Annotated in this window: 31 protein-coding genes and 1 tRNA gene (1 of these 32 cut by a window edge); 7 read left to right on the top strand and 25 right to left on the bottom strand. The window is 75.2% G+C overall.

Translation table 11 applies throughout. The features are described from left to right. Positions 1–231: 231 nt before the first annotated feature. From topA to ACFC1T_RS13425, 5 genes are all read left to right on the top strand, one after another. On the top strand, positions 232–3,099 hold the full coding sequence (gene topA / locus ACFC1T_RS13445; RefSeq protein ID WP_375887564.1) for a type I DNA topoisomerase: 2,868 nt from the start codon (positions 232–234) through the stop codon (positions 3,097–3,099). Between the two features lie 260 nt (positions 3,100–3,359). Next, positions 3,360–6,728 (top strand): dTMP kinase, encoded by a 3,369-nt coding sequence (tmk, locus tag ACFC1T_RS13440; protein ID WP_375887562.1) that lies wholly within the window; start codon positions 3,360–3,362, stop codon positions 6,726–6,728. A gap of 284 nt (positions 6,729–7,012) precedes the next feature. Then, entirely contained in the window at positions 7,013–8,224 is a 1,212-nt protein-coding gene (locus ACFC1T_RS13435; protein ID WP_375887698.1) for a DNA polymerase III subunit delta', read from the top strand. Positions 8,225–8,574: 350 nt separating this feature from the next. Beyond that, the gene (locus tag ACFC1T_RS13430; protein ID WP_375887560.1) at positions 8,575–9,771 is read left to right on the top strand and encodes a hypothetical protein; all 1,197 of its coding nucleotides are present in this window, start codon (positions 8,575–8,577) and stop codon (positions 9,769–9,771) included. 132 nt (positions 9,772–9,903) lie between these two features. Then, positions 9,904–11,628 (top strand): alpha/beta hydrolase, encoded by a 1,725-nt coding sequence (locus ACFC1T_RS13425; protein ID WP_375887558.1) that lies wholly within the window; start codon positions 9,904–9,906, stop codon positions 11,626–11,628. Between the two features lie 39 nt (positions 11,629–11,667). Here ACFC1T_RS13425 and leuE read toward each other — a convergent pair whose 3' ends face one another. After that, positions 11,668–12,324: a leucine efflux protein LeuE gene (leuE, locus tag ACFC1T_RS13420; RefSeq protein WP_375887555.1), complete on the bottom strand. Its 657-nt coding sequence runs from the start codon at positions 12,322–12,324 to the stop codon at positions 11,668–11,670. A gap of 185 nt (positions 12,325–12,509) precedes the next feature. Between leuE and ACFC1T_RS13415 the strand changes: the two genes are divergently transcribed. Further along, positions 12,510–12,583 (top strand) — tRNA-Thr (locus ACFC1T_RS13415). Positions 12,584–12,672: 89 nt separating this feature from the next. Here ACFC1T_RS13415 and ACFC1T_RS13410 read toward each other — a convergent pair. The 13 genes from ACFC1T_RS13410 to sbnA form a co-directional block, all read right to left on the bottom strand. After that, positions 12,673–13,317 carry a LuxR C-terminal-related transcriptional regulator gene (locus ACFC1T_RS13410; protein ID WP_375887553.1) on the bottom strand — a complete coding sequence of 215 codons (645 nt, stop codon included), beginning with the start codon at positions 13,315–13,317 and terminating at the stop codon, positions 12,673–12,675. Then, positions 13,281–14,600: a histidine kinase gene (locus tag ACFC1T_RS13405; RefSeq protein WP_375887551.1), complete on the bottom strand. Its 1,320-nt coding sequence runs from the start codon at positions 14,598–14,600 to the stop codon at positions 13,281–13,283. The genes ACFC1T_RS13410 and ACFC1T_RS13405 overlap by 37 nt, the downstream gene beginning before the upstream one ends. Before the next feature lie 93 nt (positions 14,601–14,693). Continuing rightward, positions 14,694–15,176: a MaoC family dehydratase gene (locus ACFC1T_RS13400; RefSeq protein ID WP_375887550.1), complete on the bottom strand. Its 483-nt coding sequence runs from the start codon at positions 15,174–15,176 to the stop codon at positions 14,694–14,696. A gap of 110 nt (positions 15,177–15,286) precedes the next feature. Beyond that, complete coding sequence (gene sbnB / locus ACFC1T_RS13395) at positions 15,287–16,405, bottom strand: 2,3-diaminopropionate biosynthesis protein SbnB (protein ID WP_375887547.1); 1,119 nt, start codon at positions 16,403–16,405, stop codon at positions 15,287–15,289. A 40-nt stretch (positions 16,406–16,445) separates the two neighbouring features. Beyond that, positions 16,446–18,167 carry a phytoene desaturase family protein gene (locus tag ACFC1T_RS13390; RefSeq protein WP_375887544.1) on the bottom strand — a complete coding sequence of 574 codons (1,722 nt, stop codon included), beginning with the start codon at positions 18,165–18,167 and terminating at the stop codon, positions 16,446–16,448. Between the two features lie 23 nt (positions 18,168–18,190). Then, positions 18,191–18,919: a 3-oxoacyl-ACP reductase FabG gene (gene fabG / locus ACFC1T_RS13385; protein WP_375887543.1), complete on the bottom strand. Its 729-nt coding sequence runs from the start codon at positions 18,917–18,919 to the stop codon at positions 18,191–18,193. Continuing rightward, positions 18,916–20,106 (bottom strand): beta-ketoacyl synthase N-terminal-like domain-containing protein, encoded by a 1,191-nt coding sequence (locus tag ACFC1T_RS13380; protein WP_375887541.1) that lies wholly within the window; start codon positions 20,104–20,106, stop codon positions 18,916–18,918. The genes fabG and ACFC1T_RS13380 overlap by 4 nt, the downstream gene beginning before the upstream one ends. Then, the gene (locus tag ACFC1T_RS13375) at positions 20,106–21,380 is read right to left on the bottom strand and encodes a beta-ketoacyl-[acyl-carrier-protein] synthase family protein (protein ID WP_375887539.1); all 1,275 of its coding nucleotides are present in this window, start codon (positions 21,378–21,380) and stop codon (positions 20,106–20,108) included. The genes ACFC1T_RS13380 and ACFC1T_RS13375 overlap by 1 nt, the downstream gene beginning before the upstream one ends. 85 nt (positions 21,381–21,465) lie before the next feature. Then, positions 21,466–21,714 carry an acyl carrier protein gene (locus ACFC1T_RS13370; protein ID WP_375887537.1) on the bottom strand — a complete coding sequence of 83 codons (249 nt, stop codon included), beginning with the start codon at positions 21,712–21,714 and terminating at the stop codon, positions 21,466–21,468. A gap of 100 nt (positions 21,715–21,814) precedes the next feature. Continuing rightward, positions 21,815–22,018, bottom strand: coding sequence for an MbtH family protein (locus ACFC1T_RS13365; protein WP_375887534.1), 204 nt, complete (start codon positions 22,016–22,018; stop codon positions 21,815–21,817). A 53-nt stretch (positions 22,019–22,071) separates the two neighbouring features. After that, positions 22,072–29,589 carry an amino acid adenylation domain-containing protein gene (locus tag ACFC1T_RS13360; RefSeq protein ID WP_375887533.1) on the bottom strand — a complete coding sequence of 2,506 codons (7,518 nt, stop codon included), beginning with the start codon at positions 29,587–29,589 and terminating at the stop codon, positions 22,072–22,074. Continuing rightward, positions 29,586–37,691: an amino acid adenylation domain-containing protein gene (locus tag ACFC1T_RS13355; protein ID WP_375887532.1), complete on the bottom strand. Its 8,106-nt coding sequence runs from the start codon at positions 37,689–37,691 to the stop codon at positions 29,586–29,588. The genes ACFC1T_RS13360 and ACFC1T_RS13355 overlap by 4 nt, the downstream gene beginning before the upstream one ends. Positions 37,692–37,751: 60 nt before the next feature. After that, positions 37,752–38,807, bottom strand: a complete 1,056-nt coding sequence (sbnA, locus tag ACFC1T_RS13350) for a 2,3-diaminopropionate biosynthesis protein SbnA (protein WP_375887530.1) — start codon at positions 38,805–38,807, stop codon at positions 37,752–37,754. 255 nt (positions 38,808–39,062) lie between these two features. On the opposite strand from sbnA, the gene ACFC1T_RS13345 reads away from it, so the two are divergent. Further along, positions 39,063–46,502 carry an amino acid adenylation domain-containing protein gene (locus tag ACFC1T_RS13345; RefSeq protein ID WP_375887528.1) on the top strand — a complete coding sequence of 2,480 codons (7,440 nt, stop codon included), beginning with the start codon at positions 39,063–39,065 and terminating at the stop codon, positions 46,500–46,502. Positions 46,503–46,540: 38 nt separating this feature from the next. On the opposite strand, the gene ACFC1T_RS13340 is transcribed toward ACFC1T_RS13345, so the two are convergent. From ACFC1T_RS13340 to ACFC1T_RS13290, 11 genes are all read right to left on the bottom strand, one after another. Further along, positions 46,541–47,299: a BTAD domain-containing putative transcriptional regulator gene (locus ACFC1T_RS13340; RefSeq protein WP_375887525.1), complete on the bottom strand. Its 759-nt coding sequence runs from the start codon at positions 47,297–47,299 to the stop codon at positions 46,541–46,543. A 134-nt stretch (positions 47,300–47,433) separates the two neighbouring features. After that, a complete protein-coding gene (locus ACFC1T_RS13335; RefSeq protein ID WP_375887523.1) occupies positions 47,434–47,724 on the bottom strand; it encodes a helix-turn-helix transcriptional regulator in 291 nt (96 codons plus the stop codon). Positions 47,725–47,968: 244 nt separating this feature from the next. Beyond that, positions 47,969–50,275, bottom strand: a complete 2,307-nt coding sequence (locus ACFC1T_RS13330) for an MMPL family transporter (RefSeq protein ID WP_375887521.1) — start codon at positions 50,273–50,275, stop codon at positions 47,969–47,971. 70 nt (positions 50,276–50,345) lie between these two features. Next, positions 50,346–50,933: a 4'-phosphopantetheinyl transferase family protein gene (locus ACFC1T_RS13325; protein WP_375887518.1), complete on the bottom strand. Its 588-nt coding sequence runs from the start codon at positions 50,931–50,933 to the stop codon at positions 50,346–50,348. A gap of 266 nt (positions 50,934–51,199) precedes the next feature. After that, positions 51,200–52,360, bottom strand: coding sequence for an acyl-CoA dehydrogenase family protein (locus ACFC1T_RS13320; protein ID WP_375887516.1), 1,161 nt, complete (start codon positions 52,358–52,360; stop codon positions 51,200–51,202). Then, positions 52,357–53,160: a hypothetical protein gene (locus tag ACFC1T_RS13315; protein ID WP_375887513.1), complete on the bottom strand. Its 804-nt coding sequence runs from the start codon at positions 53,158–53,160 to the stop codon at positions 52,357–52,359. Before ACFC1T_RS13315 ends, ACFC1T_RS13320 begins: the two co-directional genes overlap by 4 nt. Continuing rightward, a complete protein-coding gene (locus ACFC1T_RS13310) occupies positions 53,157–54,062 on the bottom strand; it encodes a hypothetical protein (protein ID WP_375887512.1) in 906 nt (301 codons plus the stop codon). The genes ACFC1T_RS13315 and ACFC1T_RS13310 overlap by 4 nt, the downstream gene beginning before the upstream one ends. A gap of 2 nt (positions 54,063–54,064) precedes the next feature. After that, on the bottom strand, positions 54,065–54,328 hold the full coding sequence (locus ACFC1T_RS13305; RefSeq protein ID WP_375887509.1) for an acyl carrier protein: 264 nt from the start codon (positions 54,326–54,328) through the stop codon (positions 54,065–54,067). 136 nt (positions 54,329–54,464) lie between these two features. Continuing rightward, positions 54,465–55,748, bottom strand: coding sequence for a type III PLP-dependent enzyme (locus ACFC1T_RS13300; protein WP_375887506.1), 1,284 nt, complete (start codon positions 55,746–55,748; stop codon positions 54,465–54,467). 2 nt (positions 55,749–55,750) lie between these two features. After that, entirely contained in the window at positions 55,751–57,205 is a 1,455-nt protein-coding gene (locus ACFC1T_RS13295; protein WP_375887504.1) for a hypothetical protein, read from the bottom strand. Positions 57,206–57,308: 103 nt separating this feature from the next. After that, positions 57,309–57,671, bottom strand: partial view of a 3-oxoacyl-[acyl-carrier-protein] synthase III C-terminal domain-containing protein gene (locus tag ACFC1T_RS13290; protein WP_375887501.1) — the final stretch only. 570 nt of this gene lie beyond the right edge of the window; 363 of the gene's 933 nt are visible here — the last part of the coding sequence; the start codon falls outside the window, past its right edge; its stop codon occupies positions 57,309–57,311.

The following is a 57,671-nucleotide window of genomic DNA, read 5'->3' as shown; positions in this document are numbered from 1 at the left end:
TCCACGGGGCGCGAACCTCCGTCATCGGGTTACCGTTCGAGTGGCGTCGGTGAGCGCGGCAAGCGAAACAGCGGGATCCGTCCGTTTGACAAGGGTGGCCGGGGTACGGTCACACTCCGCTGGTGGGGTGTCGTGCAGTGGCGACCCCGGGACGGTGGAGGGGTCGGGCGGAGCGCAGCCCGTGCTGCCAGCGCCGACCAGCCACATAAGGACCGGGAGAGAAGAGCGAAGGTGTCCCCGAGCAGCGAGACCGCGCACGGACAGCGACTCGTCATTGTCGAGTCGCCGGCCAAGGCGAAGACGATCAAGGGCTACCTGGGCCCCGGCTACATCGTCGAGGCGAGCGTCGGGCACATCCGCGACCTGCCCAGCACCGCGGCCGAGGTGCCGGACAAGTACACCGGCGAGGTGCGCCGCCTCGGAGTGGACGTCGATCACGACTTCGCTCCGATCTACGTGGTCAACGCGGACAAGAAGTCCCAGGTCAGCAAGTTGAAGTCGCTCCTGGCGGAGTCCGACGAACTCTTCCTGGCCACCGATGAGGACCGCGAGGGCGAGGCCATCGCGTGGCATCTCCAGCAGGTCCTCAAGCCCAAGGTGCCGGTGCACCGGATGGTGTTCCACGAGATCACCAAGACGGCGATCCAGGAGGCCGTGGCCAACCCGCGCGAGCTGAACCAGCGCCTGGTCGACGCCCAGGAGACCCGCCGCATCCTCGACCGCCTCTACGGCTTCGAGGTCTCGCCGGTGCTGTGGAAGAAGGTCATGCCGAAGCTGTCGGCGGGCCGGGTGCAGTCCGTGGCGACCCGTCTGGTGGTCGAGCGCGAGCGTGAGCGGATGGCCTTCCACACCGCCTCGTACTGGGACCTGGTCGGCACCTTCGGCACCGGCCGCACCCCGGCCGACGCCGCCAACCCGGAGACCTTCGGCGCCCGGCTGGCCTCGGTCGACGGCAAGCGGATCGCCAGCGGCCGCGACTTCGGTTCGGACGGCCGGCTCAAGGCCGGCAGCACCAACACCCTGCACCTGGACGAGCAGGCCGCGCGTCAGCTGGCCGCCGCCCTGGAGCAGACCGCGTTCAGCGTCCGCAGCGTCGAGTCCAAGCCGTACCGCCGCTCGCCGTACGCGCCGTTCCGCACCACCACGCTCCAGCAGGAGGCCAGCCGCAAGCTGGGCTTCGGTGCCAAGCGGACCATGCAGGTGGCCCAGAAGCTGTACGAGAACGGCTTCATCACCTACATGCGCACCGACTCGACCACGCTGTCGGAGACGGCCGTCACCGCCGCCCGCGCGCAGGTCACCCAGCTGTACGGCGCCGACTACCTGCCGGACGCCCCGCGCACCTACGCCAGCAAGGTCAAGAACGCCCAGGAGGCGCACGAGGCCGTCCGCCCCTCCGGCGACCGCTTCCGCACCCCCGCCGAGACCGGTCTGAGCGGCGACGACTTCCGGCTGTACGAGCTGATCTGGATGCGCACCGTCGCCTCCCAGATGAAGGACGCGGTCGGCCAGTCCGTCACCGTCCGGGTCGGTGGCGCCTCCGCCGACGGGCGGGACGTCGAGTTCTCCGCCTCCGGCAAGATCATCACCTTCCACGGCTTCCTCAAGGCCTACGTCGAGGGCGCCGACGACCCGAACGCCGAGCTCGACGACCGCGAGCGCCGGCTGCCGCAGGTCGCCCAGGGCGACCCGCTGGCCGCCGAGCGGATCACCCCGGAGGGCCACGCCACCAAGCCGCCGGCCCGCTACACCGAGGCCTCGCTGGTCAAGGAGCTGGAGGACCGCGAGATCGGCCGCCCCTCCACCTACGCGTCGATCATCGACACGATCATCCAGCGCCGGTACGTGTTCAAGAAGGGCACGGCGCTCGTCCCGTCCTTCCTCTCCTTCGCCGTGGTCAACCTGCTGGAGAAGCACTTCGGCCGGCTGGTCGACTACGACTTCACCGCGAGGATGGAGGACGACCTCGACCGGATCGCCGCCGGTGAGGCGAAGTCCGTGCCGTGGCTCAAGCGCTTCTACTTCGGTGAGGGCGAGGGCGCGGCCGGCGGTGCCGCCGAGGCCGGCAACGGCGACGGCGACCACCTGGGCGGCCTGAAGGAACTGGTCACCGACCTCGGCGCGATCGACGCCCGGGAGATCAGCTCGTTCCGGATTAGTGACGACATCACCCTGCGGGTCGGCCGCTACGGCCCGTACGTCGAGCGCGCCTCGGCCGTCGAGGGCGAGCCCGGCCAGCGCGCCGACATCCCGGACGAGCTGCCGCCGGACGAGCTGACCGTCGAGCTGGCCGAGGAGCTGCTGGCCAAGCCCAGCGGCGACTTCGAGCTCGGCCCGGACCCGGTCAGCGGCAACATGCTGGTCGCCAAGGACGGCCGCTACGGCCCGTACGTGACCGAGATCCTGCCCGAGGGCACGCCCAAGACCGGCAAGAACGCCGTCAAGCCGCGCACTGCCTCGCTGTTCAAGACGATGGCGCTGGACACCGTCACCCTGGAGGACGCGCTGCGGCTGCTCTCGCTGCCGCGCGTGGTCGGCACCGACGCCGAGGGCGCCGAGATCACCGCGCAGAACGGCCGCTACGGCCCGTACCTCAAGCGCGGCACCGACTCGCGCTCGCTCACCAGCGAGGACCAGCTCTTCACCATCACCCTCGACGAGGCGCTGGCGATCTACGCCCAGCCCAAGCAGCGCGGTCGCGCCGCGGCCGCCCCGCCGCTCAAGGAGCTGGGCACCGACCCGGTCTCCGAGCGCCCGGTGGTGGTCAAGGACGGCCGCTTCGGCCCGTACGTGACCGACGGCGAGACCAACGCCACGCTGCGCAAGGACGACGAGGTCGAGACCATCACGCCGGAGCGCGGCTACGAGCTGCTCGCCGAGAAGCGGGCGCGCGGGCCGGTGAAGAAGGTGGCGAAGAAGGCCCCGGCGAAGAAGGCCGCGGCCAAGAAGACGACCACCGCCAAGGCGACGGCGACCAAGACCGCCGCCAAGAAGACGGCGGCGAAGAAGACGACCACCACCAAGACGGCGGCGGCGAAGAAGACGGCCGCGAAGAAGACCGCGGCCGCCAAGACCACCGCCACCACCGACGAGGGCTGATCCGACGGGGCTGATCCGACGGGGCTGATCCGTCGGGGCTGATCCGACGAGGCTGATCCGTCGGGCGGCAGCTCGACGGCAGCTCGACGGCAGCTCGACGGCGGCACCGGGCCCGCGTCCCCCACCAGGGGGCGCGGGCCCGAGCTCTGTGCGGGGCCGGGCCCGAGCTCTGTGCAGGGATCGTCACAGGCCGGTGATGAGGGCGAACCGGAACCCCCTTCGTCTCAATCCGGCAAAGCCCAGCCCGCTACGCTGACCGTATGACGAGCGAGGAGCAGCCCACCCCCAGCGCCGCCCCGGCCGCCGGAGCCACCGGGCCCGACCTGCCCGAGGTCGCGCCCGCCGGCACCCCGGTGGACCGGGCCCGGGCGCTGCTGCGGACCAGGCCCTACCGGCGCCTGTGGACCACGCAGCTGATCGGCGGCACCGCCGACCGGCTCGGGCTGCTGGTGCTGCTCGCGCTCACCGTGATCGCCGTCGCCCAGGGCGGGCAGTTCGGCGACCTGCCGCGCAGCCTCGCCTTCGCCGTGGCGGCCGTCCTCGCCGCCCGGGTGGCGGCCACCGGGCTGGTCGGCGTGGCGCTGCTGGAGCCGGTGCACCAGCTGGTCGCCGGCAAGCTCGACCGGCGCTGGACGCTGGTCGGAGCCGACGCGCTGAGCGCCCTGCTGATCGGGCTCGCGCCCTGGTGGACGGTCTGGCTGGGCTCCGGCCCCCGGCCCTCCGGCGGGGCCGGCTACGTGCTGCTCGCCACGGTGTTCCTCACCGGTGCGGCCGAGCGGGTCCGGGGGATCGCCAGGGCCGTCGCCGTCCCCGGCCTGCTGCCGCCGGCCAACCCGTACGCCCCGGCCGCCGAGCGGCGGCCGGCCGCCGCCAACCTGGACACCGTCCGGAGCATCGACCGGTTCACCGGCTGGGTCACCGTGCCGCTCGGCGCCCTCGGCCTGGTCGCGTTCACCCTGGTCAACAACGTCGGTGCGGCGCTCGGCTCGGACTGGCTGCGCGCCCACCAGCTGACCTTCGCGGCGCTCGGCGCGGCCGGCCTGTTCACCGCCGCGGCCGTCCGCGGCCACCTCCAGCAGCTGCCCGGCGGCCCCGTGGCCGTCGCCCCGCACTCGCCGCTGACCGGCCTGCGCGCCCCCACCGACGCGACCCCCGGCCCCGCCCTGGGCAAGGGCCGCACCGGCAGCGCCCCGTACTTCACCTTCGCCGTCGCGGCCGGCTACGCCTCGATGGCGGGCGTCGCCGCCCTGGCGCTGCTCACCGCCGCCGAGCACCGGGCCGGACCGATCGGCTACGGCCTGGTCGTGCTCGCCGCGGCCAGTGCCCCGGCGCTGGGCGCCCGGCTCACCCGGGCCACCCTGCCCTCGCTCTCCCGCCGCCGGCTGCTCGCGCTGGCGCTGCTCGCCGAGGGCGTCGCGCTGATCCTGGCCGGGCTGGTGCTGGACTTCGTGCTGGTCCTGCTGCTCACCGTGCTGGCCGGACTGGCCGCCGGGATCGTCGTCTCCGCCGGGCGGGGCCTGCTCGCCCAGGAGGTCGAGGAGGCCCGGCTGTCCAAGGTCACCGAGCACCTGTACGCGGTGCTGCGGGCCGTGGTCGCCGCCGCGCTGGTCGTCGTCCCGCTGATCGCCGCCGGGTACGGGGACGTCGAGTACGGCACCGTCGAGCCCGGCTCGTTCACCTTCATCCACGGCGGCGGCGCCCTCGCCGTCGCCACCGCGGGGCTGCTCACCCTCGTCCTCGCCGCCGTCGTGCTGCTGCGCACCGACGACCGGCGCGGCACCGTGCCGTTCGGCCGGGACCTGGTCGACGCCGTCCGCGGCGGCAGCGGCCCGGTGCCGCACCGGGGTGCCGGCACCGGCTTCTTCATCGCCCTGGAGGGCGGCGACGGCGCCGGCAAGTCCACCCAGGCCCAGGCACTCGCCGAGTGGATCCGCGGCAAGGGGCACGAGGTCGTGCTCACCCGCGAGCCCGGCGGCAGCCCGGTCGGCCAGCGGCTGCGCGGCCTCGTCCTGGACGTCGGCAACACCGGCCTGTCGCACCGCGCCGAGGCGCTGATCTACGCGGCCGACCGCGCGGAGCACGTCGAGAACGTCATCCGGCCGGCCCTCGCCCGCGGCGCCGTGGTGATCACCGACCGGTACATGGACTCCTCCATCGCCTACCAGGGCGCCGGGCGCGACCTGGCCGCCACCGAGGTCGCCCGGATCTCCCGCTGGGCGACCGGCGGACTGCTGCCCGACCTCACCGTGGTGCTGGACGTCGACCCGACCCGGGCCCGGCAGCGCTTCACCGAGGCGCTCGACCGGCTGGAGTCCGAGCCCACCGAGTTCCACCAGCGGGTCCGGGCCGGCTTCCTCGCCCTCGCGGCCGCCGACCCGGCGCGCTACCTGGTGGTGGACGGCAGCCAGGCCCCCGGCTTCGTCACCACCGCCATCCGCCACCGGCTCGACCGCGAGCTGCCGCTCTCCGAGCAGGAGAAGGCCGCCCGCGCCGAGCAGGAGCGGCTGGCCAAGGAGGAGGCCGAGCGGCGCGCTGCCGAGGAGGCCCGCAGGAAGGCCGAGGAGGAGGCCGCCGAGCGCAAGCGCCAGGAGGTGCTGGCGCAGCTGCGGGCCGAGCAGGCCGAGCAGGAGCGGCTCGCCAAGGAGGAGGCCGAGCGGGTCGCCGCCGAGGCGCGGCGCAAGGCCGAGGAGGAGGCCCGCCGCCGGGCCGAGCAGGAAGCCCGTCGCCGGGCCGAGGAAGAGGCTCGCCGTCGGGCGGAGGAAGAGGTCCGGCTGGCGGCGGAGGCCGCCGAACGGAAGCGGATCGCCGACGAGGCGGCCGCCCAAGCCGAGCTCCAGCGGCAGCGGGAGCTGGCGCGCGAGGAGCAGCGGCGCCGGGCGGAGGAGGCGCTGCAGCGGGCCGAGGAAGCCCGGCTGGCGCAGGCCGCCGCGCTCGCGGCTGCGGCTGCAGCGGCGCAGACGGCTGCGGACCGGGCCGGTGCGGCGGCGACGGCGGAGCTCCGGGCGGTTCGGGACACGCCTCGTGACGCGCCTCGGGACGAGCCTCGGGACACTTCTCGGGACGCGGCGGGCGGCCTCGGCGACGAGGCGACGCGGGAGCTGACGCCGCAGGACCGGCAGGCGGCCGTCCGGGCGGCTGAGGCCGCTGAGGCTGCGAAGGCCGCGAGGGCGGCTGAGGCTGTTGAGGCGACCACCCGGCTGCCGAAGGTGCCGGCCGTCGACGAGACCGCGGTGCTGCCGAAGGTGCCGGCGGTGGACGAGACGGCCGTGCTGCCGAGGGTTCCCGCCGTGGACGAGACCGCAGTGCTGCCGCGGGTCGGTCCGGGGCGTCCCGGCGAGCCGGTGGACAGTACCCGTGAGCTGCCGGTGGTTCCGCAGGCCGGCGAGTCACAGTCCGGCGAGTCGCAGTCCACCGCCGAGCGGCCGAGGCCGGACTGGGCCGAGGAGACGCCGATGGACGACCTGCCGAGCCTCACCGACACGCTGCTCGGCTCGCGGGACGAGTGGGCGCACTGGGAGCACGGCGGAGACCGGGCCGACTCCGGCCGCGGTGGCGGGGACGACCGCGGCGAGGACGGCGGGAAGGGCAAGGACAAGGGCAAGAGCCGCCGCTGGGGCCGACGCAGCTGAGCAGCGCGGGCCGGGAGGTCCGACGGCCGGTTGGAGGACGGGCGGTGTCGCACCGGGGGAGCCCCGGGGTGGCACCGCCCGTCGTCGTACCCGGGGGCGCGCGGCGGTCGGCCGTGGGTTCGGCCGTGGGCTCGGCGGGGGTGCGGTGCGGGGCGGCGGCGGTTCGGCCGTCGTTCGCGGCCCGGTGCGCCTCGGACGGAGCAGTGGCTGTCGGAGCGGAGACGTATGCTCGACGGCGGGGAATCGGCGCCTGGCGCGCTGCCGTACGGAGCTTGGGAGCAGCAGTGGCCGTCTGGGACGACCTGGTGGGTCAGGATCGGGTGGTCGAACAGCTGACCGCCGCGGCCCGGGCGGCCGGGGCGACGGTCGAGGCCGGTCGCGGCGCCGCCGCCGACCAGGGCGGGAACGCCTCCCTGATGACGCACGCCTGGCTGTTCACCGGCCCGCCCGGCGCCGGGCAGGTCACCGCCGCGCGCGCCTTCGCCGCCGCCCTCCAGTGCACCAGCCCCGACCTCGCGCTGGGCGGCACGCCCGGCTGCGGGTTCTGCGACGGCTGCCACACCGTGCTGGCCGGCAGCCACGCCGACGTCAAGTACGTGCGGACGGACGGCTTGTCCATCGGCGTCGGCGACATGCGCGACCTGGTCCTGCGCGCCTCCAGCTACCCGACCGGCGGCCGCTGGTCGGTGATCCTGGTGGACGCCGCCCACCGGCTCACCGAGGCCGCCGCCAACGCGCTGCTCAAGGGCGTGGAGGAGCCCTCCCCGCGCACCGTCTGGCTGCTGTGCGCCCCCTCCGTCCAGGACGTGCTGCCGACCATCCGCTCGCGCTGCCGCCTGCTGGTGCTGCGCACGCCCGCCGCCGAGGCGGTCGCCGACATGCTGGTCGGCCGTGACGGCGTCGACCCGGAGACCGCCCGGCTCGCCGCGCTCGCCGGCCAGGGCGACATCGAACGCACCCGCCGCCTCGCCGTGGACGAGCAGGCCCGCACCCGCCGGGCCGAGGTGCTGCGGATCCCGCTGGAGGTCGCCGACATCGGCGGCTGCCTGACCGCCGCCCAGCGCCTGGTCGACACCGCCAAGGCGGACGCCGAGGCCCTCGCCGAGACCCAGGACACCAAGGAGACCGACGACCTCAAGGCCGCCTACGGCGCCGCCGAGGGCAGCAAGGCGCCGCGCGGCATGGCCGGGGCCGTCAAGGAGCTGGAGAAGCGGCAGAAGAGCCGGGCCACCCGCACCCGCCGGGAGACGCTCGGGGTCGCGCTGCTCGACCTGCTCGGGTTCTACCGGGACGTGCTGGCGATCCAGCTCGGCTCCACCGGTGTGCTCGCCAACGAGGACCAGCGGCAGGCGCTCGACCGGGTCGCCCGGGACGGGACGGCCGAGAACACCCTGCGCCGGATCGAGGCGGTGCTCGCCTGCCGGGTGGCGCTGGACCGCAACGTGGACCCGCTGCTCGCGGTCGAGGCGATGACGATGGCGCTGCGGGCGGGCTGAGGGGCGTCCCGGTCGGGGGCGGTTGGGCGACTGTCGGGTTGTCGGCTCGTCAGGTCGTCAGCTGGTGTGGCTCTGCGGTCGTGCGGCCGTGCGGACGGCGGTGGGGCAGGGGCCGTACGCCGCCCGGAGGTGCCGGGGGTCGGTCCGGCGTCCCACCTTCGAGTGAACGGGCGATACTCGCCGGGCACACCCGCGTGTGACGGCGTGCCCGTTGTGCACGCTGGGGGCCGACTGTGCCCCGGCCGTACCCCGGTCCTCCCCGTCGGGAGGGCCCGCCGCCGGAGCGGTCGCCCCCCGCACGGCACCGGGTCCGGTCCGGCGCCGGCCCTCGTCCCGAGGTGGTGCGTTCCGTGGTTCGTCCGCTCCTCGTCATTCCCCTGCTGGCTGCCGCCATCGGCGGACTCTGGCTGGCGCGCGGTGCGCTCCAGCGCTGGCGCGACCTGCAGTCCGCCGCGACCTACGAGCTGGCGGGCGACCGGTGGCCGATGCTGGTCCGGGCGGGAGGGGCGATGGTCTGCGGGGTGTGCGTCACCGCGTTGACGCTGCTCACCGCGCTCGGGGCGTTCGGTGGTCTCGGGCACGGCCCGTCCTCGACGGACCGGACCGAATCGGCCGTCGACGCGGCCGCGGCCGGGGCCTGGTCGGGCTCCGCGCCGGGGACGGCGGGCCGGCAGCAGGCGGCGCCGCCCGTCGCCACCGAGCCGGCCGCGGGTGCGGCGGGTGCGGCAGGTGCGTCGGGGGCGGGTGCGGCGGGTGCCTCGGCGTCGGCGGCCGCCCCCGCCGTGGTCAGCCGCTTCGACAGCGTGGGGCACCCGGGCGGCGGCGAACTGCTGCAGTCCGCCGTGCTCGGCCCCGACGGGAAGCCGCGCAACGTCCGGGTCTGGCTGCCCGCGCAGTACGCCAAGGAGCCCAACGCGCGCTTCCCGGTCGTCGTGATGCACGCCGCCACCCCGGGCAAGACCGCCGACGCCGAGGTCCCGGACGTCTTCGAGGGCGTCGGCGCCGCCCTGCAGGCCGGCCGCGCCCGTCCGTTCATCCTGGTCGCCCCCGAGGCGCCGAACGGCACCGCGCACCCCTGCGAACTGGTCGCCGCCGCCCCGGCCGCCGTCGCCGACGACGCGGCCCTGCGCACCACGATCGCCGCCTCCTTCCGCACCCTCCAGCCCGGCCCGGCCTCCTGGGGCACCCTCGGGGTCGACGGCGGCGCGCCGTGCGCCGCCGCGGCCGGGCTCTCCCGCCCGGACCTGTACGGCGCCGCCGCCGCCGTCTCCGGCCGCTACGACACCGCCGCGCTCACCCAGACCGGCGCCGAGGCCCCGGCGGGAAGCGCGGCCAAGCTGCTGCTCGCCGCCGCCAAGGGCGACGCCGCCGGGATCGACGCGGCCCGCAAGCTGCAGGCCTCGCTCAAGGCCGCTCCGGGCCCGGCGGCCAAGGCCGAGGTGCGGATCTCGGACAACGTGCAGGACTACTCGGCGGACCGGGAGCGGCTGCGACTGGTCCGTCAGGCGGCACAGTTCCTGGCCGAGGCGCTGGCCAAGGCTTCCTGAGCGACGCTGGTGGAGGCGTCGTGAGCGCCGGCCGAGCCGGCGTTACGCTGCCCGGTGCCCGGGGTGGGTACCGGGCAGCGGTGTTCCTTCGTTCCCGTGCGTTTCTCGGACTGGTGGGTTGGGAGGAGACGGATGAGGGGCTTCGCGCGGTTGCGGGCGGTTGCGGTGGTGCTCGCGGTCGGGCTGCTGGCGGCCTCGGCGGGCGGGTGCGGCCGGGGTTCCTCGGGGCCGGCGGGTGGGTCCGGCGCCTCCGGTGTGCCCGGACAGGCCTCCTCCGACTCGACGGGTGCGGGTGCGGGTGCGGGTGCGGGGGCGGGCTCGGACGCGGGTGCGGGGGCGCGGCCCGGTGGTGGTGACGGTGACGGTGCCGGCGTCGGGGCCACCCCGTTGGAGCCGCTGCCCGCCGCCGTCCCCGCCGCACTCGCGCCGTACTACGCCCAGCACCCGGCCTGGCAGTCGTGCGACGGCGGCTTCGAGTGCGCCACTTTCCGGGTCCCGATGGACTACGACCACCCCGGTGACGGTGAGCTCACCCTCGCGGCCGCCCGCGCCGCCGCCCTGCCCGACGACCCCGACGACCCCGGCGGCGCCGGCGCCGCCGGCGACACCCCCCGGGCGGGTTCGCTGCTGCTCAACCCGGGCGGCCCCGGCGGCTCGGCGGTCGAGTACCTGGAGGCCGTCGCCGGGACGTACGACCGCACGGTGCGCGCCCGGTACGACCTGGTCGGCCTCGACCCGCGGGGGGTCGGCCGCAGCAACCCGGTCAGCTGCCTGAACGGCGAGCGGATGGACGCCTTCACCGCCGCCGACCTGGCTCCCGGCGACCAGGGGGCGGTCGACGCGCTGGTCGCCGTCGACAAGGAGTTCGCCGAGGGCTGCCGCAGGCAGGCCGGGACCGCGCTCGGCCACCTCAGCACCGTCGAGTCCGCCCGCGACATGGACGTGCTGCGCGCCCTGCTCGGCGACGAGCGGCTCAACTTCGTCGGAAAGTCGTACGGCACCTTCCTCGGCGCCACCTACGCGGGCCTGTTCCCGACCCGGGTCGGGCGGGTGGTGCTGGACGGCGCCATGGACCCGGCGCTCGACTCCGTCACCGGCAACCGCACCCAGGCCGGCGGCTTCGAGACCGCCTGGGCCGCCTTCGCCGAGGACTGCGCCAAGCGCGAGGACTGCCCGCTCGGCCGCACCGGACAGCAGGTCGGCGACCAGCTCACCGCCCTGCTCGCGACCGTCCACGCCCACCCGCTGCCCAGCACCGACAACGGGCGCCGGCTCACCGAGGCCCAAGCCACCACCGGCGTCGTCCAGGCCATGTACGCCGAGTTCCTCTGGCCCAAGCTGCGCACCGCGCTCACCGACGCCAGGGCCGGCGACGGCACCGGGCTGCTCAAGCTCTCCGACGCCTACTACGGGCGCGAGGCGGACGGCTCCTACCCCAACCTGATGTTCGCCAACACGGCGGTCAACTGCCTCGACCTGCCCGCGCCGTTCCGCTCGCCCGAGGACGTCCAGCGGGCGGTGCCGGACTTCGAACGCGCCTCGCCGCACTTCGGCCGCGACATGGCCTGGATGGCCCTGACCTGCGCCTACTGGCCCGTCCGGGCCACCGGCGCGGCCCACACCATCCGGGCCGCCGGCGCCGCCCCGATCGTCGTCATCGGCACCACCCGCGACCCGGCCACCCCCTACGCGTGGGCCCGCTCCCTCGCCGGACAGCTGGAATCCGGCCGCCTGCTCACCTACGACGGCGACGGCCACACCGCGTACGGGCGGCGCAGCAGCTGCGTCGACGGCGCGGTCAACCGCTTCCTGCTCACCGGGGAGGCGCCGGACCAGGGCAAGCGCTGCGACCGGTAGCCCCGGGTGGCCCCGGGGAGCCGCCGGCCGGGCCTCCGCTCAGGCGGAGGAGACCGCCAGCTTCGCGGCGAAGCCCGCGAACAGGACGGCGACACCGCTGGTCAGGGTCGCGGACAGGCGCCGGCGGCGACGGAAGGCCGTCGCGAGCGTGGTGCCCGCGAAGATCAGCAGCGAGAGGTACAGCATGCTGAAGGTCTGCAGGATCCCGCCCAGCAGCGCGAAGGAGAGCACCGGTTGCCCGTAGGACGGGTCGACGAACTGGGTGAAGAACGACAGCAGGAACAGGATCGCCTTCGGGTTCAGCAGGCTGATCACCAGCGCCCGCCGGAACGGCCGCTCACCCGCCTCCTCCACCGCCTCCGCACCGCCCGCCGGATCGGCCTCGGCCCGGTGCTCGCGCCACAGCTGGCGGGCCGCCCGCAGCATCCCGAACCCGATCCACAGCAGGTACGCGGCACCGCCGAACTTCACCACCGCGAACACCGCCGGATTGGCCTTCAACAGCGAGGCCGCCCCCAACGAGGTCAGGCTGATCAACGTGAGGTCGCCGACGAACACCCCCGCCGCGGCCCGGTACCCGGTCCGGACGCCCTTGCGGGCGGCGACCGACAGCACGTACAGCGAGTTGGGGCCGGGCAGCAGAATGATGACGAGGGCGCCGAGGACGTACGTCGCCAGGTCGTTGACACCGAACACGGTGGCTCCGGGAGTGGGGAGGGGGCTGGCAGGGGGGCGCTCATCGTAACGTCGCACCGGCGATCGACCGAAGCGAAAACCGTCCACCCGCCGCGGCACCCCCACCCCAGCCCCACCGCCCCGGCTACGGATCACCTGCGAACCTGTGTAGACTGACCCGCGTTGCCACCACACGTGGCAGCGGTGCCGCCTTAGCTCAGTTGGCCAGAGCAACGCACTCGTAATGCGTAGGTCGCGGGTTCGAATCCCGCAGGCGGCTCTGTAGAAGCCCCAGGACTCACTCGCCGTGACCTGGGGCTTTTGCCTTTTCTCGGCCTGGGGGCAGGACCGGTGCGCGGGTGCCGGGGGTTATTGGTCGAGGTAGGTGAGGACGGCGAGGACGCGGCGGTTGTCGGTGTCGGTGGGGAGGAGGTTGAGCTTGGTGAAGATGTTGCTGATGTGTTTGGCGACGGCCTTCTCGGTGATGAAGAGGCCCTGGGCGATGCCGGCGTTGGAGCGGCCCTGGGCGAGCCATTCGAGGACTTCGCGTTCGCGGGTGGAGAGGGCGGCGACGGATTCGTCGCGTTCCTTGCGGATGAGGAGTTGGGAGATGACCTCGGGGTCCATGGCGGTGCCGCCGTCGGCGACGCGGCGGATGGAGTCGAGGAACTGGGAGCCGTTGGTGACGCGGTCCTTGAGCATGTAGCCGACGCCGCGGCCGCCGCTGGCGAGGAGTTCGCGGGCGTAGAGGGGTTCGACGTACTGGGAGAGCAGGAGGACGGGGAGGGTCGGGGTGGTGCGGCGGGCGGTGAGGACGGCGCGCAGGCCCTCGTCGGTGAAGTGGGGGGGGAGCCGGACGTCGACGACGGCGACGTCCGGCTGGTGGTCGGTGAGGGCGCGGAGGAGGTCGGCGCCGTTGTCGACGGCGGCGGTCACCTCGTGGCCGTAGGCCTGGAGGAGGCGGATCAGGCCGTCCCTCAGGAGGAAGTGGTCTTCGGCGAGGACAATGCGCACGGGAGCTCCATGGTGACCATGGTGGGGCCGTTGACGGGGCTGCTGACGGCGAGGACGCCGTCGAAGGTGGCGAGCCGTCGTTCGATGCCGCGCAGGCCGGTGCCGCGGGTGGCGTCGGCTCCGCCGCGGCCGGTGTCCGTGACGGTGACGCGCAGCATGCCGTGATCGTAGCGAATGTCGATCCAGGCGCGGTCCGCGTGCGAGTGCTTGGAGACGTTGGTGAGGATCTCCGAGATGGCGAAGTAGGCGGCGGACTCGACGGGCATCTCGGGGCGGCCGGGGAGGTCGACCGCGACCTCGGTGGGGACCGGGCAGACCATCGCCAACGCCCGGACGGCGTCGGCCAGTCCGCGGTCGGCGAGGACCGGCGGGTGGATGCCGCGGACCAGGTTGCGGATCTCCTCCAGGGCCTTGGAGGAGGACTCCCGGGCCTCGATCAGCAGGGCGCGGACGGCGTCCGGGTTGGTCTCCAGGAGGTGCTCGGCGGCGTCCAGGGTCATGCCCATCGCGACCAGGCGGGCCTGGGCGCCGTCGTGGAGGTCGCGCTCGATCCGGCGGATCTCGGCCATCTGGGTGTCCACCGCGGTGCTGCGGGTGGTGGTGAGGTGCTCGATCCGGCTGGCCATCAGCTCCTGCTCGCTCGGGGCGAGCATCGAGCGGGTGTGGAGGGCGTGCCGGCGCACCGCACGGGGCGCCGTCCAGAGGGCGAGCGGGAGTTGGAGCAGGCCGAGGACACCGGCCAGGACGGCGGTGGCCTGGCCGTCGATCGGGATGAACTGGTACCAGAGGCCGTCCCACTCGGTGGACAGCGGGACGCCGAAGAAGGCCAGGAAGATCCCCCAGAGGCCGCTGAGCACCAGGGCGATCGGGCCGAAGGCGAGCAGGCCGCCGGCGATCGGGTCGGTGAGGATCCAGGCGAACTCCCGGCGGGTCTGCGGGTCGCTCATGATCCAGCGGTAGCGGGCGATCGCCCCGGAGGCGCCCTCGGGGACGGGCGGCAGCGGTCCGGGCGGGCCCGGGATCCGGACGCCCGACCAGTCCTCGGCCAGGCCGCGCTGACGGGCCGCCAGGGCGCGGACCCGCTGCATCGCCCGGGGCACCAGGCCGAGGCCGGGGCCGACCAGGGAGATCGCGGTGGTGAGTCCGAGGGACCGGCCGAAGGCGGAGACGGAGAGCCAGCAGAGCGTCAACGCGCGCCGGAGTCCGGTGAGTCCGGCGGAAGCGGAGAAGCCCCTGATCTCGACCGGTGCCGGGTCGGGCCCGAGCTGCATCGTGCGGTCCATGGACGCGCTCCTCTCTGGTGCCTGCGTGCTGCTCCCGGCCGTGGTGGCCGTGGGGACCATTCTGGCGGCGGTGGGGTGCGGGACGCGGTGGTACTAACTCCCCTCTTGGGGAGACGCCTTCGGGGTGGCGAGGAAGAGGGAGAGGGTGTCGGCGACGCAGGCCGCGCGGGTCTCGCCCTCGATCTCCACGGTCATCCGCACCGCGGCCAGGTGGCCGGCCGGGGTCTCGCGCACGCTGGTCACCCGGGCGCCGCCGCGGACCCGGGCGCCGACCTTCACCGGGTGCGGGAAACGCACCTTGTCCAGGCCGAAGTTGACGCCCATGGTGACGGACTCGATCTCGAAGATGGCGCGCATCATCGCCGGCAGCAGGCCGAGCGTCAGGTAGCCGTGGACGATGGTGGTGCCGAAGGGGCCGGTGGCCGCGCGTTCCGGGTCCACGTGGATCCACTGGAGGTCGCCGGTCGCGCCGGCGAACCGATCGACGCTGTCCTGGGTGACGACCAGCCAGTCGCTGTAGCCGAGGTGCTCGCCGGTCGCCTCGGTGAACTCGGCCAGGGTGGCAAAGGATCTCATGGGGTGATTCTCCGCCGCGGCGGCTGACGCTCAACTGACGTGCCGCTGACGGAGGGTGGGGGAGAGGGGGGAGGGTGGAGGAGGGTCGGGGGAAGGAGGGAGGGGCGGGGTCAGCCGTAGCGCTTGAGCTCGTGGAAGAAGTCGGGGACGGTGTGCAGCCGGCCCGCCGCCAGGACCTGGTCGTGGACGTGCTTGGCGACGGCCAGGTCGAGCACGCCGAGGCCGAACGGGGAGAAGACCACCGTGCGGTCGGCGGGCGGGGTGATCGTGCCGGTGAGCACGTCGTACAGCGTGCCGGCCACGAACGTGCGGTGGCCGACGCGCTGTTCGGCCAGGTGCGGGGAGGTGCCGGCCTTGAGGCAGTGGTCGATGTCGTCGACCACGTTCCAGGAGTCGAGGACGATCTCCGGGGAGAGGTCGCGCAGCGAGATGTGCAGCACGAGCGGGTGGTGGGCGAACCAGGCCGGGTCCGTCACGTGCGGTTCGCCGGCCACGGTGGCGAAGACGACCAGGTCGGCTGAGCGGACCAGGTCCTCGGGCTTCTCGTGGACGGTGACGGCCAGGTCCTCGCCCTCGGCCCGGCGCAGGTAGTCGGCGAAGCCGTGGGCGTGGTCGGCGGAGAGGTCGTGGACACCGGCCTCGGTGAAGTCGAAGCCGTTGGCGGCGAGGTAGGTGTGGAGGTAGCGGGCGATCAGGCCGACCCCGAAGAAGCCGACCCGGCGCGGGCGTTCGCCCCGGGCGTCGGCCAGCCGGGCGGCGGCGAGGGCGGCGGAGGCGGCGGTGCGGGCCGCGCTGATGATCGAGCTCTCCAGGCAGGCGAACGGGTAGCCGGTCTCCGCGTCGTTGAGGATCAGGACGGCGGAGGCGCGCGGGAGGCCGGCGGCCACGTTCCCGGGGAAGCTGGAGATCCACTTGATGCCGTGCACTCCGGGGTCGTTCGAGGTGGGCCCGGAGTCGGGGCCGTCGCCCGCACCCGAGGCCCGGAGCGAGGCCGGCAGGGCGATGATCCGGTCGGACGGGCGGTCCGGGAAGCGCAGGAAGTACGAGTCCGGGTTGACCGTCCGTCCCTCGCCGTGCAGCCGGTAGGCGGCCTCGACGGTGGCGATGACGTCCTGCTCGTGGCCGTGCAGGGCCTCGTGCACCTGGGCGCCGGGGACGACGGCGAAGGTCGGGGCACCGGTCGTGGCAGCACCGGTCGTGGCAGCACTGGTCATGGGAACACTGGTCATGGGAACACTGCTCCTGCTCGGGTGCGGTACGGGAGTGGGTTCAGCCGATCCGGGCGAGGCCCTTGGCGCCCTGCCGGGCGCGCCCGCGGGAGACCAGCAGCGGGTCCCAGTCGGGGCCGCGGTCGGGGAGCCTGGCCGGGTCGCCGAGCACGGCCCCCGCGGCGACCTCGGTCAGCAGCGGGCGGTCCAGGATCTGCCCGGCGGCGACCATGCCGCCGGTGGCGACCGCGCTCAGGCCGCTGCCGAAGCGGGTGCTCTGGCCGACCACGTACAGGCCCTCGACGTCGGTGCGCACGTCGGGCCGCTTGCTGACGTTGCCCCAGCGGGCCATGCCGTACGGGGTGCCGCCGCTGCTGCGGGTGTAGCGCTCGTGGCTGAGCGGGGTGGCCGTCTCCAGGTGGGTGATGCGGTCCCGGAAGGGGCCGACCACCTTCTCGGCGGCGGTCACCATCAGTTCGGTGAACTGCTGCTTGCGGGCCTGGTAGGCGGCGTCGCGGCGGTAGGGCTCGCCGTCCACCGGGCCGCCGCGGACGCCCCAGAAGTCGTAGCCGGGCGGGCAGAGGGTGAGCAGCTGGAAGTTGGAGTGGCCGGGCGGGCAGACCGCGGTGGCGTCCGGGTCCTTGCGGGAGGCGAAGGAGAACATCAGCTGGGGTATCGAGTCCACCGTGCCGTCGCGTTCCCAGCGCTCGATCATGGCGGCGTGGGCGGCCTCCATGTCGTCGCTGCCGTGCCACCAGAGGTTGGCGTTGGGCAGGCCGGGCAGCTCGGTGTCGAGGGCGATGTACACCGCGACCAGGGCGCCGCGCATGGTGGCCGCGCGGGTCCGGTCGACCAGGTCGGCGGGGAAGGCCCGTTCGCCGCCGCACAGGTCGAGCACGGTGCGGCGGTAGTCGGCGTTGGAGATCACCAGGGGGGCGGAGATCCGGGTGCCGTCGGTGAGTTCGACGCCGGTGGCGCGACCCTCCTCGATCAGGATCCGGCGCACCTCGCAGCGGGTGCGCAGTTCGCCGCCGTACGACTCCAGGGCCTCGACGAAGGCGGCCACCAGGACCTGCCCGCCGCCCTCCGGGTAGTAGGCGCCGCGCAGGTAGTGGTCGAGCATCGCGGCGTGCTCGGCGAAGGTGATGCCGTCCGGCATGGTGCCGTAGTTGCCGGCCTGGGCGGCGAGCAGGGTGCGGGCCTTGGGCGAGAGGCCGCAGTGGTCCAGGGCCTCGGCGAGGGTCCGGGCCCGGCGGGCCCAGCGCATGGTGTCCGGGTACTGGCGGAACAGGTCGACCATGGGGCGGCCGAGCAGGGCCTCCCGGGTGGCTCCGGCCACCGTCTCGGCGAGGTGGACGAAGCGGTCGACGCCCTCGGCCTCCTCGGGCAGGGCCGCGCGCAGCCGGTCCCGGTAGCCCGGCCAGCCGGCCGGTACGTCCAGGGTGGCGGTGGGGGTGATGATCCGGTCGAAGCCCTGCTCGTTGTCCATCGGGCGGAAGGACACCCGGTCGCGGACGCCGAGTCCGGACAGGATCGCGGGGAAGATGCCGTCCGGCCCGCAGTCGCCGACGTAGTGGGTGCCGACGTCGAACTCGTACTTGCGCCGGCGGCGGAAGACGTGGGCGTTGCCGCCGGCCACGTCGTGCTGTTCGAGGACGAGCACGCTGCGCCCGTCGGCGGCCAGGTAGGCCGCGCTGACCAGTCCGCCGAGGCCGCTGCCGACCACGATCGCGTCGTAGTGGTCTCTGCCGCCCCCGGCCGTCGGACCCTGCACTTCCCGCATTCCCGCCCCCACTCGTCGGACCATCAGAACGTGCCGCCGCCGTGGATCTCGAAGACCGACCCGCTGATGTACGCCGCCCGGTCGGAGAGCAGGAAGGAGACCAGGTCGGCCACCTCTTCCGGCTTGCCGACCCGCCCGAGCGCAACGCTCCCCAGCATCCGTTCCAGCGCTGCCCCGGACATCCCGCCGACCATGTCGGTCGCGATCAGGCCCGGGGCGACCACGTTGGCCCGCACGCCGCGCGGGCCGCACTCCTTGGCCAGGGATTTGGTGAAGCCGATGATCCCCGCCTTCGAGGCGGCGTAGTTGGCCTGGCCGACGTTACCGTAAATCCCGGACACTGACGACAGGTTGACGATCACTCCGGTGCGCCGCTTGCTCATCGCGAAGGCCGCCGCGCGGCACACGTGGTAGACGCCGTCCAGGTTCGTGCGCAGCACTTCGTCCCAGTCGGATTCGGGCATCAGGATCACCGGACGGTCCCTGGTGATGCCCGCCGAGGTGACCGCGGCGTCGACCGGGCCGAGGTCGCGCTCGGTGCGGGCGAACCAGTCGCGGACCGCGGCGGAGTCGGCCACGTCGCAGCGGGTCGCGGTGATCCGGGTGCCGGCCTCCCCGGCCTCCTTGACCAGCCGGTCGGCGGCGTCGGCGTCGGCGCGGTAGCAGAAGGCGACGTCGTAGCCGTCCCGGGCGAGGCGGAGCACGATCGCCCGGCCGATGCCCCGGGAGCCGCCGCTGACCAGGGCGATCATGCGTCGGCTCCGTTCGGGGCGGTCGGGTTCGGGGTGGTCGGCTTCGGGGTGGTGGTCGCGGCGGGAACGGTGGCCGGGGCCAGCAGGCGGAGCACGGCGCAGCCGACCGCGCCGTCCCGGTCGACGGCGGTGACCAGGGCGGTCCGGCCCGCCGCGGCCGGTTCGGTCTCGGCGGTGCTGAGCAGCGCCTGGATCTGGAAGGTCGCGGCGGCCGCGCTGGTGTCGCCGAGCAGCGCCATGGACGGGACGGCGGTGAGCGCCGGGGCGGGCAACAGCGCGGCCAGTGCCGCCCGTTCGGCCCGGCCGGCCGCGGTGGGCGCGGCGCTGGGCACGGCCGCCCACACCTCCTCGGCGGTGGCACCGGCCCGGGCGAGGGCGCGGCGCACGCAGGTGGTGACGGCGGCGCCGGGGTCGTCGTCGATGTCGACCCGGGTCTCGATCGCCAGGACGGCGGCCAGCGCCGGGCGTCGGGCGGTGCCGGCCGGTTCGAGCACCAGCAGGCCGCAGCCCTCGCCGAGCAGCGGCGACGGGTCGCCGGGGGCGACGGCGGCGTGCTCGATCCAGGCGTGGGCGGCGGAGAACTCCTCGGCCGAGCCCACCAGGTACGTGGTCGCCCGGCCCTGGCCGAGCAGCCGGCGGGCGTAGTTGAGCGCCAGCAGGCCGCTGACCCGGCCGCCCGCGACGGTGGTGTTGGGGCCGGTGAGGCCGTGCCGGATGGCGGTGGCGCCGGCGGCGTGGTTGAGGCTGCCGAAGGGGATCCGGCCGGCGTCCACGTGGAAGGGCAGCGCGTTGGTGTACGACTGCTTGAGGAAGTTGGTGACGTTCTCCAGGCTGCCCATCGAGATGCCGAGGACCACGCCGGTGCGCTCGTCGGTGGGCACCTCCCGCCGGCCCCCGGCGTCGTTCAGCAGGCCGTCGGAGGCGACCAGGGTGAGCGCGGTGAGCCGGTCCATCTTGGCGGTGCCGGTGGGGCCGAGCAGGCCCTTGATGTCGAAGCCGGGCACCAGGCAGGCCTCGGCGGAGGGCAGCGGGCCGTACGCCTCGCCCGGCTCGGTGGCGGTGCGGGCGCGGGCCCGCAGGCCGTCGGCGAAGGCCCGGCTGGTCAGGCCGTACGGCGAGACGGCCGACCAGCCGGTGATGACGGGGGTCTCCGGCGGCAGGGCCGGCGGTGCGGTGGCGGTGGTCATCAGCGGTCTCGCTCTCCGTACGTGCCGAGGATCAGGACGGCGTTGTTGCCGGCGAAGGCGCTGGAGTTGTTCTCGACGATCCGGACCTCGGCGTCGACCGCCCGGTTGGGGACGACGTCCAGCGGGCATTCCGGGTCGGTCTCCCGGTGGTTGATGGTCGGCGGGATGAACTGGTCCGTGATGGCGATGCTGCAGGCGATCGCGGCGAGCGCGCTGGCGGCGCCCATCGAGTGGCCGAGCATCGACTTCACGGCGACGGTGGGCGGCGGGGCGTCGCCGTAGACGTCGAGGATCGCGGCCGACTCCGTCCGGTCGTTGGCCTTGGTGCCGGTGCCGTGCGCCGAGATGAAGTCGACCTCGTCGCGTTCGACCCCGGCGTCGGCCAGGGCCAGCCGGATGCCGCGGGCGATGCCCTCCCGGTTGGGGGCGGTGGCGTGGGCGGCGTCGCAGCTGAGGCCGTAGCCGAGCACCTCGGCGTGGATCCGGGCGCCGCGGGAGAGCGCGGACTCCAGGCTCTCCAGGACGAGGATGCCCGCGCCCTCGCCGGTCAGGATGCCCTGGCGGTCGCGGTCGAACGGTCGGACCACGTCCGGGGTGAGCGCGCCGAAGCGCTTGAACAGGGCGAAGGCCTTGCGGCAGACGGCGTCGGCGCCGCCGCACAGCGCGATGTCGACCTCGCCGGAGCGGATCGCGTCCAGCCCGTAGCCGATCGAGTAGTTGCCGGCCGCGCAGGCGGTGGTGATGGTGGTCGGCTCCACGTTGGGCATCCGCAGTTCACGGGCGATCGCGGTGCTCAGCCGGCCGGCGTTGATCCGGCGGGACAGCACCGGGTCGATCGCCTTCGGGTCCCCGGCGGCCAGCTCCTGCTCGACCAGCAGCCCGATGTCGTGCGACTCGCCGTCGGTGGTGCCGACGCTGATCACGGCCTGGCGCTCGCCGAGGTCGTCCTCGGTCAGCCCGGCGTCGTCGACCGCCATCCGGGCGGCCGCGACGGCGAACTGCCCGGCCCGGCCGACGTCCTGGAGCGGGACCCGGTGGATCCAGCGCTCCGGCTCGAAGTCGGGGACCTCGCAGGCGATGTTCTGGCCGAAGCCCTCGGTGTCGAAGCGGGTGATCGGCCGTGCGCCGGAACGGCCGGACCGCAGCCCCGCGGTGTACTCCTCGATGCCCGTGCCGATGCTGGAGATCGCCCCGAGACCGGTGAGGACGACCCGGCGGCGCCCGGCCGGCGTACCGGACCGGGGCGCCGCTGGTGACTGTGCGGTGGATTCCATGGGACCTCTCCTGGAGCGCGGTGTGGAGTGGTGTGGAGTGGGAGGGGTGCGTACGGGGTGCGGGTGGAGCGGGAGGGCGTGCGGGCTACCAGCCGGCGGCGGCCGCCGTCACCTCGTAGGTGGCCGCCACGTTCACCATCTTCGGCAGCTCGTTCATGTCGATGACGATGGAGTACTCCATCTCCAGCGCGCTCAGCACGTCGATCAGCTTGAGCGAGTCCGCGCCCAACTCGTCCACGAACAGGGCGGTGTCGGCGAACTCGGTGTGGACGTCGATGTTCTCGGCGATGATTTCGCGGATACGGGCGAGGCGTTCGGGTGCAACCGTCGTCATTTCTCGTTTCCTCCGTTTTCCAGGCGTCCGGAAATCTGCTTCCGGCCAGAAAGCTAATGAGCGCCGATGACGGGTCGATGACGTTCAACTGACGTCTGGTTCAATCCAGTTGTTGCAGGCTGAGCGGGCGCAGATCGGTCCAGTTGGCCTCGACGTGGGCGACGGCGGAGGCCCGGTCGGTGGCCTCCAGCGCGACCGACCAGCCGGACGGGACGGCGGCGAAGGAAGGCCAGAGGGAGTGCTGGCCCTCCTCGTTGACGAGGACGAGGAAGGTGCCGTCCTCGCGGTCGAAGGGGTTGGCCATGGCGGTTCGCTCCTGTGGGTGCCGAGGTACGGGTTGTGGGCGGCGGGTCGGGGTCAGGGGTGGTCGGGCGGTTCGGGGGCGGCGAGCGCCGCGTCGAGGACGGCGGCGATCGCGGCGGCCGGGCCGGGGTCCAGCAGCTGCTGGTGGCCGGCGTCCACGTCGTGCGGGCGGACGGCCCGGCCGACGTACGGCTCCCAGCTCTTGAGCCTGAGGGCGCGCTCCTCCGGGGTGGGGCGGCGGGGGCCGCCGGTGGCCACGAAGAGGGTCATCGGGCAGTCGTCCAGGCGGTGCGGGGCGAAGCGTTGGAACAGCTCCAGGTTGTTCCGCATGACGTCCAGCAGGCGTTCCAGCAGGGCGGGTTGGAGGCCGGCCAGCGGGCCGTGGGTGCGGGCGAGGTGGGCGGCGACGGCCTGCGGGGTGAGCGGGGCGGTGGGGCCGACGGCGGCGGGGTCGGCGGGGGCGGGCCCGGCGCCGGCTTCGGCCAGGAAGTCGGCGAGGAACTCGGCGTCGCTCGGCCGGGCGCCGCGGGCGTCGTCGGGGTAGGCGTCCAGGTTGGCCAGCAGGGCCACCCGCTCGCCCGCGGCGCGCAGCCGGACCGCCATCTCGTGGGCGACCACCCCGCCGTAGGACCAGCCGAGCAGGTGGTACGGGCCGTGCGGCTGGATCGCCCGGACCCGCGTCAGGTACTCCTCGGCGACCTGGCCGAGGTCGGTGGGCAGCGGGCCGTCGTCGGACAGGCCGCGGGCCTGGAGGCCGTACACCGGCCGGGACGGGTCGAGGTGCTCGGCGAGGGCGGCGAAGGGCAGCGCGAAGCCGAGGCCGCCGTGCACGCAGAACAGTGGGGCGCGGCTGCCGGTGGGGCGGATCGGCAGGACGGGGGCGAGCGGGTCGAGGGCGGGTCGGTCGAGGGCGGGTCGGTCGAGGGCGCCGCCGGTGCGGAGGTCCGCGGGTCCGGTGGTGGTGGCGGCAGCGGCGGCCAGGGTCTCCAGGGTGCGGTGCTCGAAGACGTCGCCCAGGGCGAGCGGGAGGCCGGTCCGGGCGGCCGCGTTGACCAGCCGGATGGCCTTGAGGCTGTCCCCGCCGAGGGCGAAGAAGGAGTCGTCCGGGCCGACCCGGGGCAGGCCCAGGACCTCCTGGACGGCCGCGCAGAGCAGGCGCTCGGCCGGGGTCCGCGGGCCCCGGGTCGAGGCGGGGGCGGCGGCGGGCTCGGGCAGCGCGCGGACGTCCAGCTTGCCGTTGGCGTTCAGCGGCAGCTCCGGCAGTACGGCGTAGGCGTCCGGGACGAGGTGGCCGGGCAGTGAGCGGGCCAGGTGGCGCCGCAGTTCGGCCGCGGAGGGTGCCGGGCGGCCCTCGGCGGGCACCAGGTAGGCGACCAGCCGGCGCTGTCCGGTGGCGTCGGCGGGGGCCCGTACGGCGGCCCGGGCGACGGCCGGGTGGGCGGCCAGCAGGGCCTCGATCTCGCCGGGTTCGACCCGGAAGCCGCGGATCTTGACCTGCTGGTCGGCGCGGGCGACGTACTCGATCCGGTCGTGCCGGTCCCAGCGGACCAGGTCCCCGGTGCGGTACATCCGGGCGCCGCCGGGTTCGAAGGGGCAGGCGACGAAGCGTTCGGCGGTCAGTGCGGGCCGGCCCAGGTAGCCGCGGGCCAGGCCGGGGCCGGACAGGTACAGCTCGCCGACCACCCCGCGCGGCACCGGGTGCAGCGCCTCGTCCAGGACGTACGCGCCGGTGCCGCCGATCGGCAGGCCGATCGGCAGGCCGATCGGCAGGCCGATCGGCAGGCCGATCGGGACGGTGCCGTCGGCGCGGCCGAGGTCCTGGCCGGTGGCGAAGGTGGTGGTCTCGGTCGGGCCGTAGACGTGGTGGACGGTGGTGCCGGGCAGGGCGGCCCGCAGCCGGTCCAGGTGGTCCCGGGAGTGGGCCTCGCCGCCGGTGAGCAGGGCGCGCAGCGGGGCCAGGGCCTGCGGGCGGGTGTCGGCGAGGGTGTTGACCAGCTGGGTGGTGAGGAAGGCGACCGTCACCCCGGCCAGGGCCAGGAAGTCGGCCAGGGCCTGCGGGTCGGCGGGGCCGGGCGGCTGGACGGCCAGCCGGGCGCCGTGGGCGAGCGGGCCCCAGATCTCGAAGGTGGAGGCGTCGAAGGCGACCGGCGCGAAGTACAGGAAGGTGTCCTCGGCGGTCGGGGCCAGCTCCGGCAGGCCGAGCACCAGGCGGGCGGCGGCGCGGTGGGTGACGGCGACGCCCTTGGGGCGGCCGGTGGAACCGGAGGTGTGGATGACGTACAGCAGGTCGTCGGGGTGGACGGTGACCTCGGGGGCGGTGGCCGGCCGGGCGGCGAGCCCGGCCGCCGTCCCGGGGTCGTCCAGGACCAGCGGACGGACCTCCGGGGGCAGGGCGAGGTCCGCCAGGGAGCGCTGGGTCAGCAGCAGCCGCACGCCGCTGTCGGTGAGCACGCCGTGCACCCGCTCGGCGGGGTGGGAGGGGTCGATCGGCAGGTAGGGGGCGCCGGTGCGGGCGATCGCCAGCAGGGCGGTGACCACCGCCGGGCCCCGCTCCAGACGCAGCGCGACGGGTGCGCCGCGGCCGGCGCCGTGGGCGGTCAGCAGCTGGGCGAGGCGGTTGGCGTCGGCGTCCAGTTCGGCGTAGCTGGTGTGCCGGAGCCCGTCCGGTCCGGCGTGGACCAGGGCGACGGCCCGCGGGGCGGCGGCGATCCGGCGGTCGACCAGGGCGGTGAGGGTGGTCGGCGGTCCGGTCCTGGTGAGCCGGCGGGTGCCGAGGGCGAGCAGTTCGGCCTGCTCCTCGGGGGTGGTCAGGGGCGGCCGGGAGAGCGGGGCGGTGGGGTCGGCGAGGGCGGCGGCGAGCAGGCGCAGGTAGGCGTCGGCGATCCGGCGGGCGGTGGCGGGGGTGAAGAGGTCGGTGCGGTGTTCGAGGGTGAGGGCGAGGGTGGGCGGGCGGTTGGTGCCCCCGTCGCCCGCGGTGCCCCCGTCGCCCGCGGTGCCGTCGGAGCGGTGGGGGCGGTCGGTGGTCTCGGTGAACTGGAAGGAGAGGTCCCACTTGGCGGTGCGGAGCGGGACGGGCTCCTCGGAGAGGGTGAGTTCCGGGTCCTCGCCGGGGGCGGCGGTGCGGTGGTGGTGGCCGATCACCACCTGGAACAGCGGGTGCCGGGCCGGTGAGCGCTCGGGGTTGAGCGCCTCGACCAGCCGTTCGAAGGGCAGCTCCTGGTGCTGGTGGGCGGCGAGGTCCAGCTCCCGTACCCGCTCGGCGAGTTGGCGGAAGGACGGGTCGCCGGAGGTGTCGGTGCGCAGCACCAGGGTGTTGACGAACATGCCGACCAGGTCGTCGAGTTGTGCGTCGGTGCGGCCCGCGATCGGGCTGCCCAGCGGGATGTCGGTGCCCGCGCCGAGCCGGGTGAGCAGGGCGGCGAGGGCGGTGCGCAGCAGCATGAAGGGGCTGACCGCCCAGGCGGCGGCGGTGCGGTGCAGCTGCTCGACGACCCGCGGCGGGACGGTGGCCCGGTGGGCCGCGCCGCGGTGGTCGGTCCGGGGGCCGCGGGGGTGGTCGAAGGGCAGTGCCAGCTCGGCCGGGAGGTCGCGCAACCGGTCGCTCCAGTAGCGGAGTTGGCGGGAGAGCTCGCTGTCCGGGTCGTCCTCGGTGCCGAGCCGGCCGCGCTGCCAGAGGGTGTGGTCGGCGTACTGGACGGGCAGCGGCGGGAGTTCGGCCGGCCGGCCGTCGCGGCGGGCCCGGTAGCAGGCGGTGAGGTCGCGGGTGAGCGGGGCGAGCGACCAGCCGTCGGCGGCGATGTGGTGCAGCACCAGGGAGAGCACGTGCCGATCTGTGCCGAGGGTGAAGAGCCTGGCCCGGACCGGGAGTTCGCTTTCCAGGTCGAAGCGGCGGGCGGCCTCGGCGGCGAGTGCGGCGGGCAGGTCGGCCTCGGTGCTGCGGCTCACCGGGAGCGGGAGGACGGCCTCGGCGGGGTCGAGCACCCGCTGTTCGGCGACGACCGCGCCGTCGGAGTCGCGGCGGGGGAAGACGGTCCGCAGTGCCTCGTGCCGGGCCAGTACGTCCTGGAGGGCGGCGGCCAGGGCGAAGGTGTCCAGTCGGCCGGAGAGCCGGACGGCCAGCGGGAGGTGGTACAGCCCGTCGGGGGCGCCCAGTCGTTCGATGAACCAGAGCCGCTGCTGGGCGGGGGAGAGCGGGAGCACGGGCGGGCGGGGCCCGGCGGTGAGCGGGGTGCGGCGCGGGGCGGTGGCGGCGGCGGTGGTGCCGGTGGTGGTGCCGGTGTCGGCGGCCGTGGCCGTGGTGGCTGCGGAGGTGGGGTCGAGCCGGGCGGCGAGCCGGGCCGGGGTGGGGGCCTCGAAGAGGTCCCGGACCTGGAGTTCGACCCCGAGCTCGACGCGGGCCCGGTTGACGATCCGGGTGGCGAGCAGCGAGTGGCCGCCGAGGGCGAAGAACTCGTCGTCGGGGCCGACCTCCGGCAGCCCGAGCGCCTCGGCGAAGGCCGCGCAGAGCAGGTGCTCGGTGCGGTTGCGCGGGGCGCGGGCGGTGGTGGCGTACGCGGGGGCGGGCAGGGCGCGGCGGTCGAGTTTGCCGTTGGTGGTCAGCGGCAGTGCGGGGAGGACGACCACGGCGGCCGGGACCATGTGGTCGGGCAGCCGTTCGGCGGCGAACGCCCGGACGTCCTGGGCGAGTTCCGTCGTCCCGGGCGCGGCCGGGACGACGTAGCCGACCAGGCGCTGGTCGCCGGGCCGGTCCTCGCGGGCCAGTACGGTGGCCTCGGCGACCAGCGGGTGCCGGCCGAGGACGGCCGCGATCTCGCCCAATTCGATCCGGAAGCCGCGCAGTTGGACCTGTTCGTCGATCCGTCCCAGGTACTCCAGGGTGCCGTCCGGGCGCCACCGGGCGAGGTCCCCGGTGCGGTACATCCGGGCGCCGCCGGGTTCGAAGGGGCAGGCGACGAAGCGTTCGGCGGTGAGCGCGGGCCGGCCCAGGTAGCCGCGGGCCAGGCCGGGGCCGGTGACGTACAGCTCGCCTGGCACGCCGGGCGGGACCGGCCGCAGGGCGCCGTCCAGCAGGTAGGTCCGCAGGTCGGGGAGGGCGCGGCCGATCGCGCTGCCGCCCCCGGCGGGGGCCGGGGCAGTGGTGGTGCCGGCGGGGGGCGGTGCGGCGGACAGCTCGTGCCGGGTGACGTGCACGGTGGTCTCGGTGATGCCGTACATGTTGACCAGCCGCGGCGCGTCCTGCGGATGCCGGGCGTACCAGTCGGCGAGATCGCCCGGCTCCAGCGCCTCGCCGCCGAACACCACGGTACGGAGGGCGAGGCGGCGCGGGCGTTCGGCGTCGGCGCGGCTCAGCTGCCGGAAGGCGGACGGGGTCTGGTTGAGGACGGTGACCCGCTCCGCGGCGAGCAGGTCGAGGAAGGCGTCGGGGGAGCGCGAGACCTCGTACGGGACCACGACCAGGCGGCCGCCGGACAGCAGGGCGCCCCACAGCTCCCAGACGGTGAAGTCGAAGGCGATCGAGTGGAACAGCGTCCAGACGTCCCGCGGCCCGAAGCGGAACGGCCGCTCGGTGGCGTCCAGCAGCCGGACCACGTTGCGGTGCGGCACCACCACGCCCTTGGGGCGGCCGGTGGAGCCGGAGGTGAAGATGACGTAGGCCGGGTGGTCGGGGCCGACGGCGGTCACGGGGGCGGTGGCCGGGGCGGCGGTGAGGGCGGCGGCGGTCTCCGGGGCGTCGAGTTCGATCCTCGGGAGGTCGGCGCCGGGCAGCAGGCCGGCGGTGGTGACCAGCAGCAGGGGCCGGGCGTCCGCCAGGGCGTGGCCGGTCCGCTCGGCCGGGTGGGCGGGCTCCAGCGGCAGGTAGGCGGCGCCCGCCTTGAGTACGGCGAGGACAGCGACGACCAGCTCGGCGCCGCGCGGCAGGGCGACGGCGACGAAGGACTCCGGTCCGGCGCCGCGGGCGACCAGCAGGTGGGCCAGGCGGTTGGCGCGTTCGTCCAGTGCGCGGTAGGCGAGCCGGGCGTCCGGGGCGGTGACCGCGACGGCCTCCGGGGTGCGGGCGGCCTGCGCGGCGAACAGCGCGGGGAGGGTGGTGTTCCGGGGCGGCGGGGCGGCGTCGACCGGTGCGAAGGGTTGCGCGGCCGCTCCGGGCGTGCCCAGCCGGGCGAGCGGGGTGTGCGGGTCCTCGGCGACCTGCTCCAGGATGCGCACCAGCCGGTCGAGCAGCCGCTCCGCCCCGGCCGGGTCGAGGGCGGAGGGGCGGTGGCCGAGCCGGAGGTCCAGGCGCTCGCCGGGGAAGACGGTCAGGCTCAGCGGGTAGTGGGTGGCGGAGTGGATGCGGGCCGCGCTGACCGTGCCGCCGGAGTCCCGGTACAGCGCCGCCTCGTCCAGCGGGAAGCTCTGGAAGGCGAGCACGGTGTCGAACAGTTCGCCCCGCAGCCCGGAGGCGGCCTGCACCTCGGCCAGCGGCAGGTGCTCGTGCGGCATCATCGCCAACTGCTGGGCGGCCAGGGCGGCGAAGAGCTCGCTCGCGCGGCGGTCCGGGCGCAGGTCGGCGCGCACCGGGAGGGTGTTGGCGAACAGCCCGATCATCGTCTCGACCCCCGGCACCTCGGCCGGACGGCCGGAGGTGACCGTGCCGAACACCACGTCCTGGCGGCCGGTGAGCCCGCCGACCAGCAGGGCCCAGCAGCCCTGCACCACGGCGTTCAGGGTCAGGCCGTGGGCGCGGGCCCAGCCGGCCAGTGCGGTGGTGTGCCGCTCGCCCAGCAAACAGCCTACGGAGGAAGGGAGTTCGGGGCGCGAGTCGGTCGGCGGCAGGACCCGGACCGGGCCGTCCAGGTCGGCCAGCAGGCCCGCCCAGGCGGTGCGGGCGGCGGCCCGGTCGCGGCCGTCCAGCCAGCCGAGGAAGGACCGGTACGGCGCCGGCGCGGGCAGCGCGGCGGCGCCCGCCGGGTCACCCAGCAGGCCCAACTCCCGTACGGCGAGCGGGAAGGACCAGCCGTCCAGGACGATGTGGTGCGCCGACCAGAGGAACCGGTGGCGCCCCTCGCCGAGCCGGATCAGGGTGAACCGCATCAGCGGCGGCCGGGCCAGGTCGAAGCGGCGCAGCCGGTCCTCGCGGGTGAGCCGCCGGGCCTCGGCCTCCCGTTCGGCCTCCGGCAGGTGGGTGAGGTCCAGCAGCTGCCACGGGGGCTCGGTGTCCTTGAGCACGACCTGGACGGGTTCGCCGCTGCGGCGGTGGCGGAAGCAGGCCCGCAGGTTGGGGTGGCGGTGCAGCAGGGCGGCGGTGGCGGTGCGCAGGCGTTCGGCGAGCCGTTCGCCGTCGGCGGCGCCCGGGCCGTCCAGTTCGGCGACCAGCTGGAGGGTGTACAGGTCGGGTGCGGCCCGGTCGTAGGAGGCGAGGAACAGCAGGCCCTGCTGGAGCGGGGAGAGGGGCAGGACTTCGCTGATCCTTCCCGCCGGGCCGCCGGAGCCGCCGGAGCCGCCGGAGCCGCCGGAGTCGGGGGAGCCGCCGGCGCCGGGGGAGTCGGGGGTGTTCGCTCTCGGGCCGCTCGTTCCGGGGCCGCTCGTCACGACAGCTCCTCGTTCAGTTCGAGTTCCAGATCGGCCAGTTCTTCCTCGGACAGCTCGACCAGGCCGGCGCCGGGCTCCGCCGGGGCGGGCTCGACGGTTCCGGATCCGGCCTCCTCCGCCTCCTCGGCCAGCCGGGCGAGGGCGGCGGCGGTCTTGTGGGTGAAGACGTCCCGGGTGGTGAGGGTGAGTCCGGCCTTGCGGGCGCGGCTGACCAGTTGGATGGAGCGGATGCTGTCGCCGCCGAGGGTGAAGAAGTCCTCGTCGATGCCGACGGTGGGGGTGCCGAGGACCTCGGCGAGGAGCTCGCAGAGGATCCGCTCGTGCTCGGTGCGCGGGCCGCGGTGGCCGGTCCGTCCGGCGGGGTCGGGCTGGGGGAGGGCCTTGCGGTCGAGTTTGCCGTTGGGGGTGAGCGGCAGGGCGTCCAGGACCAGCCAGGAGGCCGGGACCATGTAGTCGGGCAGTCGCTCGGCCAGCCGGTGGCGGATCAGTTCGGGGTCGACCCCCGGGCCGGTGAGGTAGCCGATCAGTCGGGGGCTGCCGGAGGGGTCCGGGAGGACGGTGACGGCGGCGTCGGTGACGGGGGTGAGGGTGCGCAGGACGGCTTCGATCTCGCCGGTTTCGACGCGGCGGCCGCGGATCTTGACCTGGTGGTCCCGGCGTTCGATGAACTCCAGTTGGCCGTCGGGGCGTTGGAGGACGCGGTCGCCGGTGCGGTACATCCGGGTGCCGTGGCCGGCGAAGGGGTCGGCGAGGAAGGTCACCGCGGTGCGGGCGGGGTCGTGGAGGTAGCCCCGGCCCACGCCCGCGCCGCCGACGTACAGTTCGCCGGGGACGCCGACCGGGACGGGCTGGAGTTCGTCGCTGAGCACGTAGAGCAGGGTGTTGCGGACGGGGGAGCCGATCGGGACGCGGGTGTCGAGGCGGTCCGCCGCGGTCAGCACGGCGTGGGTGACGTCGTCGGAGCACTCGGTCGGGCCGTAGGCGTTCATCATCGGGACGTCGGGGTAGCGGCTGTGCCAGCGGCGGCAGAGATCGGCGGGCAGGGCCTCGCCGGTGACCACCAGCCAGCGCAGGGTGGGGAGTTCGGGCGCGTCGCCGTCGAGGTCCCAGGCGTCCAGGGCGGCCCGCAGCAGTGCGGGGACGACCTCCAGGACGGTGACGCCCTCCGCCCGGACCAGGGCGAACAGCGCCGTCGGATCGGCGGCCGTCGCGACCCCCGCCACGCGGACGGTGCCGCCGACCACCAGTGGGGCGAGCAGCTGCCAGACCGAGACGTCGAAGGTCAGCGGGGCGTTCTGGACCACGGTCTCGCCCGCCGCGAGGTCGAGGTCCCCGACCTTGGCCCAGAGGTGGTTCATCAGCCCCGAGCGCTGCACCATGGCGCCCTTGGGCTTGCCCGTCGAGCCGGAGGTGTACATCACGTACGCGAGGTCGAGGCCGGTGCCGATCGGCACCGGCAGAGCGGTGGCGGTGGTGGCGGCGGTGGCCGTGGCGGGCACGGGGGCGGTTCCGGTGGGCGGCAGCGCCAGCGGCAGGACGGTGACCGCGGTGGCGGCCGAGGCGGCCTCCGGGGCGCGGCAGCCCGCGCCGAGCAGCAGGTGGGTGGCGCCGCTGTCGGCCAGCAGGGCGGCGTTGCGGGCCGCCGGTGCGGCCGGGTCCAGCGGCAGGTAGGCCGCGCCGGCGCCGAGCACGCCGAGCACCCCGGCGACGAACGGCGCACCGGGCTCGGCGAGCATCGCGACCACCGAGCCGGTGCCGGCGCCCGCCGCGGTGAGGCCCGCGGAGAGTGCTCCGGCGGCTTCGACCAGCTCCCGGTAGCCGAGCGGGCCGTCGTCGTCCGTCACGGCGACGGCCTCCGGGGTGCGCCCGGCCACCGCGCGGACCCGTTCGACCACGCCGAGGCTCTCCTCGGGGAGCGTGGCGTCCCAGTCGCCGAGCAGGCCGCCGAGTTCGCCGGGGGTGGCGGTGCCGGTGAGGTCGGCCGGGGCGGTGACGTCGATCCGGGCGAGCGGCAGTTCGGGCTGCTCGGCGACGGTGCGCAGCAGGTGCAGCAGGACGGTCGCGAGCCGTTCGACCTCGGCCCGGCCGAACAGCGCCGGGTGGTGGTCGAGGCGCAGGCGGAGCGCCTCGCCGGGGTGGACGACCAGGCTGAGCGGGTGGTGCCGGGCGTCCAGGGCCTCGGCGTGCACCACCCGGGGGCCTGTGCCGCCGGCCAGGTGCCGTTCGTCCAGCGGGAAGTTCTCGAACAGCACCACGGTGTCGAAGGCCTCGCCGGTGAGCCCGGCGGCCTGGTGGATCGCGGCCAGGCCGAGGTGCTCGTGCGGGAGCAGCGCGGTCTGCTGGTCCTGGAGGGCGTGCAGCAGGTCGGCGAGCGGGGTGGCCGGGTCCAGCCGGGCCCGGACCGGCACGGTGGTGAGGAACATGCCGATCATCGACTCGACGTCCGGCACCTCGGCCGGGCGGCCGGAGGTGACGGCGCCGAACAGCACGTCCTGGCGGCCGGTGAGCCGGCCGAGCAGCAGCGCCCAGCAGCCCTGGACGACGGTGTTCAGGGTGAGGCCCCGGCTGCGGGCCCAGGAGGCCAGGGCGGTGGTCAGCCCGGCCGGCACCTCGGCGTGGACGGACCGCGGCAGTGCGGGGGCCGGGGTCCGCTCGGCGGGGACGAGCAGGGTCGGGCCGTCGAGTCCGGCCAGGGCGGCGCGCCAGGCCGTCCGGGCGGCCTCGCGGTCCTGGGCGGCCAGCCAGGCGAGGTGGTCGCGGTAGGGGGCGGGGTCGGGCAGCCGGGTGACGTCCGCGTCGGGGGAGGCGAGGGCGAACAGCTCGCGGACCAGCAGCGGCATCGACCAGCCGTCGACCAGGATGTGGTGGCTGGTCCAGACGAACCGGTGCCGGCCCTCGCCGTGGGTGAGCAGGGCGAAGCGCAGCAGCGGCGGGGCGGCGAGGTCGAAGCGGCGGGTGCGTTCGGCCTCGGTGAGCCGGGCCAGTTCGGCGGCCCGGGCGGGCTCCGGGAGGTCGGTCAGGTCGGCTTCGGACCAGGGGAGCCGGGCGTGTCGCGGGATCACCTGGACGGGTTCGCCGTCGGCCCGGGCGCGGAAGGCGGCGCGCAGGTTGGGGTGGCGGTCGAGCAGGGCCTGGCCAGCGGCGCGCAGGGCGGCCGGGTCGACCTCGCCTTCGAGGTCGGCGACGATCTGCAGGGTGTAGACGTCGACGGCCCGGGCGGTGGCGCGGCCGGAGGCGGTGGCGTCGTGGTCGGCGGAGGTGTCCCCGCCGGTGGTGTCCCCGCCGGAGGTGGCGTCGTGGTCGGCGTGGAAGAGCATGCCCTGCTGCAGCGGGGTGAGCGGCAGCACGTCGGCCAGTGCGGTGCCGGCCCGGGCGAGTTCGGCCTCGTACTCCTCGATCTCCGCCTGGTCGAGCCGGACCAGTGGGAGGTCGCTGGGGGTGCGGCCGCCGGGGCCGGCGTGGCGGGCGAGCAGGTCGAGGGCGCGGAACCAGGTCTCGGCGACGTCCCGGGCGTCCTCCTCGGCGACGGTCTGCCCGGCCCAGGCCCAGTTGGCGATCAGGTGGGGGCCGTCCGGCCGGTCCTCGGTGGCCGGGGTGACGTCCAGCAGGTGCGGCAGCGGCAGGCCGGGGTCGGCGCCGGTGCCGACCACGCCGTCCCCGCCGACCGGCTCCCAGTGGCCGCGGTGCCGGGCGTCGAAGCGGCCCATGTAGTTGAAGCCGATCTGCGGCCGGGGCCGGCCGGCCAGCGTCCGGGCGGCGTGCGGGTTGAGGTGGCGCAGCAGGCCGTAGCCGACGCCGCGGTCGGGCAGGGCCCGCAGCTGTTCCTTGATCCGCTTGAGCGCACCGGCCAACGCGGGCCCGCCGGACCACAGTTCGTCCCAGTCGGGCTCGCCGGGGTCGAGCCGGACGGGGAAGGCGGCGGTGAACCAGCCGACGGTGCGGGAGAGGTCGAGCCGGTCGTCGAGCTGTTCGCGGCCGTGGCCCTCCAGCTCGATCAGGGTGCGGGCGTGGTCGGGGTGGCCGTGGCGGCGGCGCCAGTCGGCGACGGCGATGGCGAGGCCGGTCAGCAGGACGTCGTTGACCTCGGCGTGGAAGGCCGCCGGGACGTCGGTGAGCAGGGGGCGGGTGGTCTCGGGGCCGAGTTCCAGGCGCAGGGTGCGCCGGGTGCCGTGCACGTCGGTCTCCGGGTCGAGCCGGTGGCTGCCGATCAGCGGGTCCGGTCCGTCCAGGGTCCTTTGCCAGTGGGCGAGTTCGGCGCCGCGGACCTGGGTGCGGGCCTGCTCGGCGAGCAGTCGGGACCAGGCGCGGTAGGAGGTGCCGACCGGGTCGAGGGCCGGGGTGCGGCCCTCGGCGAGCGCGGCGCAGGCGGCGGCCAGGTCGGGCAGCAGGATCCGCCAGGAGACGCCGTCGACGACCAGGTGGTGGGCGCAGAGGACGAGGTGCGCGCTGTCGGTGCCGGTGCCGGTGCCGGTGTCGCGGCCGGTGCCGCTGTCGCTGTCGCTGTCGGGCGCGGCGGGGATCAGTACGGCCTGGAGCATCACGCCGGCGCCCGGGTCCAGCCGGGCCAGGGCGGCGGTGGCCTGCCGTTCGGCGGAGCCCGGCACGCCGCCCTCGGCGTCTGCCGCGGTGGTGGCCAGCCGGATGCCGGCCAGGGCGCCGGGGGCCGGCACCTCCAGGTGCCACAGGCCGGGGGAGGGCTCGGTGGCCCGGGTGCGCAGCGCGTCGTGGTGGTCGGCCAGGGCGTGCAGGGCGGTGTCGAGCAGGTCGGCGTCCAGTCCGGCGGGGACCCGGACCACCACGTACTGGCCGTACGAGGCCACCAGGCCGTCGAGGCTGCCGGTGTCCTGGTGCAACTGGGCCGCGATCGGGGTGAGTTCGTACGGGCCGGTGCCGCCCTCGTCCTCCCGGCGGGCCGTGGGGTCGGCGGTGTCGCCGCCCGCGGCGCGGGCCAGGGCGGCGGCCGTCCGGTGGGTGAACATGTCCCGGGTGGTGAGGAGCAGCCCGGCCTTGCGGGCGCGGCTGACCACCTGGATGGAGCGGATGCTGTCGCCGCCGAGGGTGAAGAAGTCCTCGTCGATGCCGACGGCGGGGGTGCCGAGGACCTCGGCCAGGATGTCGCAGAGGAGCCGCTCGCGTGCGGTGCGCGGGCCCCGGCTGCCGTCCCGTCCGGTGGGGTCGGGCTGGGGGAGGGCCTTGCGGTCGAGTTTGCCGTTGGGGGTGAGCGGCAGGGCGTCCAGGACCAGCCAGGAGGCGGGGATCATGTACGCGGGCAGCAGCTGGGCGAGTTCGGCGCGTACCTGGTTCGGCCGGACGTCGGGGCCGGTGAGGTAGCCGATCAGTCGGGGGTTGCCGGAGGCGTCGGGGAGGACGGTGACGGCGGCGTCGGTGACGGGGGTGAGGGTGCGCAGGACGGCTTCGATCTCGCCGGTTTCGACGCGGCGGCCGCGGATCTTGACCTGGTGGTCCCGGCGTTCGATGAATTCCAGTTGGCCGTCGAGGCGTTGGAGGACGCGGTCGCCGGTGCGGTACATCCGGGTGCCGTGGCCGGCGAAGGGGTCGGCGAGGAAGGTGGTGGCGGTGCGGGCGGGGTCGTGGAGGTAGCCGCGGCCGACTCCCGCGCCGCCGACGTAGAGCTCGCCGGGGACGCCGACGGGGACGGGCTGGAGTTCGTCGCTGAGCACGTAGAGCAGGGTGTTGCGGACGGGGGAGCCGATCGGGACACGGGCGCCGAGTTCGTCGTCGACCGCGATGACGGCGTGGGTGACGTCGTCGGAGCACTCGGTGGGGCCGTAGGCGTTCATCATCGGGACGTCGGGGTAACGGGTGTGCCAGCGGCGGCAGAGGTCGGCGGGCAGGGCCTCGCCGGTGACCACCAGCCATTCCAGCGAGGGGAGTTCGGGTGCGCTGTCGTCGAGGTCCCAGGCGTCCAGGGCAGCCCGCAGCAGTGCGGGGACGACCTCCAGGACGGCGACGCCCTCCGCCCGGACCAGGGCGAACAGGGCGTGCGGGTCGGCGGCGGTCTCCGGGCCGGTGACCCGGACGGTGCCGCCGACCACCAGCGGGGCGAGCAGCTGCCAGACCGAGACGTCGAAGGTCAGCGGGGCGTTCTGGACGACGGTCTCGCCCGCCGCGAGGTCGAGGTCGTCGATCTTCGCCCAGAGGTGGTTCATCATCCCCGAGCGCTGCACCATGGCGCCCTTGGGCCGGCCCGTCGAGCCGGAGGTGAACATCACGTACGCGAGGTCCGATCCGCCGCCCAGGGCGGGCAGTTCGGCGGTGCTGTCGGCGTCGGCGGGGTCGGCCAGCGGCAGGACGGTGACTCCGACAGCGTCTTCCGGGGCCGGGCAGTCGGCGCCGAGCAGCAGGTGGGTGGCGCCGCTGTCGGCCAGCAGGGCGGCGTTGCGGGCCGCCGGTGCGGCCGGGTCCAGCGGCAGGTAGGCCGCGCCGACCGCCTGGACGGCCAGCAGCCCGGCGACGAAGGGCACCCCGGGCCCGGCGAGCATCGCCACCACCGTGCCGCGGCCCGCCCCGGCGGCGGACAGCCGGGCGGCCGCTCCGGCGGCCCGGGCGAGCAGCCCGCGGTAGTCGACCTCCTCGCGGCCGTCCCGGACCGCCACCGCGCCGGGGTGCTCGGCCGCGACGGCGCGCACCCGGTCCACCAGGCCCTGGTCGGGTGCGGCCGCGGTGTCCCGGCTGCCGAGCAGCCCCAGCGGCTCGCCGTCCGCTCCCAGGCCGATCCAGCCGAGCGGGCGGTCGGCGGGCATGGTGGCCAGGGAGCCCAGGAAGGTCGCGAACCGGGCCAGGTGGGTGGCGAGTTCGGCGGCGCTGTACATGGCGGGGTTGCCGTCGAGGTGGAGTTCCACGGTGCCGTCGGCGGCGTTCAGGACGGTCAGGATGAGGTCCTTGACGATGCCGGTGGACAGGTTGACCACCACGCCCCGGCAGTGCGGGCCGAAGGCCAGCTCCGGGTCCTGGTCGAGCACGTTGATGAACGGGCCGAAGGCGCGCCGGTCGTCGATCCGCAGGCCGATGTCCCGGCGGATCCGGTCCCCGCGGTAGCGCTGGTGCTGGAGGGCGCGGGCGACCTCGCGCCAGGCCGCGCGCAGCAGTCCGGTGCGGGTCAGCTCCGGCCGGATCGGCACGGCCAGCGGCAGGTAGTTGGCGAGCATGCCGGGGATCGCGCGGCTGACCGCGCCGACCCGGCCGGTGACCGGCAGGGTGAGCAGCGGCGCGGCGGCCCCGGTGGCCCGCTGGGTGTAGGCGGCCATCGCGGCGACCATCAGCACCGGCAGGGTGACCTTGCCGTCCTGGGCGAGGGCGTGCAGCGCGGCGGTGGTCTCCGGGGAGAGCCCGACGGTCTCGCGCAGGGCGACCCGGGCGGGGGCCGGCTCCTGCTCGGAGAGCGAGACCAGCTCGGGCAGCGGGCCGTGCCGGTCGGAGGTCAGGCGGTCGGTCCAGTAGTCGCGGTCCCGGTCGACCATCTTGGAGTCCAGGTAGCGGCGTTCGGCGTCCAGCAGCCGGTGGAACGGCGGCATCGCCGCGAGGTCCGTAGGGCCGGTTCCGGTTCCGGGGCCGGCCTCGGAGTCGGTCGCGGCGGCGAGCCGGGTGTAGCGCCCGGAGAGCTCGGGGTAGATCAGTCCGCGGCTGAAACCGTCCGCGAGGATGTGGTGCATGCACAGGTAGAGCAGGTGCCGTTCGGGTCCGAGCCGGATCAGCGCACCGCGGAACAGCGGGAAGTCGGTGACCTTCATCGGGTCGGCGTGGTCCGCCCGCATCCACTGCTCGGCGGCCGCCAGCGGCTCGGTGTGGCCGGTGAAGTCCAGCCGCTTCAACGGGAGTTGGGCGAGTGGGCGGATGATCTGGCCGGGCCCGCCGTCCTCCTCGACGAACTGCACCCGCAGCCCCTCGGCCTGGTGGCCCAGCTGCTGGAGGGCCCGTCCGAGCAGGTCGGGGTCGAGCGGCCCGTGCAGGTCGATGTAGTCCGCCATGTTGTAGGCCAGCGGCCCGGCGGCGAACTGCTCGTCGAACCAGATCTCGGCCTGCGCCGCGGTGAGCGGCAGGACCGCGCCCGGGTTCGCCGTCGTTGCTTCGTTCTCCGTCATCCTCGCCTCAGCCCGCGTCGAAATCTCTGGCAACTCTCGGAACCGTCGGAACGCCCCGGCTCAGCCGGTCACCGCGTGCAGCCCGGCGTCGGCACCCGCACCCGCACCCGCACCGGCACCGAGGCCCGTACGGTCGACGCCCGGCAGCAGGCCCTCCGGCCCGATCGCGCGGGCCACCCACTCGTCGTGGTAGACGGTGTCCAGGTAGCGCTCGCCGAGGTCCGGCGCGATGGTCACGGCCGTCACCCGCTCGCGCACGCCGCCCGCGCCGTCGCCGTGGTGCTCGTCCAGCCAGCGCAGCGCCCCGCCCACCGCCGTCCCGGTGGAGCCGCCGAACAGGAAGCCGCCGCGCATCAGTTCGCGGCAGGTGCGCACGGTGTCGCGCTCCTCGACGTGGACCGGGAGCTCCACCAGCGAGTCGTCCAGCAGCGGGGGGCGCACGCTGGTGCCCAGGCCGGGGATGTGTCGGGGGGCCGGCGGGGCACCGAAGGTGACCGAGCCGACGCTGTCCACCGGGACCACCCGGACGGACGGGCGGCGCTCCCGGAAGTACCGGGCGCAGCCCATCAGGGTGCCGGTGGTGCCGGCGCCGACGAACAGCACGGTGAGGTCCGGGAACTGGCGGGCGATGGCGGGCGCGGTGGTGCGGTAGTGGGCCATCCAGTTGCCCGGGCTGAGGTACTGGTTGAGCCAGACCCGCCGCTCGTCCTCGGCCAGCAGCGCCCGGACGTGCCGGATCCGCGCGCCGAGGAAGCCCTCGACCGGGTGCGGCTCGGTGATCACGTGCACCTCGGTGCCGTAGGACTCCATGGCCCGCCGGGTGGCCTCGTTGCAGCGGGAGTCGGTGACGCAGACGAACCCGTAGCCGCGCGCCGCGGCGAGCACGCTCAGCGCCACGCCCATGTTCCCGGAGGAGGACTCCACCAGCGTCGATCCGGGCCCCAGCAGGCCGGCCGCCTCGGCCCGGGCGACCATTTCCCGGGCCGCCTTCAGCTTGATCGACCCGGCGAAGTTGAATCCCTCCACTTTCAGGAAGAGGCGGTGCCCGAAGATCGGCTGCAGATTCACGAAGAGGTCGCTGACCTCGAATTCGTGCGACGCGGAAATGACCGGCACGGGGACTCCTGGCCTTCGGTGACGAATTAGCCTCGGCGGCCAGCCTCCCGCCGCTCGCTGACGAAGGGCTGACGCAGGGCTGACGGACTGCTGACGGGCCGCGCCGATCCGTTGTCCGCCCAGCTCGGCGGGGTGCGCCGGCAATCCGTCAGTTGCCGGTCAGTTGACCGTCAGCGGGATCGGAAAACGTTTGTTATTCCGTACGTGCACCGCACTTGAACCGCACTTGTGCGGGCCTTCCGTGAGGAGCCCGGTTTGAATCGGCCGTCCGCCATCAGTGAAGTCCTTCCGCTCTCGCCGCTGCAACAGGGACTGCTCTTTCTCTCGGAGTACGACCGCGCGGGCACGGACGTCTACACCGTTCAGCTGGTGCTCGACTTCGAGGCGCTGACCGGCGCCGAGGCCGCGTCGCTGCGCACCGCGGCGGGTGCGCTGCTGGAACGGCACCCGAACCTCAAGGCCTGCTTCCGGTCGCGCCGCAACGGCGAGGCGGTCCAGGTGGTGCCGACCGCGGTCGCGCTGCCCTGGCGGGAGGTCGCGGTGGCGGGCGCCGGGGCGGCGGCGGACGCCGGGTTCGAGCGGCTGGCCGAGGAGGACCGGCTGCGCCGCTTCGACCTGGCCCGCCCGCCGCTGCACCGGCTCACCCTGGCCCGGGCCGGGGACGGGCGGTGCCGGTTGCTGTGGACCGTCCACCACATCCTGCTGGACGGCTGGTCGATGGTCACCCTGCTCGGTGAGCTCGCCGAACTGGCCCGGGCGGGTGCGGGTGCGGGCGCCGCGTCGACCGTGCTGCCCCCGGCCGCCCGCTACCCCGCCCACCTCGCCTGGCTCGCCGCCCAGGACCGGGCCTCGGCCCGGACCGCCTGGGGTGCGGCACTGGCCGGGGTGACCGAGCCGACCCGGCTGGTGCCGCCCGGCCGCACCCGGGGCGAGGGCGCGGACGCGCTGCCGCGGACCGTCCCGCTGGACCTCGACCCGGCCGTGCCGGAGGCGCTGACCGGCTTCGCCCGGTCCCGCGGCCTGACCGTCAACGCGGTGGTGCAGGGCTGCTGGGCGCTGCTGCTGTCCCGGCTCACCGGCCAGGACACCGTGCTGTTCGGCGCGGTCAGCTCCGGCCGCCCGGCCGGGCTCGCGGACGTCGAGCGGATGGTCGGGCTGTTCGCCAACACCCTGCCGGTGCGGGTGGACGTCGATCCGGCGCGCACCCCGGCCGAGCTGTTCGCCGCCGTCCAGCACGCCCAGGCCGAGCTGCTGCCGCACGAGCACCTCACCCTCGCCGAGGTGCAGCAGCTCACCGCCGTGCGCGGCGAACTCTTCGACACCGCCCTGATGTTCCAGAACTACCCGATGGGCAGCCTGCGGCCGGACCCGGGCGACGGCCCCCGGCCGACCGGCGTCGACATCCGCTCGGCCACCGACTTCCCGCTCACCCTGACCGTCTTCCCCGGAACGCCCTTCGGCCTCGCCGTGAACCACCTGCCGACCCTGGTCGACGCCGCCGAGGCCGGGCGGATCGGGCGCTGCTTCGCCCGGCTGCTGGCCGCCGCGGTGGCCGCGCCCGACCGGCCCTGCGGCCGCCTGGACCTGCTGGACGAGGCCGAACGGGCCCTGGTCGTCGAGCGGCGCAACGCCACCGCGACCGCGCCGACCGTCCCCTGGCTCGCCCCGCTGCTGGCCGACACGGCCGCCCGCACCCCGGACGCGCCCGCCGTGCGGTGCGCCGGGCAGCGGCTGAGCTACCGCGAACTGCACGACCGCGCCGACGAGTTGGCGGAGCGCCTGACGGCCGCCGGGGCGGGACCGGAGCGGGTGGTGGCGATCGCCCTGGACCGCTCGGTGGACCTCGTGGTGGCCGCCCTGGCGGTGCTCAAGTCCGGGGCCGCCTACCTGCCGCTGGACCCGGACCACCCGGTGGAACGGCTGCACCACATGCTCGCCGACGCCGCCCCGGTGGTCACCCTCACCCACCGCCGGGTACGCGAACTGCTGCCGGACGAAGGCCCGTTGTGGGTCCTGGACGACCTGGACGACCTGGACGACCTGGACGACCCGGACGACCTGGACGACCCGGGCGACCCGGGTGACCCGGACGACCCGGGCGAGCCGGACGACCCGGACGAGCCGGACGGCCTTCCGTCACCGACGGCCGGGCGCGGCGTTGCGCGGGAGCCGGCCGGCGACCACCCCGCGTACGTCATCCACACCTCGGGCTCCACCGGCCGCCCCAAGGGCGTCGTGGTGCCGCACTCCGCGCTGGTCAACCTCGTCCTGGACATGGCCGGTCGGTTCGCCGTCACCCCGGCCGACCGGCTGCTCGCCGTCACCACCTTCGGCTTCGACATCGCCAACCTGGAGCTGTTCGTCCCACTCGCCACCGGCGCCGAACTCCTGCTCGCCGAGCGGGAGACCGTCCGCGACCCGGCCGCCCTCGCCGAGGCGGTCACCGGTCTGGGCGCCACCGTCCTCCAGGCCACCCCGAGCCTGTGGCAGTCGCTCGCCGCCGAGCACGCCCCGCGCCTGGCGGGGCTGCGCGCCCTGGTCGGCGGCGAGGCACTGCCCGAGCCGCTGGCCCGCACCCTGACCGCGCACTGCGCCTCGGTGACCAACGTCTACGGGCCGACCGAGACCACCGTGTGGTCCACCGCCGCCGCCCTGGCCGCGGACCGGTCCGGCCCGCCGCCGATCGGCACCCCGATCGCCAACACCCGCGCCTACGTGCTGGACGGCGCGCTGCGGCCCGTCCCGGACGGCACCTTCGGCGAGCTCTACCTGGCCGGGGCCGGCCTGGCCCGCGGCTACCTGGGCCGCCCCGGCCTGACCGCCGAGCGCTTCACCGCCGACCCGTACGGCCCGCCCGGCAGCCGGATGTACCGCACCGGCGACATCGTCCGCTGGGACGCGGCCGGCCGGGCGCTGGAGTACGGCGGGCGCGGCGACTTCCAGGTGAAGGTCCGCGGGCACCGGATCGAGCTGGGCGAGATCGAGTCGGTGCTGGCCGCGCAGCCCGGTGTGCGGCGGGCCGTCGTCACGGCCGGCACCGACCGGGCCGGGGACGTGCGGCTGGTCGCCCACGTGGTCCCGGCCGGGGTGGACGTCGACGCGCTGCGCGAGCGGGTGGCGGCGCTGCTGCCCGCGTCCATGCTCCCGGCCCGGTACGTCCCGCTGGACGAACTGCCGCTGACCGCCAACGGCAAGGTCGACCGCAAGGCCCTGCCCGCCCCGCCGGAGGAGCGCCCGGGCGGCGGGCGCCCGCCGGCGGGGGAGCGGGAGGAGCTGCTCTGCGCGGTGTTCGCCGAGGCTCTCGGGCTGGCGCGGGTCGGCGCGGACGACGACTTCTTCGCGCTCGGCGGGCACTCGCTGTCCGCGACCAGGGTGGTGAACCGGCTGCGGGCCGAGCTCGGCACGGACGTCCCGCTGCGGGCGCTGTTCGACGCCCGGACGGCGGAGGCCCTGGCCCGCGGGCTGGCCCGCCCGCCGGAGCCGGCGGCCCTCGGGGCGGCTGCGGCCGTCGGGGCGAGGCCTGCGGGACCGGTGCGGCCGGTGCTGGGGGCTGCCGAGCGGCCCGGCACCGTGCCGCTGTCCTTCGCCCAGGAGCGGCTCTGGTTCCTGGACCGGATGGACGGCCCGACCGGCGCGTACCACATCCCGTTGGCCGTCCGGCTGGGCGGCCCGCTGGACCGGGGTGCGCTGGCCGCCGCCGTCCGGGACGTGCTGGAGCGGCACGAGAGCCTGCGCACGGTCTTCGCGGAGGCGGACGGGCTGCCCTGGCAGCTGGTGTTGACCGCCGCCGAGGCCGAACACGCGGGCGGCGGACTGGAGTCGGTGGAGTCGGCCGTGGCCGGGCTGCCCGCCGCGCTGGCCGCCGAGGCCGCCCGCCCGTTCCGGCTCTCCGCCCAAGTACCGCTGCGGGCCAGGCTGTTCGTTCTCGGCCCGGAGGACCACGCGCTGCTGCTGACCGTGCACCACATCGCTGCCGACGGCTGGTCGCTCGGCCCGCTGGTGCGCGACCTGGCCACCGCCTACCGGGCCCGCTCCGGGGGCCGGGCGCCCGACTGGCCGCCGCTGCCGGTGCAGTACGCCGACCACACGCTCTGGCAGCGCGCCCTGCTCGGTGCCAAGGACGACCCGGACAGTCTGGCGTCCTCCGAACTGGCTTACTGGCGAGCCGAGTTGGCGGGCCTGCCGGAGGAGCTGGAGCTGCCTGCGGACTTCCCGCGCCCGGCCCGGGCCGGCCACCGCGGCGCCGAGGTCCGCGGTGGACTGCCCGCCCCGGCGCACGCCCGGCTCGCCGCAGTCGCCCGGGCCGGCGGTGCCAGCACCTTCATGGCCGTCCAGGCGGGCCTGGCCGCGCTGCTCACCCGGCTCGGCGCCGGCACCGACATCCCGCTCGGCAGCCCGGTGGCCGGGCGCTCCGAGGAGGCCGTCCGGGAGCTGGTCGGCTGCTTCGTCAACACCCTGGTGCTGCGCACCGACACCTCGGGCGACCCGGCCTTCCGGGAGCTGCTCGGGCGGGTCCGGGAGACCGACCTGACCGCCTTCGCGCACGCCGAACTGCCCTTCGAGCACCTGGTCGAGGAGCTCAACCCGGTCCGTTCGACGGGCCGCCAGCCGCTGTTCCAGGTGGTGCTGGCCTTCGAGAGCCTCCCGGCGGGAACCGGTGCGCTCGGCGTGCCCGGCGTGCCCGGCGTGCCCGGCGCGCTCGGGGGGCCGCTGCCGCCGATGCCCGGCCTGAGCGCCGAGGTGCTGCCGATCGACACCACCACCGCCAAGTTCGACCTGTCCTTCCAGGTCCGCGAACGCACCGCCGCGGACGGCTCCCCGGCCGGGCTGGACCTCCTGCTGGAGTACCGCGAGGACCTCTTCACCGCCGACACCGCCGCCCGGCTGCTCCGCTCGCTGGCCACCCTGCTCGCCTCCGCCGCCCGCACCCCGGACGCCCCGCTCAGCGCCCTGGAGCTGCTCACCGCCGAGGAGCGGCACGCCCTGCTCACCGCGTGGGACACCCCGCCGGCCTCGCCGGTGCTGCCGGGCGCCCGTACCCTGCCCGCGCTGCTGGAGCACGCCGCCGCCCGGCACCCGGACCGTCCGGCGCTGATCGCCCCCGACGCCGTCCCGGCCGGGCCGGGCACCCTGCGGCTGGACCACCGCGAGCTGAACGCCCGGGCCAACCGGCTCGCCCACCTGCTGCTGGCCCGCCGGACCGGCCCGGGCGACGTGGTCGCGCTCCTGCTGCCGCGCTCCCCGCAGCTGGTGGTCGCCCTGCTGGCGGTGCTCAAGACCGGCGCCGCCTACCTCCCGGTGGACCCGCAGTACCCGGCCGAGCGGATCGCCCACCTGCTCGGCGACGCGGCACCCACCCAGGTGCTGACCGTCGAGGGGGTGGAACCGCCCGCGGGCGCGGCCCTGCCCGAGGGCGTCACCCCGCTCCCGCTGGACGCCCCCGGCACGCTCGCCGACCTGGCCGCCCGCCCCGACACCGACCCCGGCGACGCCGACCGCACCCGTCCGCTGAGCCCGCAGGACACCGCGTACGTCATCTACACCTCGGGCTCCACCGGCCGCCCCAAGGGCGTCGCGGTGCCGCACGCCGGGGCGGTCAACCTGGTCGGCGCACTGCACCGGCTGCTCGGGCCCGGCCGCCGGGTGCTGCAGTTCGCCTCGTTCAGCTTCGACGCCACGGTGTGGGAGCTGGCCGCCTCGCTGTGCACCGGCGGCACCCTGGTGCTCGCCACCGACGAGAGCCGGCTCGCCGGGGAGCAGCTGGCCGCCCTGCTGGCCGAGCACGCGGTCGACCACGCGATCCTGCCGCCCACCGTCGCGGCCGGCCTGCCTGAGGACGCACCGCTGCCCGCCGGCCTGCTGCTCGCGGTCGGCGGCGAGGCCTGCCCGCCCGCCCTGGTCGACCGGCTCGCCGGGCGGCTCGACCTGCGCAACGCCTACGGCCCGACCGAGGCCTCGGTCTGCGCCACCTGGAGCGAGCGGCTGCGCCCCGGCGACGCCCGCCCGCCGATCGGCCGCCCGCTCGGCGGCCACCGGGCGTACGTGCTGGACGCGGCGCTGACCCCGTCGCCGGTCGGCGTCACCGGTGAGCTGTACCTCGCCGGGGCCGGCCTCGCCCGGGGCTACCGGGGGCGCCCCGGCCTGACCGCCGAACGCTTCGTCGCGGACCCGTACGGCCCGCCCGGCAGCCGGATGTACCGCACCGGGGACCTGGTCCGGCGCCGGGCGGACGGCGCCCTGGAGCACGTCGGCCGGGCGGACCACCAGGTCAAGCTGCGCGGCTTCCGGATCGAGCTCGGCGAGATCGAGGCCGCGCTGGCCCGGCACCCGGTGGTGGTGCAGGCCGCGGTGCGGGTCCGGCCCACCCGGACCGGGGCGCCGCGGCTGGTCGGCTACGTGGTGCCGCTGCCCGGGGTGGCCGCTGTGGACGGGCCGGTGCTGCGGGCCTTCCTCGGTGAGTCGCTGCCCGCGCACATGGTCCCGTCCGCCCTGGTGACGCTGCCCGCGCTGCCGTTGACCGCCAACGGCAAGCTGGACGTCGGCGCCCTGCCCGAGCCGGGGGCGGAGCCGGACCCCGCGCCCTCGGGACGGCCGCCGGGCACGCCCGCCGAGGAGGTCCTGGCGGCCGTCTTCGGGGAACTGCTCGGACTCGATCGGGTCGACGCGGACGGGGACTTCTTCGCGCTCGGCGGCGACAGCCTGCGCTCGGTGCAGGTCGTCGGCCGGGCGGCGAAGGCCGGGCTGACCCTCTCCTTGGCCGACGTGTTCACCCACCGGACGGTGGCGGCCCTGGCGGCCGTCGCCCGGCCCGCCGCGGCTCCCGGGCCGGGCGTTACCGGTGCTGGTGCTGGTGCTGGTGCTGGTGCTGGTGCTGGTGCCGGTGTCGGTGTCGGGACGGGGATCGAGATCGGGACGGGTGTCGAGATCGGGACCGGGGGCGGGCCGCTCCCGGCGGCACTGCTGGAGCCGGTGCTGGCGATCCGGCCCGGCGGCAGCGCCGAGCCGTTGTTCTGCGTGCACGGCGGGGTCGGCTTCGGCCTGCCGTACGCCGCACTGGCCGCGCACCTGGACCCGGAGCGGCCGGTGCACGCGCTGCAGTCCGACGGCATCGCGGCGCCGGCCGGGCAGTGGCGGAAGCCGGTCGGCGTACGGGAGTTGGCCACCGCGTACCTGGCCCGGATCCGGGCGGTGCAGCCGCACGGCCCGTACCACCTGCTGGGCTGGTCCTTCGGCGGGCTGGTCGCGCACGAGCTGGCCGTCCAACTCCGGGCGGCGGGGGAGCCGGTGGCCTTCCTGGCGGCGCTGGACGTGCGGCCGGTGCACCCGGGCGACCCGGACCCGACCGACGAGGAGATCCGCGCCGCCTTCCTGGCCCACCACGCGGCCGGTGGCGGCGTCGACGGGGCGGAGCTGGCCCGGCTGATGGTCGTGATGCGCCACCACACCGACATCGCCCGGGAGTTCACCCCCGGGTGGTTCGACGGCCCGCTGCTGCTGTTCGTCGCCACGGGCGCCGACGGGACCGACGGGGCTGTACGGGCCGAGTGCGACGACGCCGCCGACCGCTGGCGGCCGCACCTCGGCGGCCCGGTCACGGTGCACCGGGTGCCGTGCGGCCACGAGGAGATGCTGCACGCGGAGGCGGCCGGGCGGATCGGCGGGATCACCGATGCCGCCCTGCGCCGCCTCCGCTGACGCCCGTGACCCCGGGGTGAGCTGCCCTCACCCCGGGGTCACAGCGACGGGTCCTGCATCAGGATCGCCTGGTACAGGTGGTGGAGCCGGCGGCTCGGTTTGAGCCCCAGCTCCTCGTCCAGCCACTTGCGGGTGCGGTGGAAGATGTCGACGGCCTCCGACTGGCGGCCGCAGCGGTACAGCGCGATCATCAACTGCTCGCTGAACCGCTCCCGTTCGGGGTACTGGGCGAGCAGCTGCTTGAGTTCGGCGACCACCGCACCCGCCTCACCCGCCTGCAGCTGCGCCGCGATCAGGTCCTCGCGGGCGGTCTTGCGCTGCTCGTCCAGCCGCAGGGCGACGGCTCTGCACCACGGCCCGTCGCTGGTGTCGAGCAGGGCCGGTCCGCGCCACATCGCGAGCGCCGACCGGAGGGTGTCCATCGCTTCGTACGGCCGGTGTTCGACCAGCCCCGCGCCCTTCTCCGCCGTCCGCAGGAAGCGGTACGCGTCGACCGCCTCCTCCGGGACCGTCAGCAGGTAGCCGTTGTCGACGGTCCGGATGAGTTCCCGGTCCGGTCTTTCCAGGCCGAGTTCGGCCAAGGACTTCCGCATGCGCTTGACGTTGGCCTGCAGGGCGTTGCGCGCGTTCTTCAACGGCGCCTCGCCCCACAGTTCGTCGATCAGTTCGTCGAAGGCGACCACCTGACCGGCGTTCAGAGCGAGCATGGTGAGCATGACGCGGTTCTTCTTCGCCCGTAAGCCCACGGTGCGCGGACCGTCGCCGATCAGCAGTGGGCCCAGTATGGAGATGTGCACCAAATTCCCCGTCCCTAGCGGTGAACTCCAGCCACAAGCTTGTCCGTTGTGCCCTCCTGGCGCCACCGTCGGAAGCGGTCGGCTTGTTTGAAGGGGACTGAAAAGGGGGAAAGCCCGGGTATCATTCGCGCCGGTCAAGTATCGGACACCGGTGGCTCATCCGGCCATGTACCTTCGTACATGAGTTGGTGGACCTGGGCCACCAGGCCTGCCTGGAGCCGGGACTCCACACCCAACTTGGCCAGGACGCTCGCGACATGGGCCTTCACCGTGCGCTCGGTGACGTGCAGCCGGTCGGCGATCCCGCGGTTGGAGTGGCCCGCCCCGATCAGGTCGAAGACCTGCCGCTCCCGGCCCGAGAGCGTGCCCACCCGGGCGAGTTCGTGGCGCCAGCGCGCCGAGGCGAGGCCGCCGTCACCGTGCATGCCCCACCACCGACAACCGCCCCCGCTTCCGTGGCGCGTCCCACCGCGGGAGCGTCGTCCTCCCGTCGGGGAGGCGATCCGCGCACCCGCGAACGCGTTTGCGATTCAACAACTCCCGTAACAAACCACCGCTGGCAGTGCGGCGTCAAACCCCTTGCAGGGCTTGATCGGTGGCGCCGTACACGCACCAAGGCGGCCGGGAGTGACGGCTGTTGCCGAAGTGTCGCGCGCGCCGCCGGAGGTGTTACGGGAGCGTCGTGCGGGCCGCCGCCGCGGCGGTCGCGGCGGCGACGACCGAGGGCATCCGCGGTGCCCTGGCGACCGACTGGCGGGCCAGTCGGGAGGGCCACCAGGTCTTCCAGCCGAGCAGGGTGACCACCGCCGGCAGCACCACGATCCGGATCACCGTCGCGTCCAGCAGCACCGCGCAGGCCATCCCCACGCCCATCTGCTTCATCTCGATGTAGTTCAGCGAGGCCAGCAGGGCGAACACGCAGACCATCACCACCGCCGCGCTGGTGACCACCCCGGCGGTGCGGGTGATGCCCTGCTCGACCGCCTCCCGCAGCGAGAGCCCGCCGCGGGCCGCCTCCCGGATCCGGCTGACCACGAAGACGTGGTAGTCCATGGACAGCCCGAGCAGGATCACGAACAGCATCAGCGGCATCCAGGCCACCACCCGGCCGGTGGACTCGAAGTGCAGCAGGCCCTCGGCCCAGGTGTGCTGGAAGATCAGCGCGAGCGCGCCGAAGGAGGCCGCCGTGGAGAGCAGGTTGAGCGCCACGGTGATCAGCGCGAGGACGACCGAGCGGAAGGCGAGCGCCATCACCAGGAAGGTCAGCGCCAGCGCCACCCCGAGCACCCAGGGCATCTTGTCCATGACGTTCGCCCGGTAGTCCACGTCGTACGCCACGTCGCTGCCGCCGACCGCGAACTGGGCGCCCGCCACCGCGCCGAGGGTCTGCGGGGCGAGGTCCCCGCGCAGCCGGGCCAGTGAGGCGCGGGCCTGGGCCGAGCCGCTGTCGAACCGGGTGCCGATCGCCACCGTGGCCACCGTGCCGTCCGCCGAGGTCCGCACCACCGGTGCCGGGTCGTGGACGAAGAGCCCGTCCTTGAGCGTGCGGCGCACCAACTCGTGCACGGCGGCGCTGAGTTCGGGGGCGTGACCGGGCGGGACCCGGGCCGCCACGGTGTGGGTGTCGGACTGGCTCGGGAAGGAGAGGGTGAGCCGCTCGTAGGACTGCATGGCCGGCATCGACCGGGGCAGGTCGTCGATCCCGGTGGCCTTGAGCTTGAGCCCGAGCGCGGGCAGGGCCAGCACCAGCAGCGCCGCCACCGAGGCCACCAGGGCGATCACCGGGTGGCGCAGTGCGGGCTTGAGCATGGTCGACCACAGCCGGGGCTTGACCCCGCCCTTCCGGGTGAGCCGCCACACCAGCGGCACCCGGGGCGCGTCCAGGTAGCGGCCGAACCGGGACAGCATGGCCGGCAGCACGGTCAGCGAGGAGATGATGGCGATCGAGACCACGATCACCGCACCGGTGGCCATCGACTCGAAGGCGATGTGCCCGGCGAAGTACAGCGCGGCCATCGAGACCAGCACCACCACGCCGGAGACCAGCACCGAGTGCCCGGAGGTGGCCGCCGCGATCTCGATCGCGTCGGTGTTGTCGGCCCCCAGGGCCCGTTCCTCGCGCTGGCGCTTGAGGTAGAACAGCGAGTAGTCGACGCCGATCGCCATGCCCATCAGGACGATGAACTGGGTCACCGGCCCCGGGTCGGGGATCACCTGCGAGGCGACGCCCCACAGCCCGAGCCCGGCGAGCACCGAGGACAGCCCGAGCACCACCGGGACGCTCGCCGCGACGATCGCGCCGAAGACGAAGACCATCACCAGCAGGGTGACCGGCAGGCTGAGCACGGTCGCCTTGCCGAGATCCCTGCTCAGCATGTCGTTCAGCCCGGCCTTGATCGAACCGGCGCCGACCAGCTCCATCCGCACGTCGCCGTGCCCCGGCCGGGCCCCGGCGACGGCGTCCAGCAGCGGCTGCACCCGGTCGGCCGCGGTCTCCGGATCCCCGGCGAGGGTGACCGGCACGAGCAGGGCGGAGCCGTCCGGGGAGGGCAGCGGCCGGCCGATCGAGGCGATCCCGGTGAGGCCGCGCAGGCCCCGGGTGGCGTCGTCCACGGCCGCCTGGGCCCGGACCGGGTCGAGCCGGCCACCGCCCCAGGAGCTGACCAGGAGGTTCTCCACGGCGCGCTCCTGGAGGCCGCCGGTGCGGGCGATCGCGGCGGCCCGCCCGGACTCGCCGATCGAGAGGTCGGAGTTGGTGGCCTGCCGGGTGCCGGTGAGGCCGCCGACCACCAGCGCGCCGACCACGAACGCCACCCAGAGCGCGATCGCCCACCACGGGTGGACCGCGCTCCACCGGGCCGCCCTGGTGATCACGTTCCTGCCTTCCACGATCACGTTCCCCTCCTCCTCGGCGGAGTCGACCGGCCCGGTACGGGGCGGGCCGGGGGCCCGGCCGCGCGGTGCGGTGCGTCCCACCGAAGGAATCTAGTGACGATCCGGCCCGCGGCCACGGGTGCAACTACGCCGATTCGTGGGGGAGTTTCCTCTACTTGACACCCCGTCGGCGCCGCTCGGGGCCGGATCCCGCGGGTGCTCCTGGATACCACACGCCCCACGCGACGTCGAAGGGCCCGGCGCCGAGCAGGGCCACCGACCCGGCGTACGCCTCCGGCTCGTGCGGCAGGAACAGGTCGGCGACCCGCCACGGTCCGGCGAGCCCGCCCGGGGCCGGGGCGTGCACGGTGGCCTGGGCGGCGGCGTGGGCCACCGGGAGCGCCAGGCCCTCGGTGAGCCGCCCGCCCGAGGCCTTCACGCAGGCCTCCTTCCTGGTCCACAGCCGGGCGAACGCCGGGCGGCCGCCCCGGGCCACCAACTCGCGTTCGTGGCAGGGGAAGAAGCGCCGTGACAGCCGTTCGACGTCCCGCCCGGAGCGGAGCAGTTCGAGGTCCACCCCGACCGGCCGCCGGGCCACCGCGAGCAGGGCCAGCTCCCCCGAGTGGGACAGGCTGAAATGCAGGCCGGGCGCGTCCGCGACGGCCGGCTTGCCCCAGCGGCCGCGGGTGAAGCGCAGCCGCTCCGGCGGGCGGCCCAGCCGGGCGCCGAGCAGGATCCGGGTGGCGGCGTGCGCGACCACGAAGCGGCGCCGCAGCCCGGGCAGCAGGCCGCTGCGGGCCCGGGCCCGCTCCTCCGGGTCGAGCAGGCGCTCCAGCGCCGCGAGGTCGGGCCGGGCCGGGGGGCCGGGGTGGGCGAGGGGGCTGGGGTGGCCGAAGTGGTCGGGTCGGCCGGGGTGGGCTGGGTCGGCCGTCCGGCCGCCGGACAGCGGGATGTGCCAGACCTCGACGGTCCCCCGGGCCCGGTCCGGTGCCGCGCCCGTCGTGTGCGGCGCCGGTCCGTGCCGGTTCAGAGCCGGTCCACCTTTCCGGTGTGCAGCCCCTGGAAGAGGTTGAGCTTCTGGACGTTCCTGGTCCCCTCCATGAACTCCACCCCGCGGGCGTCCCGGGCCAGCTTGTCCAGCAGGGGGTGGTCCAGCCGGGCGCCGGGGCCGAAGAAGCCGGGCGCGCGCAGGGTGACCTCCTCGGCGACCTGGCAGGCGCGCGCCTTCGCGGCCGAGGCGAGGTACCCGTCGGAGGGGCGGCGGTCCACCGCGAGCGCCGCGCGGTGGGTCAACCGTCGGGCGGCGTCGATCCGTCGGCCCAGCTCCTCGTGGGCGTCCCGTTCCGCGCCGCGCAGTTCCCCGCGGTTCTCGCCGACGTAGTCGTGCGCGGCCCGGGCGATGCCGAGGGCGACGGCGGCGACGGTCGGCCGCAGCCGGTTGAAGACCGAGACGATGCCCCACATCCCGCGCCGGGTGGGCGGCAGGTGGGCGCCCAGCACCCGGTCGGCCGGGACGTGCACCCCGTCGAGGACCAGCCGGCTCAACTGCACCCCGCGCAGCCCCAGGGTGGGCAGCGGCTCGGCCCGGTAGCCGGGGTCGGCGGCGTCCACCAGGACGGCCAGCACGCCGAGCCGCTCCGTCCCCGCGACCCGGGCGAACACCACGCCCAGGTCCGCCCGGGCCGCGTTGCCGACGTAGCGCTTCTCGCCGTCCAGCCGGTACGAGCCGTCGCCCAGCGGGGTCAGCGTGGTGGTCATCTCGCCGATGGCGGAGCCGCGGTCCGGTTCGGTGAGGGCGAAGCAGGTCCAGCGCGGGCGCTCGGCCAGCCGGCCGTACACCCGTTCGCGCTGGGCCGGGCTGCCGAGCACGCCCAGCAGCACCCCGGTCATCGAGGGGCCGGGGGCGCCGAGCATCATCCCGGCGTCGCCGCGGGCCAGTTCCTCGCACAGCACGGCCCGCTCCAGGGTGGCCAGGCCGTGTGCGGGGCCGCTGCCGGGCTCGGGGCCGACGCGGTCCCAGCCCGGGGGCGTGAGGTGGCCGGCCAGGAAGCGGACGGCGGGCAGGTCCAGGGAGCGGTGGACGGCCTCCGGGTCGCGGTCCAGTTCGAGGGCGCCGGCCCGGAGTTCGTCGGCCCACCGGCGGACGTGGCGCTGGGCGGTCCGCAGGGGCTCGGGCAGGATGCTCACGGCGTTCTCCCGGCGGTGTCGCGGGCCGGGCCGCGGGGGCCCTCGTCCTCGGACGGGTGGGGTGCGGACAGGTGGGGCTCGGACGGGTGGGACTCGGACGGATGGGGCGCGGCCGGGCCGGGCCAGCCGCAGTAGGCGTCGGCGAGCAGTTCGGAGGCGTGGGCGTCCCGGCCGGGCCCGTCGGCGGTGAAGCCGTGCGCGCCGAGCAGTCGCAGCAGGGCGCGGTCGACCTCGGTGATCTGCGCCTGCAGCCGGGCGAGGGCGCGGGCGTCCAGGGGGTGGGTGCCCAGGGGGTGGGCGTCCGCCTCGTCGGGGTCGGTGGCCAGGTCGTCCAGCACGCCGGCGATCTCCAACTGCTCGATCAGGGCGTCGGCGAGCGCGCCCTTGACCAGCTGCTGGAGCAGCAGCGAGGTGCCTTCGACGGTGCGGGCGGCGAGGTGGGCGACGCAGGCCTCGCGCAGCCGTTCGGAGGCGCCGAGCCGCAGCCAGGCCAGGGCGGTGGCCCAGGTGTGCGGGTCCGCCCCGGCGGGTCCGGGGTCGGCCGCCGTGGCGGCGGCGGGCGGGAGGACGGTCAGGCCGGGGGCCGGGGCGGGCCCGGGGGCGGGTGCCGGGTCCGGGGTCGACCCCCGGTAGCCGTTCAGGAGTTCGCGGGGCACCACGGCGTGGCCGCGCGGCCCGCGCGGCGGCGCACCGGGGGAGAGCGCCCGGGACAGCAGGGTGAGCGCGGGGACGAGGCCGTTGCTGCGGGCGTTCGCCCGGGCCTCCCGCCAGTGCTCCCGTACCTCGGCCGGAACGGTCATCCGTGTCTCAACTCCCCGGTGTCGAGCGTGCAGTAGGCCAGGACGTCGCGGTCCCGGTCGTAGTCGGCGACCACGACCGGCCGGCCGGCGTCCCCGGTGTCGGCGGCACCGGTGCCGACGGCCCCGGTGCGGGCCACGGCGTCGAGCAGGGCGGCCCAGCTCCCGGTGGCCGGGCGTCCGACCTCCCCTTCGGTCAACGGGCCCTCCCGTAAAGGAAGTTCGGGGCAGTCGGCGAGGCCGGAGCCGGCCGCCACGGCGGCGCCCGTCGGCCAGTGGGCGAACAGCCCGGGCCCTGGCCGCCCCTGGGCCTGGCCGCCGAGCGGCCGGTCGCCGCCCTCCCAGCGCAGCAGCAGTGCCACGGCCGCGTCGCCGCGCAGCTCGGCCGGGGACGGCCCGGCGGGCAGCGGGAACGGCTGGGTGCCCTGGTCCACGGTCAGCAGCAGCAGGCGCGACCAGCCGCACCGCCGGGCGTACTCCACGGCCACCCGCAGCGCGCTGAACGGTGTCAGCGGGCCCTGGTCGGACAGCGCGAAGGCGAGCGGCCCGCCGGGCAGCCGCCGCCGGACGCAGGAGGCGACCAGCTCGGTGTGCTCGAAGTCCGGTGCGGCGTAGGCGATCACCGCCAGCTCGGGGGCGTCCTCCCGGTCCAGCGGCCCCAGTGCGTCCAGCGCGCCGTACGCCAGTTCCACCGAGGTGCGCCGCCCGGCGGCGGCGAACTGGGCGCGGTCGAAGGAGACCCGGTACGGCGCCCCGAGCTCCTGGTAGAACTCCTCCCGCGCGTCCCCCGGCCGGTACGGTGTGCTCCGCCCCGGCGGGGCGTACCCGGCCGCCCGGACCAGTCGGGGCAGGGCCGGGGGACCGGTCGGGTGCGGGGGCCGGACGGCTGCGGTCGCGCGGAACACGGTCAGGCGCCCGCTTCCTCGGCGACGAAGCCGGCCAGCGAGCCCACCGTCTCGAAGTGGGTCATGTCCAGCTCGTCGGCGTCGAACTGCACGTCGAGGATCTCCTCGATGGTGATGAGCAGTTCGAGCGCGCTGCTGGAGTCCAGGCCCAGCTCGTCGAAGAGGCGGACGTTCTCGTCGGCGCCGGACACGTCCTTGTTGAGGACCTCCGAGAGGCCCTTGCGGACGGCCTCGACGAACCTGGGGTCGGTCGCGGTCTCGCTCATGCGGTGCTCCTCGCTCTGCTCCCGGCCGCCGGTCGACGGCCGGGTGGGTGGGTGGTGGGGCGCTGTCTGGTCGGGCGCTGTGGGGTGGGGCGCTGTGGGGCGGTGCGCGACGGGGCGCGGGGCGGCGGGCGGCGGGTCAGTCGTCCTGCCCGACCGGCCGGTACAGCCGCTGGCCGGCCAGCAGGGCGCCCACGTCGTCGCGCTCCCGGACCAGGTGCGCCCGGCCGTCCAGGACCAGCACCTCGGCCGGGTAGCCGTGGCTCAGGAAGTGCACCGGCGAGGCGGTCGGCCCGTACGCGCCGGAGCGCTGCACGCCGATCAGCTCGCCGGGCCGCAGCGGCGGCATCGGGACCTTCTTGCCGATCACGTCGTTGGGCGTGCACAGCGGCCCGGTGACGTGCCAGGGCTCGGTGGCCGGCTCGTCCAGCCGTTCCAGCGCGGCCATCGGGAAGTTGCGCTTGACGTACGAGCCGATGCCGACCGCCGCCATGTGGTGGTTGGTGCCGCCGTCGGTGACCGCGAAGTTCTCGCCCATCGAGGTCTTGGTGTACCGCACCCTGGTCACGTAGGTGCCGGAGGCGGCGACCAGGAAGCGGCCCAGCTCCATGATCAGCCGGGTGTCGGGGTGCCGCTCGGCGAAGTCCTCGATCAGCGGGTTGAGTCCGGCCGCCAGCGCGGTGACGTCGAGGTCCTTCTCGTTGTCGAAGTAGGCGATGCCGAGGCCGCCGCCGACGTCCACCGTCTCCAGCGGGAAGTCCAGCTCTGCGGCGAGCCGTTCGGCCAGGTCGAGGATCCGCCGGGTGTTCTCGACCACCGACTCCTCGGACAGGATCCGGGTGCCCAGGTAGACCTGGACACCCATCAGCCGCAGGTGCGGGTAGCGGCCGACCAGGCCGCGGCCCTCGGCCAGCAGCAGCTCCTCGTCGGTGCCGAACTGGCGCGGCTTGCCGCCCATGGTCAGGCCCGAACCCTTCACCTGGAAGCTCGGGTTGACCCGCAGCGCGACCCGCGCGACGACGCCGCGCTCGGCCGCCAGCTCGTCGATCAGGCCCAGCTCCCCGACCGACTCGCAGACGATCGCGTGGATCGACTGGTCCAGGCAGGCGGCCACCTCGGCGCGGCTCTTGCCGGGGCCGAGGAAGATGATGTCCTCCGGGCGCACCCCGGCCCGCTGGGCGGTGACCAGCTCGGTCAGCGAGGACACCTCGGCGCGGGCGCCGCAGCTGTGCAGCAGGGCGCAGACCGAGATGTTGGGGTTGGCCTTCAACGAGTAGAAGACCTCCAGCGCGGGGTGCAGCGCCGCGCGCAGGCCCCGGAAGCGGGTGGTGATCTCCTCGCCGTCGTACAGGTACAGCGGGGTGCCGAACTCCTCGGCCAGCTCGGTGATCCCGAGGCCCTGCACCTCGAATGCGACGCTCACGCTCAGCTCCGTTCCGGGAAGGCCGCGAGGCGGCGGGTGATGTCGGTGTCGATCGCCGCGATCTCCTCGTCGGAGCCGCCGACCAGGACGCCGTACAGCCGGCCCTCGAAGCCCTCCGGGCCGTCCGCGGCCGTTCCGTGCGCGGCGTTCACGGTGGCGTAGTTGTTGACGAACAGCCCGCGCGGCCGCGCGGACCGCTCGCCCGACGGCAGCCCGCCCGACGGCAGCCCGGTCGGCGAGAGCCCGTCCAGCAGCAGCCCGTCCAGCACCGCGGCGATCCCGGCGAAGGGCAGCGGGCGGGTCAGCCGCAGCGGGTAGTGCCGGGCGACGGCGACGTCCCCCGGCCCGGCCAGGCCGCCCTCGTGCACCACGTTCTGGTAGGTGGACATGTTGTTCCGGGCGTTGATCTCGATCACCGGGTACAGCCCCTCGTCCGGGTCGACCATCGCGTCCACCCCGACCACGCCGAAGTAGCCGTCCGCGGCGAGCCGTTCGCCGAGCCGCAGCGCCGTCGCGGCGATCTCCTCGACCTGTCGCCCGGAGAGCCGGGCCGGGATGCGGTGGCCCTTGTGCACGCCGCCCTCGGTGAGCAGCTCCTTGACGAAGTCGAAGTGCACCGAGCCGTCCCGGCCCACGGTGAACTGGTAGTTGAGGTCGCAGCGCTTGGCGACCCACTCCTCGACCACCAGCGCGGTGCGCGGCTCCCCGCCCCCGCTCCGGGCGGCCTTCTCGGCCTGCTGGACGGCCATCCGGTGCAGCCGGCCGAGCCGGGCCGCGGAGTCCAGCACCACGATGCCCTTGCCGGACACCCCGAAGGCGTCCTTGAGCACCACCGTGCGCCCGGCGGCCAGCAGTTCACCGGCCGCGGCCACCGCTTCGGCCAGCTCCGCCAGGGTCTCGCAGGCCCAGCCGCGGGCCTGGCGGATGCCCAGTTCGTCGGAGAGGCGGCGGCTGTACACCTTGCTGTTGACCCGCTTGCACACGGCGGCGGCGGGGGCGGCCAGGGCGAGCCCGGTACGGGCGGCCAGTTGCTCCTCGACCGCCGAGACACCGTGGGCGGTCAGCCGGGCGCCCTCGGCGGTGAGCCCGGCCAGGGCGTCGAGCAGGGCGGGGTCGGCGAGGGCGTCCTCGCTGACCGTGCGCTGCGGGTCCTGGGCGGCCACCACGTGCACGGCGGGCAGGGCGAGGCCGAGGCCTTCCAGGTAGGCGCGGTAGCCCTCGTCCGGTGCGGTCTTGAGCACGACGTGGTCGCCCTTGCCGCCGAGCAGCAGGGTGAACTCGTCCATCCGGTTGACCACCGCGCTGCCCGCGTGCGAGGCGACCCGGGGCAGGGCCGGTTCGCCGAGCGCCCAGTGGTTCTCCACCTCGAAGTTGCCCAGGAACACCAGCGGGGTGTCCGCGGAGCCGGTGACCGCGCGCTTGAGCCGCGCGCCGAAGCCGGCGGAGGGAAGGTGCATGTCGACCTCGTCCGTTTCTCGTGTGCGCCCGGTGCCCGACGGGCCGGCCGGTGCTCGACCGGCCCGTCGGTACGGGAGGGCCCGGTGGTGCCGGAGGGGCGCGTCAGTGCTCGAACACCATGGCGGCGAAGGTCGCCCCGAGCCCCACGCTGGTCATCAGGTAGCGGTCGCCGGGGCGCAGCCGCCCCAGCTCGGTGGCCTTCTGCAGGTTGATGAAGGGGTCGGCGCAGAAGCAGTGGCCGGTCTCGCCGACCAGGTCGAGGAAGACCTTCTCCAGCGGCAGCCCGAGGTCCTTGCAGACGCCGATCCAGGACAGCCGGTTGACGTTGTGCGGCAGCACCAGCGCCAACTCGTCGATCCCGCAGCCCGCTTCGGCCAGCGCCGCATCGATCACCTCGCACAGGCCGGGCCCGTAGAGGTCCTGGAACTCCTTGGCGGCGACCTCGCCCATGACGAACTCGTCGCC

It is taken from the genome of Kitasatospora sp. NPDC056076 (assembly GCF_042266305.1).
Lineage (GTDB): Bacteria > Actinomycetota > Actinomycetes > Streptomycetales > Streptomycetaceae > Kitasatospora.
This window is presented reverse-complemented; position numbering and strand designations above follow the sequence as displayed.

Excerpts from the sequence above, each read along its gene's own strand:
- tmk (WP_375887562.1), top strand. The coding sequence starts at position 3,360 with ATGACGAGCGAGGAGCAGCCCACCCCCAGCGCCGCCCCGGCCGCCGGA.
- ACFC1T_RS13425 (WP_375887558.1), top strand. The coding sequence starts at position 9,904 with ATGAGGGGCTTCGCGCGGTTGCGGGCGGTTGCGGTGGTGCTCGCGGTC.
- ACFC1T_RS13405 (WP_375887551.1), bottom strand. The coding sequence starts at position 14,600 with ATGGACCGCACGATGCAGCTCGGGCCCGACCCGGCACCGGTCGAGATC.
- ACFC1T_RS13400 (WP_375887550.1), bottom strand. The coding sequence starts at position 15,176 with ATGAGATCCTTTGCCACCCTGGCCGAGTTCACCGAGGCGACCGGCGAG.
- sbnB (WP_375887547.1), bottom strand. The coding sequence starts at position 16,405 with ATGACCAGTGTTCCCATGACCAGTGCTGCCACGACCGGTGCTGCCACG.
- ACFC1T_RS13390 (WP_375887544.1), bottom strand. The coding sequence starts at position 18,167 with ATGCGGGAAGTGCAGGGTCCGACGGCCGGGGGCGGCAGAGACCACTAC.
- fabG (WP_375887543.1), bottom strand. The coding sequence starts at position 18,919 with ATGATCGCCCTGGTCAGCGGCGGCTCCCGGGGCATCGGCCGGGCGATC.
- ACFC1T_RS13380 (WP_375887541.1), bottom strand. The coding sequence starts at position 20,106 with ATGACCACCGCCACCGCACCGCCGGCCCTGCCGCCGGAGACCCCCGTC.
- ACFC1T_RS13375 (WP_375887539.1), bottom strand. The coding sequence starts at position 21,380 with ATGGAATCCACCGCACAGTCACCAGCGGCGCCCCGGTCCGGTACGCCG.
- ACFC1T_RS13370 (WP_375887537.1), bottom strand. The coding sequence starts at position 21,714 with ATGACGACGGTTGCACCCGAACGCCTCGCCCGTATCCGCGAAATCATC.
- ACFC1T_RS13365 (WP_375887534.1), bottom strand. The coding sequence starts at position 22,018 with ATGGCCAACCCCTTCGACCGCGAGGACGGCACCTTCCTCGTCCTCGTC.
- ACFC1T_RS13355 (WP_375887532.1), bottom strand. The coding sequence starts at position 37,691 with ATGACGGAGAACGAAGCAACGACGGCGAACCCGGGCGCGGTCCTGCCG.
- ACFC1T_RS13335 (WP_375887523.1), bottom strand. The coding sequence starts at position 47,724 with ATGCACGGTGACGGCGGCCTCGCCTCGGCGCGCTGGCGCCACGAACTC.
- ACFC1T_RS13315 (WP_375887513.1), bottom strand. The coding sequence starts at position 53,160 with ATGACCGTTCCGGCCGAGGTACGGGAGCACTGGCGGGAGGCCCGGGCG.
- ACFC1T_RS13305 (WP_375887509.1), bottom strand. The coding sequence starts at position 54,328 with ATGAGCGAGACCGCGACCGACCCCAGGTTCGTCGAGGCCGTCCGCAAG.
- ACFC1T_RS13295 (WP_375887504.1), bottom strand. The coding sequence starts at position 57,205 with ATGCACCTTCCCTCCGCCGGCTTCGGCGCGCGGCTCAAGCGCGCGGTC.